General features: G+C 43.8%; 46 protein-coding genes (2 of these 46 only partly in view). 34 read left to right on the top strand and 12 right to left on the bottom strand.

Annotated elements, in window-relative coordinates; translation table 11 throughout:
• Positions 1-639, bottom strand: partial view of a carbon-nitrogen hydrolase gene (locus DUL71_RS15105; protein WP_114938893.1) — the 5' portion only. The gene continues 231 nt to the left of window position 1, outside the view; the window shows 639 of its 870 coding nt (coding positions 1-639); its start codon is at positions 637-639; its stop codon lies beyond the left edge, outside the window.
• Positions 640-885: 246 nt separating this feature from the next.
• On the opposite strand from DUL71_RS15105, the gene DUL71_RS15100 reads away from it, so the two are divergent.
• The 7 genes from DUL71_RS15100 (at position 886) to DUL71_RS15070 (ending at position 7,209) form a co-directional block, all read left to right on the top strand.
• Positions 886-1,845 carry a lysylphosphatidylglycerol synthase transmembrane domain-containing protein gene (locus tag DUL71_RS15100; protein ID WP_114938892.1) on the top strand — a complete coding sequence of 320 codons (960 nt, stop codon included), beginning with the start codon at positions 886-888 and terminating at the stop codon, positions 1,843-1,845.
• Positions 1,846-1,946: 101 nt separating this feature from the next.
• The gene (locus DUL71_RS15095; RefSeq protein WP_114938891.1) at positions 1,947-3,728 is read left to right on the top strand and encodes an aromatic amino acid hydroxylase; all 1,782 of its coding nucleotides are present in this window, start codon (positions 1,947-1,949) and stop codon (positions 3,726-3,728) included.
• 22 nt (positions 3,729-3,750) lie between these two features.
• Complete coding sequence (locus DUL71_RS15090) at positions 3,751-3,996, top strand: hypothetical protein (RefSeq protein ID WP_114938890.1); 246 nt, start codon at positions 3,751-3,753, stop codon at positions 3,994-3,996.
• A complete protein-coding gene (locus DUL71_RS15085; RefSeq protein WP_161964445.1) occupies positions 3,986-4,348 on the top strand; it encodes a type II toxin-antitoxin system VapC family toxin in 363 nt (120 codons plus the stop codon). The genes DUL71_RS15090 and DUL71_RS15085 overlap by 11 nt, the downstream gene beginning before the upstream one ends.
• The gene (locus DUL71_RS15080) at positions 4,345-5,049 is read left to right on the top strand and encodes an SDR family NAD(P)-dependent oxidoreductase (RefSeq protein ID WP_114938888.1); all 705 of its coding nucleotides are present in this window, start codon (positions 4,345-4,347) and stop codon (positions 5,047-5,049) included. The genes DUL71_RS15085 and DUL71_RS15080 overlap by 4 nt, the downstream gene beginning before the upstream one ends.
• 65 nt (positions 5,050-5,114) lie before the next feature.
• A complete protein-coding gene (locus tag DUL71_RS15075) occupies positions 5,115-6,548 on the top strand; it encodes a PAS domain S-box protein (protein WP_114938887.1) in 1,434 nt (477 codons plus the stop codon).
• Positions 6,541-7,209: a DUF6624 domain-containing protein gene (locus DUL71_RS15070; protein ID WP_114938886.1), complete on the top strand. Its 669-nt coding sequence runs from the start codon at positions 6,541-6,543 to the stop codon at positions 7,207-7,209. The genes DUL71_RS15075 and DUL71_RS15070 overlap by 8 nt, the downstream gene beginning before the upstream one ends.
• A 254-nt stretch (positions 7,210-7,463) precedes the next feature.
• Here the strand turns inward: DUL71_RS15070 and DUL71_RS15065 are convergent, their stop codons facing one another.
• On the bottom strand, positions 7,464-7,802 hold the full coding sequence (locus tag DUL71_RS15065; protein WP_091218015.1) for a single-stranded DNA-binding protein: 339 nt from the start codon (positions 7,800-7,802) through the stop codon (positions 7,464-7,466).
• A gap of 148 nt (positions 7,803-7,950) precedes the next feature.
• Here DUL71_RS15065 and DUL71_RS15060 point away from each other — a divergent pair, with 148 nt between their 5' ends.
• The 5 genes from DUL71_RS15060 (at position 7,951) to DUL71_RS15040 (ending at position 12,835) form a co-directional block, all read left to right on the top strand.
• Positions 7,951-8,310: a hypothetical protein gene (locus DUL71_RS15060; protein ID WP_112575985.1), complete on the top strand. Its 360-nt coding sequence runs from the start codon at positions 7,951-7,953 to the stop codon at positions 8,308-8,310.
• Positions 8,311-8,798: 488 nt separating this feature from the next.
• Positions 8,799-10,355, top strand: coding sequence for an amino acid permease (locus DUL71_RS15055; RefSeq protein ID WP_112575986.1), 1,557 nt, complete (start codon positions 8,799-8,801; stop codon positions 10,353-10,355).
• A 93-nt stretch (positions 10,356-10,448) separates the two neighbouring features.
• Entirely contained in the window at positions 10,449-11,612 is a 1,164-nt protein-coding gene (locus tag DUL71_RS15050) for an MFS transporter (protein WP_114938885.1), read from the top strand.
• 12 nt (positions 11,613-11,624) lie between these two features.
• On the top strand, positions 11,625-12,197 hold the full coding sequence (locus DUL71_RS15045) for a MarC family protein (RefSeq protein WP_090528400.1): 573 nt from the start codon (positions 11,625-11,627) through the stop codon (positions 12,195-12,197).
• A 41-nt stretch (positions 12,198-12,238) separates the two neighbouring features.
• Positions 12,239-12,835 carry a hypothetical protein gene (locus DUL71_RS15040; protein WP_114938884.1) on the top strand — a complete coding sequence of 199 codons (597 nt, stop codon included), beginning with the start codon at positions 12,239-12,241 and terminating at the stop codon, positions 12,833-12,835.
• A 194-nt stretch (positions 12,836-13,029) separates the two neighbouring features.
• On the opposite strand, the gene DUL71_RS15035 is transcribed toward DUL71_RS15040, so the two are convergent.
• The 4 genes from DUL71_RS15035 to DUL71_RS15020 all read right to left on the bottom strand — a co-directional run bounded on the left by DUL71_RS15035 (position 13,030) and on the right by DUL71_RS15020 (position 17,910).
• Complete coding sequence (locus DUL71_RS15035; protein WP_114938883.1) at positions 13,030-14,202, bottom strand: RsmB/NOP family class I SAM-dependent RNA methyltransferase; 1,173 nt, start codon at positions 14,200-14,202, stop codon at positions 13,030-13,032.
• Positions 14,199-15,458 (bottom strand): ABC transporter substrate-binding protein, encoded by a 1,260-nt coding sequence (locus tag DUL71_RS15030; protein WP_154402406.1) that lies wholly within the window; start codon positions 15,456-15,458, stop codon positions 14,199-14,201. The genes DUL71_RS15035 and DUL71_RS15030 overlap by 4 nt, the downstream gene beginning before the upstream one ends.
• Complete coding sequence (guaA, locus tag DUL71_RS15025; protein ID WP_114938881.1) at positions 15,415-16,944, bottom strand: glutamine-hydrolyzing GMP synthase; 1,530 nt, start codon at positions 16,942-16,944, stop codon at positions 15,415-15,417. Before guaA ends, DUL71_RS15030 begins: the two co-directional genes overlap by 44 nt.
• A gap of 75 nt (positions 16,945-17,019) precedes the next feature.
• On the bottom strand, positions 17,020-17,910 hold the full coding sequence (locus tag DUL71_RS15020; RefSeq protein ID WP_114938880.1) for an SDR family oxidoreductase: 891 nt from the start codon (positions 17,908-17,910) through the stop codon (positions 17,020-17,022).
• A gap of 18 nt (positions 17,911-17,928) precedes the next feature.
• Here DUL71_RS15020 and DUL71_RS15015 point away from each other — a divergent pair, with 18 nt between their 5' ends.
• Entirely contained in the window at positions 17,929-18,447 is a 519-nt protein-coding gene (locus DUL71_RS15015) for a lipocalin family protein (protein ID WP_114938879.1), read from the top strand.
• Between the two features lie 123 nt (positions 18,448-18,570).
• Here DUL71_RS15015 and DUL71_RS15010 read toward each other — a convergent pair whose 3' ends face one another.
• Complete coding sequence (locus DUL71_RS15010) at positions 18,571-19,185, bottom strand: NanQ anomerase/TabA/YiaL family protein (protein ID WP_114938878.1); 615 nt, start codon at positions 19,183-19,185, stop codon at positions 18,571-18,573.
• 266 nt (positions 19,186-19,451) lie between these two features.
• Here DUL71_RS15010 and kduI point away from each other — a divergent pair, with 266 nt between their 5' ends.
• From kduI to DUL71_RS14995, 3 genes are all read left to right on the top strand, one after another.
• A complete protein-coding gene (kduI, locus tag DUL71_RS15005; RefSeq protein ID WP_114938877.1) occupies positions 19,452-20,282 on the top strand; it encodes a 5-dehydro-4-deoxy-D-glucuronate isomerase in 831 nt (276 codons plus the stop codon).
• Between the two features lie 31 nt (positions 20,283-20,313).
• Positions 20,314-21,129, top strand: coding sequence for an SDR family oxidoreductase (locus DUL71_RS15000; RefSeq protein ID WP_114938876.1), 816 nt, complete (start codon positions 20,314-20,316; stop codon positions 21,127-21,129).
• A gap of 466 nt (positions 21,130-21,595) precedes the next feature.
• A complete protein-coding gene (locus DUL71_RS14995; RefSeq protein WP_114938875.1) occupies positions 21,596-22,375 on the top strand; it encodes a hypothetical protein in 780 nt (259 codons plus the stop codon).
• A 286-nt stretch (positions 22,376-22,661) separates the two neighbouring features.
• Here DUL71_RS14995 and DUL71_RS14990 read toward each other — a convergent pair whose 3' ends face one another.
• The 3 genes from DUL71_RS14990 to DUL71_RS14975 form a co-directional block, all read right to left on the bottom strand.
• Complete coding sequence (locus DUL71_RS14990) at positions 22,662-24,446, bottom strand: DUF885 domain-containing protein (RefSeq protein WP_114938874.1); 1,785 nt, start codon at positions 24,444-24,446, stop codon at positions 22,662-22,664.
• A 278-nt stretch (positions 24,447-24,724) separates the two neighbouring features.
• Entirely contained in the window at positions 24,725-26,206 is a 1,482-nt protein-coding gene (locus tag DUL71_RS14980) for an OmpP1/FadL family transporter (RefSeq protein ID WP_114938872.1), read from the bottom strand.
• 33 nt (positions 26,207-26,239) lie between these two features.
• Complete coding sequence (locus DUL71_RS14975) at positions 26,240-27,190, bottom strand: hypothetical protein (protein ID WP_154402405.1); 951 nt, start codon at positions 27,188-27,190, stop codon at positions 26,240-26,242.
• A 100-nt stretch (positions 27,191-27,290) separates the two neighbouring features.
• Between DUL71_RS14975 and proS the strand changes: the two genes are divergently transcribed.
• The 3 genes from proS (at position 27,291) to DUL71_RS14960 (ending at position 30,919) form a co-directional block, all read left to right on the top strand.
• The gene (proS, locus tag DUL71_RS14970) at positions 27,291-28,763 is read left to right on the top strand and encodes a proline--tRNA ligase (RefSeq protein WP_112569240.1); all 1,473 of its coding nucleotides are present in this window, start codon (positions 27,291-27,293) and stop codon (positions 28,761-28,763) included.
• 142 nt (positions 28,764-28,905) lie between these two features.
• Positions 28,906-30,045, top strand: coding sequence for a cystathionine gamma-synthase (locus tag DUL71_RS14965; protein ID WP_114938870.1), 1,140 nt, complete (start codon positions 28,906-28,908; stop codon positions 30,043-30,045).
• An 82-nt stretch (positions 30,046-30,127) separates the two neighbouring features.
• Positions 30,128-30,919, top strand: a complete 792-nt coding sequence (locus tag DUL71_RS14960; protein WP_114938869.1) for a TIGR02757 family protein — start codon at positions 30,128-30,130, stop codon at positions 30,917-30,919.
• A 12-nt stretch (positions 30,920-30,931) separates the two neighbouring features.
• On the opposite strand, the gene DUL71_RS14955 is transcribed toward DUL71_RS14960, so the two are convergent.
• Entirely contained in the window at positions 30,932-31,225 is a 294-nt protein-coding gene (locus DUL71_RS14955) for a hypothetical protein (RefSeq protein ID WP_114938868.1), read from the bottom strand.
• Between the two features lie 79 nt (positions 31,226-31,304).
• Positions 31,305-32,363: a nucleoid-associated protein gene (locus DUL71_RS14950; protein ID WP_114938867.1), complete on the bottom strand. Its 1,059-nt coding sequence runs from the start codon at positions 32,361-32,363 to the stop codon at positions 31,305-31,307.
• 185 nt (positions 32,364-32,548) lie between these two features.
• Between DUL71_RS14950 and mnmE the strand changes: the two genes are divergently transcribed.
• From mnmE to DUL71_RS14875, 15 genes are all read left to right on the top strand, one after another.
• Positions 32,549-33,928, top strand: a complete 1,380-nt coding sequence (mnmE, locus tag DUL71_RS14945) for a tRNA uridine-5-carboxymethylaminomethyl(34) synthesis GTPase MnmE (RefSeq protein ID WP_244228767.1) — start codon at positions 32,549-32,551, stop codon at positions 33,926-33,928.
• A 395-nt stretch (positions 33,929-34,323) separates the two neighbouring features.
• The gene (locus DUL71_RS14940; protein WP_114938865.1) at positions 34,324-35,979 is read left to right on the top strand and encodes a tetratricopeptide repeat protein; all 1,656 of its coding nucleotides are present in this window, start codon (positions 34,324-34,326) and stop codon (positions 35,977-35,979) included.
• Positions 35,980-36,429: 450 nt separating this feature from the next.
• Positions 36,430-39,528 carry a SusC/RagA family TonB-linked outer membrane protein gene (locus DUL71_RS14935; protein ID WP_114938864.1) on the top strand — a complete coding sequence of 1,033 codons (3,099 nt, stop codon included), beginning with the start codon at positions 36,430-36,432 and terminating at the stop codon, positions 39,526-39,528.
• An 11-nt stretch (positions 39,529-39,539) separates the two neighbouring features.
• Positions 39,540-41,192 (top strand): RagB/SusD family nutrient uptake outer membrane protein, encoded by a 1,653-nt coding sequence (locus DUL71_RS14930; RefSeq protein ID WP_114938863.1) that lies wholly within the window; start codon positions 39,540-39,542, stop codon positions 41,190-41,192.
• A 71-nt stretch (positions 41,193-41,263) separates the two neighbouring features.
• Positions 41,264-42,274 carry a GntR family transcriptional regulator gene (locus tag DUL71_RS14925; RefSeq protein WP_114938862.1) on the top strand — a complete coding sequence of 337 codons (1,011 nt, stop codon included), beginning with the start codon at positions 41,264-41,266 and terminating at the stop codon, positions 42,272-42,274.
• Between the two features lie 9 nt (positions 42,275-42,283).
• Positions 42,284-43,882 carry a solute:sodium symporter family transporter gene (locus tag DUL71_RS14920; RefSeq protein ID WP_114938861.1) on the top strand — a complete coding sequence of 533 codons (1,599 nt, stop codon included), beginning with the start codon at positions 42,284-42,286 and terminating at the stop codon, positions 43,880-43,882.
• A 122-nt stretch (positions 43,883-44,004) separates the two neighbouring features.
• Positions 44,005-45,432 carry a hypothetical protein gene (locus DUL71_RS14915; RefSeq protein ID WP_161964444.1) on the top strand — a complete coding sequence of 476 codons (1,428 nt, stop codon included), beginning with the start codon at positions 44,005-44,007 and terminating at the stop codon, positions 45,430-45,432.
• 27 nt (positions 45,433-45,459) lie between these two features.
• Positions 45,460-47,508: a hypothetical protein gene (locus DUL71_RS14910; protein WP_114938859.1), complete on the top strand. Its 2,049-nt coding sequence runs from the start codon at positions 45,460-45,462 to the stop codon at positions 47,506-47,508.
• 506 nt (positions 47,509-48,014) lie between these two features.
• Positions 48,015-49,670, top strand: a complete 1,656-nt coding sequence (locus DUL71_RS14905; RefSeq protein WP_114938858.1) for a glycoside hydrolase family 28 protein — start codon at positions 48,015-48,017, stop codon at positions 49,668-49,670.
• A complete protein-coding gene (locus tag DUL71_RS14900) occupies positions 49,670-50,662 on the top strand; it encodes a pectinesterase family protein (RefSeq protein WP_114938857.1) in 993 nt (330 codons plus the stop codon). Before DUL71_RS14905 ends, DUL71_RS14900 begins: the two co-directional genes overlap by 1 nt.
• 8 nt (positions 50,663-50,670) lie before the next feature.
• Positions 50,671-52,572: a DUF4350 domain-containing protein gene (locus tag DUL71_RS14895; protein ID WP_114939199.1), complete on the top strand. Its 1,902-nt coding sequence runs from the start codon at positions 50,671-50,673 to the stop codon at positions 52,570-52,572.
• Positions 52,573-52,596: 24 nt separating this feature from the next.
• Entirely contained in the window at positions 52,597-54,090 is a 1,494-nt protein-coding gene (locus DUL71_RS14890; RefSeq protein ID WP_114938856.1) for a tagaturonate reductase, read from the top strand.
• A 13-nt stretch (positions 54,091-54,103) separates the two neighbouring features.
• Positions 54,104-55,756 carry a UxaA family hydrolase gene (locus tag DUL71_RS14885; protein ID WP_114938855.1) on the top strand — a complete coding sequence of 551 codons (1,653 nt, stop codon included), beginning with the start codon at positions 54,104-54,106 and terminating at the stop codon, positions 55,754-55,756.
• 147 nt (positions 55,757-55,903) lie between these two features.
• The gene (locus DUL71_RS14880; protein WP_114938854.1) at positions 55,904-56,917 is read left to right on the top strand and encodes a zinc-binding alcohol dehydrogenase family protein; all 1,014 of its coding nucleotides are present in this window, start codon (positions 55,904-55,906) and stop codon (positions 56,915-56,917) included.
• A gap of 3 nt (positions 56,918-56,920) precedes the next feature.
• A protein-coding gene (locus tag DUL71_RS14875) for an MGH1-like glycoside hydrolase domain-containing protein (RefSeq protein WP_208645567.1) crosses the window boundary here: on the top strand, positions 56,921-57,671 show its 5' end (the start). It continues 797 nt past the right edge of the window; 751 of the gene's 1,548 nt are visible here — the first part of the coding sequence; it begins with the start codon at positions 56,921-56,923; its stop codon lies off the right edge, out of view.

The raw sequence follows: 57,671 nt of genomic DNA, 5'->3' as shown, positions 1-57,671 counted from the left end.
TACTACGTGTACGCCGTTAGCTACCGCGTGCGAACGCTGAATGGTTTGCCATGCATTGTATTGCTCCACGTTTGTGGCTTCATCCTGTGTGGTAGCCCAGCCGATAGCGGTTGGGTAAAATAATATATCGGCACCCATTAAAGCAGTGATACGGGCTGCTTCAGGATACCATTGGTCCCAGCAAATCAATACGCCTACACGGGCAAATTTGGTGTTGAAAACCTTGTAGCCTAAGTCGCCAGGGGTGAAGTAAAATTTTTCGTAAAAACCGGGATCATCAGGGATATGCATTTTGCGGTATTTGCCTAAATAGCTTCCGTCGGCATCAAGCACCGCGGTAGTGTTGTGATAAACGCCCTGAGCACGTTTTTCAAATAATGAAGCAATGATTACTACATTAAGCTCGGCAGCAACTTTTGAAAGCTCGTCTGTTGATGGGCCAGGGATAGCTTCGGCCAGCTTAAAATTGTCATAATCTTCTACATCGCAAAAATAAAGCGAGGTGAAAAGTTCCTGTAAACAAACTATTTGCGCGCCCTTAGCAGCAGCTTCCCTTACTTTAACAATCGCCTTTTCCAGGTTCTGCTGTTTATCAGCAGTACAGCTCATTTGTACTAAACCAACTTTTACTTTACTCATCTTCAAAAAATTTGCGCAAAAGTAACACTTTGTATCAAGGATTTCAGCCTTTTAATATTATGATTACACTGAGTTGAAAGTAGGATTACACTGGTATGAGATTGCCATTACGGTTTTAAATTACAGCATGCCTTAAATAATAACCTGATTTACTGGTTTTAATGTTTCTGAAAACAAAATGAAGAAAAATTGTTAATTGACTATCCTGTTCACCCAAATAAAAAAATAACATAGCTTTGCAGCCGAATGACACAAACAGAAGACATCATTGACGAAGGTGCCGAACATAAAACCTGGAAAGGTAAGCTTTGGGGCGTTATAAAAGTAATCCTTATCATAGTAGTAACAGGCGGCTTGCTTTACTATGTATTCAGTAAGGTGCCGTTTGCGAAAATTAAATACCGTTTAATTCATGCCGACCGCGCCTGGTTAGCCGCCGCCATAGCCTGTTATATCGGGTCGATGTTTTTTTCATCATGGCGGTTATTAAGCTATTTTAAATCCATTGGTTTACGGTTAGACTGGCGCTTTAATCTTCGCCTGTATTTTCTCGGCTTGTGCTATAATGTGCTATTGCCTGGTGGTATCGGCGGCGATGGTTACAAAATTTACCTGCTGCATAAGCGTTATCATTTACCAACAAAAAAAGTGTTTTGGGCTATCCTGTTTGACAGGCTTAGTGGTTTTTGGGCCATTGGTGCTATTGTAGTGGGCCTGGTTATATTAATACCAAGTTTCCCTTATCACCTGGGCTGGCCGCTTGGCATAGTGTCGGTTGGTTCGGTGATCTATTACTTTGTAGCCCGTAAGTTTTTTAAAGAATATACCCACAACTTTGTGCAGGCGCATTTAAAAGCCATAGGTGTACAAAGCATGCAATTGCTTACCATTGTTTGTTTACTACTTGCACAGGATTTCAACGGTAAATTTGCTCCGTATTTACTGTCGTTTCTTTTCTCATCCTTAGCGGCAATTATTCCGTTTAGTTTAGGCGGTGGCGGTATCCGCGACGCGTTGTTCCTTACCTTAGCCCGTCAGTTTAATTTAGCCGAAGACATGGCTGTTTACCTGAGCTTCGGGTTTTATCTTATCTCCATTATTGTGGCTTTATTAGGTGTGTATTATGTGTTAGCTCCTAAGCGGCTGGATGGCAGTCTTAAAAAAGGCGAAGAACCAAAAATGGAAAATCACCCAATAGAAGAATAATATTCTGTTTAAAATTTAATTTCGTAATAATAAACTGAAGTTTGTTTTCATAGCAACCATATGCTAAACTTGGCGTTATATTATAAATCGCCAGTTTATCAATGAGCCATTTTAATGATTTTAATAATCCGCAGGTTGCGGCATTGCCCGGTCATTTAAAACAATTTATAGTCGACCAGCACTACGAACATTATACACCCATTGATCATGCGGTGTGGCGTTATGTTATGCGCCAGAATTATAGCTACCTGAAGGATGTAGCTTACTATCCGTACATCCCCGGTTTGCAAAAAGCCGGATTAACCATTGAGCATATCCCTAATTTACAGGAGATGAATGATGCCCTCGGCAAAATTGGCTGGGGAGCAGTTACTGTTGATGGGTTTATCCCACCAGCCGCATTTATGGAGTACCAGGCCTACCGGGTGCTGGTTATTGCTGCAGATATCCGCCAGTTAAAACATATTGAATATACCCCGGCGCCCGATATCATCCATGAATCGGCTGGTCATGCACCCATTATTGCCGATAAGGACTATCACGAATATCTGAGTTATTTCGGCTCGATAGGGGCGAAGGCTATGTTCTCGGCCCAGGATTTTGAGTTGTACGAAGCTATCAGGGCTTTATCGATATTGAAAGAAATGCCTGATGCTGATGAACAGGAGATCGTCAAGGCCGAAGCGCTGGTAACCTACTGCCAGGAAAATATGGGCGCGCCTTCGGAGATGGCTTTATTGAGCCGCCTGCACTGGTGGACGGTAGAGTACGGCCTGATCGGTACCTTGGAGCAGCCAAAGATCTATGGCGCTGGTTTGCTTTCATCCATCGGCGAAAGCTCCACCTGTATGAATAAAAACGTTGAAAAGTTGTGGTATACTATTGATGCCGTTAAGTATTCATATGATATTACCAAGCCACAACCCCAGCTTTTTGTGACCCCCGATTTTCAGAATCTGATTAATGTGCTGGAAGAATTTGCCGATACCATGTCATTCAGAAAGGGTGGGGCTTACGGTTTAAATAAAGCTGTAGAGAGTAAAAATGCCTGCACCGCGGTTTATAGCTCGGGCCTGCAGGTTTCCGGCACCATTACCGATTTCAAAACAGGTGCCGATGGAAGACCTTATTTTATCAAAACAACCGGTCCTACTGCTTTAGCCTCTAATAATAAACAATTAAAGGGTCACGGAAAAGATTATCATAAAGATGGTTTCAGCTCGCCGGTTGGTAAACTGAAGAATAACCCTGACCTTGCTTTAGAAAATTTTTCGGAAGACGATTTAAAAGCAGCTGGCATAGTAAATGGTAACAGAACAGAATTACTTTTTGAAAGCGGGATATCCGTGAATGGGGTTGTGAAAAATGTTCTTTCGGTGGATGGTAGAATCTGCCTGATCACTTTTAACGATGTAACTGTTACTGATGATAAGGGAACGATATTGTTTGACCCGGCCTGGGGTGTTTATGATATGGCTGTAGGTGAAGAAATTGTATCTGTATTTTGTGGGGCGGCCGATAGGGAGGCTTACGAAACCATTGTTTATAAATCAAAAACAGAAACCCACCATGCTGTGCACGATCATAAAACCAAAGAACTGCACCGGCTTTACCAGCAGGTGCGCGCTTGCCGCATTAACCATGGTGATTACGGTTTTTTAGGCAACGTTTGGCAGCAATTGCAAAAAGACCATCATGACGACTGGCTTTGCGCCTTGGAGATCCTTGAAATACTCGATCATGAAAAAGCAGAGCCCGCATTAGCCGCCGAGATCAAACATTTTCTGGAGCAAAAAGGAAATAACGAGCCTGAATACGGCAAACTCATCAGCGATGGTTTTTACCTGATCAAGCACCCGGTTGAGCAAAAATTGGTAGTTTAGCGTTTATTGAGTAATTTAGAGTATGACAACGCTAATAATAACCGTTGATGACGAGCGTACAGAATCTTTAAAAAAGATTTTAAAGGATATTCCATATATAAAGAATATTGCTGTTAAGAATGGCGATGAGGTAGCAACTGAGTCTACTCAATTAGACAAGATAAAAGCGATCCTTAACGCGTCTAAGGGTAAAGGTCTTTTTCAAGATATTGACGATCCTGCTGAATGGCAACGGAATATAAGAAAGGAATGGGATCGTGATTTTTGACACCAACGTTCTTATCTATCTTTCTAAATTTACCCTTGATCCTGAAAAAATACTAAAAGAAAAATCAGCTATATCTGTTATAACTAAAATAGAGGCTTTAGGTTATGCTTTCCCTAACGTTGAGGAACACGATTTACTTAGGGCTATATGTGATGAAATGGATGTTATTCCCTTAACGGATGAGATATCTGAAGAAACAAATAAATTAAGAACTAAAAACCGGGTGAAATTACCCTATGCTATAATTTACGCTACAGCTTTGGTGCAAAATATGCCTTTGCTTACTAATAATATTGCTGATTTTAAATCGCTTGGCAATAAAGTGAAAATTATAGATCCTTTTACCTTATGAACATCATAATAACCGGCGCCAGCAGCGGCGTGGGCTTCGAAGCCGTAATTGAACTGATACTATCGGGTAGCCACAAAGTAATTGCTTTGGCCCGCTCACAGGATAAACTGGAACGTTTGCTGGAAATAGCTCATGGCTTAAATCCCGACTGCCAGTTGTTTGCCTTAAAATTTGATATTGTGCATGACGATTATGAAGGCTTGCAGCATTTTATAGCGTCGCATTTTGATAACCGGGTTGATATTTTGATCAACAACGCAGGAGTGCTTATCAATAAGCCATTTGCAGAGTTGCTTGAGTCGGATTTTGTAGAAATGCTGCAAAGCAACTTTATTGGTCATGTAAGGGCAATCCAAGCTTTGGTATCTTTAATGCCTGCCGGTGCGCATATCCTTAATATCGGCAGCATGGGTGGTTTCCAGGGGAGCGCTAAATTTCCGGGCCTTGCGGCTTATTCGGCAAGCAAATCGGCTTTACATACGCTAACCGAATGTTTGGCGCAGGAGCTAACAGAACAAGGTATCAAAGTAAATTGTCTTGCTTTAGGATCGGCACAAACCGAGATGCTGGAGCAAGCGTTTCCAGGGTACGAATCGCCGGTGATGGCCTTTGAAATGGGAAAATATATTGCCGACTTCGCATTAACCGGTAGTAAATTTTTTAACGGAAAAATAATACCTGTAGCAGCAACTACTCCATGAATATTGAATAATATTGCAAACATTTTTATAACTTAGTTATTATAAATATGTTATGCTCTTAGCTAATGGACACCAGGTTTACATCACTTTTTACTCATTCGAAAGACATTTTTTTTGTCATGGATATGAATGGTGTGATCCTTCATACCAATTACGCGTTTCGAAATACATTTAACTATACCGATCAGGATTTAGCAGGTTTAAATATCGCATCTATTTGTCACCCTGCCGATAAGGAACGCCAGGCCGAATCTCAGGCCAGCCTCCTGCTTCATAAAAAGCTGGTAGGTTATCAAAGCCGGGTAAAGGCCAAAGACGGGTGTTATTTCAGCATTATCTGGTCGGTAATATTAAATGAGGATGATAACCTCATTTATTCAAGCGGTAATACCCTTGCCGGTATGGTGGGGCAGCCGGAAAATGATATAGTTCAGCATACCATTCAGGGCCTTAACGAAGGTTTTGCCGTGTTGGATTCATTCTGGAACATTACTGCATTTAATCCTGCCTTTCACGCCATGACCAACCTGAGTGTTGAAATGCTGAAGGAAGCTAATTTTATGCAGATCGAAAACCTGGGCTTGAGTGAACGGGTTGCTAATGAATTCCAGTTATCGTTAACCGAGAGACGATCTATACAGGTACAATATCTTAATACCAAATCCAATGGCTGGTTACGCATCAATGTTTATCCTTACAAAAACCAGTTAGCCATTTTTATCCGCGATATCACGGAAATCAAGATGCAGGAATGGGTTTTGGAGCTTGAAAAAGGAGTGCTGGAGTTAAATGCTACAGCACAATACACACTTGGGCAAACTACGCGTGAGTTATTGCGGGGTATTGAGCGGATTTTTCCGGATATGGTATGCTCGGTACTTGAAGTTGATGATCAACAGGAAAAAATGCATGTACTGGCCGCCCCGCGTTTGTCACAGGCTTATTGCGATTTGCTTGAGGGGTTGCCCGTAGGCCCGGATATAGGCTCATGCGGCAGGGCGGTATACCATCGCGAACAGGTAATTGTAAGCGATATAGAAAACAATCCGCTTTGGGACAACTATGCGCATATGGTGAGGCCGTACGGTTTAAAAGCCTGCTGGTCTACTCCGGTAATGAGCTCAAAAGGTTCAAAAGTTTTGGCTGTATTTGGCATCTACTATCATGATACACGAGAGCCAAGTAATGATGAGCAAAGCATCATAGAGCGTACAGTTAACATCCTCAGGGTGTTAATAGAAAGCAAAAAAACAGAAGACAATATCCGTGAACAGAATAACCGCCTGCAAACAATCGCCAATATTAGTTCGCACGAATTGCGGAAGCCGGTAGCTACTATTTTGGGCCTGGTTAATTTATTTGATAACGATGACCTGCAAAATCCGCTCAATAAAGAGATCATCGAACACATTGATACAACATCACAACAACTTGATGGGGTTATTCATTCCATTGTGGAAAGAACGGCTTATATTAAGGCTTTTGGGGCTGATGCGTAGGCTTTTTATCATAAGTGTTTTTCTATTGCCGGGCAATATCTCGTTTGCCCAGGTTACTTCATTCACTATTGACAGCAGTAAATTAAACAAGCCTTTAATGGCTGTGTTGGATACCATTTTCCAATCAGATCAATCGGTGAGAATAAAATATCTTCAGGCAAAAAGGGATAATGCACAAGTCAAAATTGTTGATAGCCTGCAAAAGGTTATGCGTAGTACTGACAGCCAAAATTTGATCAGGGTAAACACGATATTAACAAAATATGGTTGGTTAGGTCCGCAAAAGGTGGGCATTATGGGCAGCCAGGCCCTATTCCTGGTAATTCAACATGCCGATCTGCAAACGCAGCAAAGCTATCTGCCAATGATCCGGGCATCAGAGAAAAATGGTGAGATCCTGTCAAGTAACCTGGCTATCCTTGAAGACAGGATCAACATGCGTACCGGCAAAAAGCAAGTTTACGGGAGCCAGGGATTTACAGACAAGCAAACCGGTAAAACATATATTTATCCTGTTGCTGACGTTGATCATTTGGATGAGCGACGCAAAACAATGGGCATGCCACCGATGAAAGATTACGCAAAAAACTGGGACGCTGAGGAATATAAGAAACAGCTTCCGGAAATAGAGAAATTGGTACGGGAGCAAGCTAATAAATGACAATACCAGCAGGAAGAAATGTTATAATTAAGATAAGGTTTAGGTTTAAAGCCACTTTCTATAATTTAATTTCTCCGTCAAGTTAATGGGAGGTTTTTTCTGCCGGTATTGTCACTGATACATTTCGATTCCGTTAGTTGAGAGGCATGTCTCGTATAAAATAGTCATTCATCTTTTGGAGATACCAAACCAACTGCGTTCACAGGTTTTATCCGCCAATGCCCTGTAGTTTTAGATATTTCACCATTTGCTCTTCAGCCCTTTGCGCCTACCTTTAAAAATTCATTAACTACTATTTCTGACACGTAGCGTTTAATGCCATCTTTGTCGGTGTAGTTACGATTTGTCAGTTTGCCTTCAATAGCCAATTCGTCGCCTTTTTTAAGCAGGTCTTCGGCAAGGCTGGCTTGCGGGCCCCAGAAAATCAGGTTATGCCATTGGGTGTCGGTTATTTTTTCGCCTTTATCATTTTTATAGCTTTCGTTGGTGGCGATAGATAGGCGCACCATTTTTTTATTGCTGTCAAATACCTTTACTTCCGGATCCATACCTAAGTTACCTACCAGGCGTACACTGTTTCTTAATGAGTTCATCGTTTTAATATTTACTGTTTAATATTGTTTGAGTTAACGATACAAAGGTGGGGAGGACAGGAAAAATTAACCGGATAATAACCGTTTATAGTCGATAGTATCCGTTTGTAAGCGTTTGCAAACGGATAAATTATTCGTACCTTTATCTATGAACCAGGAAAGAGTATGCTTAGATTGTGGTACGCCGCTACAAGGCCGTGCCGACAAAAAGTTTTGTAACGATCTGTGCCGCAACAATTATAACAACCAGCTCAACAGTAACAGTTATAACCTGGTGCGTAATATCAATAATATTCTGCGCCGTAACCGCCGCATACTGGAAGAACTAAACCCAACAGGTAAAACCAAAACAACCCGTAAAAAGCTTACCGCAAAGGGTTTTGATTTTGACCATATCACCAGCATCTACCAAACCAAAACCGGATCAACGTATTTTTTTAATTATGAATACGGTTACCTGCTGTTAGATAATGATGAGGTGTTGCTGGTGAAAAGGGAAGGGGAGTAATTTCAGTTGGCAGTTTTTAGTAGCAGCGGCAGTTTGCAGTAGCAGTTTAAGTGGGCAGTTTATAGTTAGCAGTTGCAGTACTTCTGCTATGTTTGGGCGGCAGGAATCCCGGAAATCCATTAATCCCAAGAATTCTGGTTTAGACAAAAAATCAATAATTTTTAAATCCTAAAATACCTGCTGAATCGCTCAAACCGATTTAAGCACGGATGTAAGCCCGGTAAAATCTAAGATTACCGCCATAAACCTGTTTTTGGAGGATAGAAAATCGTAATTATCCTTTAAGTTGCCGGTTTAAACAACAATCTGAGCGGTAAAATATCAATGCATAATCTCAATCTCTATAGATTTAATAGCATTTAACAGTTTAATATTTTGATAATTAATACTTAACTGTTGTTTCATTCGGCTCTTTATGTTTTCAATAAATTTAAGTACGTTTGGGGAAATGTAAATTTTTAATTTTTGACTGATCTTACTAATTTAAAATGAAATTATTTATTAAGAAACCGATTGCTCAACTAATGGCTGCTTCGGCAGAAACAGAGAAATCGCTTAAGAGAACCTTAGGTGTTGGCTCGCTTATAGCACTCGGTATCGGCGCAATTATAGGTGCCGGTATTTTTGTTCGTACGGCAGCTGCGGCAGGTGAACACGCCGGGCCTGCGGTTACCATTTCCTTCCTTATAGCAGCTGCAGGTTGCGCCCTGGCTGGTTTATGCTATGCCGAATTTGCAAGTATGATCCCTATCGCGGGTTCTGCTTATACCTACTCTTATGCTACCATGGGCGAGTTTATTGCCTGGATCATTGGTTGGGACTTAGTGCTTGAATATGCCCTTGGCGCCGCTACGGTTGCTATTGGCTGGTCGCAGTATTTTAATGAGTTTTTAACAACTTTCTTTAACGTGCATATACCATACGCGTGGTCACACTCGTTTATGGAGGTTTCAAATACTTCCACAGGTATGTATGCCGCCGAGTTGGGTACAAGAGGTATTATTAACCTGCCGGCTATCCTGGTTCTGTTCCTGCTGACCCTGTTGTTGATCCGCGGTACAGCCGAATCGGCAATTGTTAACAATATTATTGTGGTTGTAAAAGTTGCCATCGTATTATTGATCATAGGTTTAGGCTGGCATTTTATTAACCCGGCTTTCCACACGCCTTACACTATTCCTGCCGATGCAGGTAAGATTAAGGTTAGCGCCGGCGTAGTTGATTATGCTGATACTTTTAACCATGGCTGGCTCGGTGTTTTGCGTGGTGCAAGTGTTGTGTTTTTTGCCTTTATCGGTTTTGATGCTGTTTCAACCGCTGCGCAGGAAGCTAAAAACCCACAAAGAGATATGCCAAAGGGTATCTTGATATCATTGGTGTTTTGTACTGTGCTTTATATCTTGTTTTCACACGTGTTAACCGGCTTGGTTTCATATAAGGATTTCCTTATCCAGGGTAAAGAGGCTTCTGTAAGTTATGCTATTAAGACAGCTATGCCTGGTTATGGCTGGTTGGCTTCATTTGTTACCGTATCTATACTTGCAGGTTTCTCTTCAGTGATCCTGGTGATGCTGATGGGCCAAACCCGTGTGTTTTACACCATGAGTACAGATGGGTTAATTCCTTCAGTGTTTTCAAAGTTGCACCCTAAGTTCCGCACACCGTATAAATCACAATGGTTATTCTTTGTGTTTGTATCATTATTTGCCGGTTTTATCCCTGATAAATATGTTGGCGACATGGTGAGTATAGGTACATTGTTCGCATTTGTACTGGTATGCATTGGGATCTTAATTTTAAGAAAAACCGATCCTGATATTGTGCGTCCGTTTAAGACCCCTGCCTACATGATAGTTTGCCCGTTGGGTGCCATCATTTGTTTGTGTATGATTGCAAGCGAGGGTTGGGAAAACTGGGCAAGGCTTATTGTTTGGTTGCTGATTGGCTTTGTAATTTACTTCCGCTATAGCATCAAACGCTCACATGTACGCCATGGCAAGGTTGAAGCCGCCAATAACCCTATCAATCCTAAATTTGTTGAGTAATTATAACAATGTTATCATAAACAAAAAAGGTTCTGAATTTTCAGAACCTTTTTTGTTACATTCCATTTTACAATAAACAAATAAAACCGCTTCATGAAGGGCGATAAAAACCTGTGGGTATTAGTATTTATATGTGTTATCAACTCCCTGGGGTTTGGCATCATTGTACCGATACTTTACTCATATGGAAAAACCTTCGGCGTTACCGGCGAAACATTGGGGATCCTGACCGCTTCATTCTCGGTAGCCCAGTTTTTTGCCACGCCGGTTTTAGGTTCCCTGTCGGATAAATGGGGGAGAAAGCCTTTGCTGGTGATCAGCCTGGCGGGTACCTGTATCTCCTTTATTCTTTTTGCCGAAGCCCGAAGTATGGCTATGCTTTTTGCGGCCCGCATCCTTGATGGACTTACCGGGGGCAATGTATCTGTAGCGCAAGCTATGGTATCGGATACGGCCGGGCCGGATAACCGGGCCAAAAGGTTCGGTATACTCAGTTCGGCATTTGGGTTTGGTTTTGTGATAGGGCCGGCCATAGGCGGTTTGCTGAACAGGTATGGTATGCAGGTGCCTTTCTATTTCGCGGCGGGCATATCACTTATCGGCACGCTCTGCAGCCTGTTCTTTTTGAAGGAAACCAATCCGCCCGACAATACAAAGCGAGATTCGGGAAAAACTAAATTCTCGTTCACGGCCCTGGCAACAACACTTAAGCGCCCGGTTATTGGTACGGCGGTGTTTACGGGTTTTATGCTTACCATGGCACAGTTTACCATGATCATCGGTTTTCAAACTTTTAGTGTTGATGTATTGCAGATCAATCCTACCCAGATTGGTATTTTGTATGCCGGTTTCGGCGTAAGCGGTATTATCATGCAGCTTTGCGTGCCGTTGTTCACCAAATGGTTTTCGTCCAAATCAATGATCCTGATGCTTTCTACTTTTCTTTGTTTGGCGGCTATGTTTGTAACCGGCCTCACCAATGATTTTATTCCTTTTGTCATCGGTATTTGTATTTATGGCCTGTTCAACGGTTTGCGAAACCCTATGCTCAACGCAATTATTGCAGATCATATTGATCATAAAGAACAAGGCAAAATATTGGGGATCAATCAGTCGTACGCCTCTATTGGGCAAACCCTTGGTCCGGTTACCGCGGGCTTTGCAGCTTTGCTATCGGTACATGCTATTTTCTTCTTATCTTCATGCTATATTTTGGCTGCTTTGCTGCTAAGTATCCGGTTAAAGAAAAAAGAATAAATTCAAGACACCATGCCGCACCCGTTTATTTTTAAGGAGATCATTTCGGTTACGATGATCCTGTTTGCTATTATTGATATTTTGGGCGCTATACCGGTAATTATTCAGCTCAGGCAGCGTGTTGGTCATATCGAATCGGAAAAGGCCAGTATAGCCGTGCTGGTGCTTATGGTGACCTTTCTTTTTATAGGAGATGAACTGCTGGCGGTAATAGGTCTGGATATTTCGTCATTTGCCATCGCAGGTTCGCTGGTGATCTTCATCATTGCCATGGAAATGATATTAGGTGTCGATTTTTTTAAAGAAGAATTGCCACAGGCCGCGTCTATCGTGCCATTAGCGTTCCCGCTTATAGCCGGTGCAGGTACCATGACTACCCTGCTATCCCTTAAATCGCAATATCAAACACAAAATATCCTTGTAGGTATAGTGCTGAATACCCTTGTGGTTTATTTAGTACTTAAAAATGTAAAATGGCTGGAAAGGTTGCTTGGTCCTATAGGGTTAAGCGTGTTGCGCAAGGCATTCGGGATTATTCTCCTGGCAATAGCTATTAAGCTGTTCAGGAGTAATACGCATTTGTAGAGCCCCCCAGCCCCCTAAAGGGGGAGTTAAAGTAACTCATTATGGATCTAAATCAGGTGGAAATATCAAGTTTTTGGGATTGGTTTAAAACCATTTCGGCAGATTTACTGATTAATCCAACAGATACTTATTTCATTAATTTATTGGACACACAAGTTAGCAAACTTGGGAACGTCGATTGGGAAATTGGTCCGTGGGAAGAAAACGTAACATTTTTGGCTATTTCTCCCAATCTTAATTTTGAACAATTAGATTTCACCCGAAAGGTAATTGATGCTGCCCCCTACTGCTCGGGCTGGAAGTTTCTGCCGTCCAAGCCGCCCAAAGACTGGTGCGGCATCTGGGAAATGGAAAATGAAATAGGTAAAACTATTTTAGTAGATACCAGCAACTGGACATATATCCTTCATCGTTTTGACGATGAAGGATTTGGTATTGATTTTCAAATACCCGATTTTGCAGGGGATCAAACCACTCAATACGTGGCTATTGATATTGCTTTAACCGGCTATTTAGGTGAAGAACCCTTTATGAATTTGATTCAGGATATTAATATTGTTGATGACTTTGGGGAAGAAATGTCGGGTAAAGCAACTTCCTTAAAATACATCAAAAAGCATATTGAACAAATTATCTAAAAAAAAAGCGGTAGTTGCTCGAGAAGTTGGCGGCGAGAAGCGTGCAATAATCGTCACATGGCCGGAGCCGAGCGACGGCAGGTGGTGAAATAAAAACCATGTCATTGAGGAGGAACAACGAAGCAATCGCATGGAAGTCAAACCGCCCTGTGTAGCATGCGGTTGCCACGCTTCGCTCGCAATGACATGGTAGTTTATGCTCCTGGAGAAGCGGTTAATCTCGCCACAAACATGGTATCCGCTTTACGCTCGTATCCTTTCAATACCGCTTTTTCTTCCAACTTTAATCCAAGCTCGTTTACCAGGTAATCAACCACATCTTCATTCTCTCCTTTAAAGGCAGAGCAGGTGATATAGATAAGGGGCTTACCGGGTTTAAGATATTTTACTACGTTTTGGGCGATGCTTTTTTGAAGCTTCTGGAAAAACTCGATTTTATGATTGTCAAACTGGGCTATCATTTCAGGTGTACGTCCCCAAGTGCCTGAGCCGCTGCAGGGGGCATCGAGGATGATCCCGTCAAATGCGTAATCGTGCATCACCGAATCGATGTTCTGCGTAAGATCGAGGGCCTTTTTTTGATACTTGGTTAGTCCTGCAAGCTGAAAGCGCTCATCAAGATTAGCCAGGATGGACTCGCGGATATCGGATACTACCAGTTTAATATTTGGCTCATCCTCGTGAAGCAATAATGACTTGCCGCCCGATGCAGCGCAGGCATCCCACCAGCTATCCCAGCGCTGCGGTTTAAAATAGTTGCCTGTTTGCTGCGATGAATAATCCTGCACCTCAAACCAGTGTTGCTTGGCAAATATGGTTTCAAGGCGCGTACCGTTAGGCAGCGAATAGCAGCCATTACCTTCATCCTTAAACACAACCTGGGCTTTGGTTAGTTCGGCTTTTACCAAATGATCATAACCGTTACGGACACGGATAAACAGATCGGGCTGGCAAAAAAACGATTTCAGGAAAGCTTCCTTATCAATCCCTTCCGAAAGCTGGCTGCTCCAGGGGAAAACATCTTCCAGTTTAAAATCGGGGTAGGAGGTTTTTACGAGGGCCAATTTATCATCGTCACTAAAACCTATACAAGCGGCCCATTCGGGTTTAAAGTTTTGCAGGTAGGAGTTAGTTTGGGTATTACATAAAAACTCGGCGACTAACAGGCGCTCGTCTTCGGGCACGTCGGGCAATGCCCTGCCCAGGCGAAAGTAGTTATACACCAACCGGTTGGCAACCCGCCTGTCGGTTGAGCCCATTTGTTTGTTTTGCCGGTAAAAGCCGGGTAAAAATTTACTTAGTGGCGTATCGGCAGGGTATTCACCCAAAATTCGCTGAAACGTTTTAAGCTGATTTATAGCCTTCATTCTACCTGTTTTAGCTCAAAGTTAGTGTACATTAATATATTTACGTGGGTATTGATCCATCCCTGCCCCGGCTTTTTTATAAAATGAAAGCTGTTATGCAAGCCGGTAAAATCGGTTCCCTCAATTGATGACAATCCTTTATCGGCAAAAAGCTGCCTGCCAAAGTATAATCCTTCATCAAAACCCTTAATGGCGTATTCGGTCGGTTCAACGTGATAAGCGCGCCTATAGTTACGTAAAAATGTTGTTGTTGCCCCTGCTTTGTAATTTATTTTTTCGGTAGAGGTGATATGCGTATTCAAACGTTGTAAAAGTTGCGGTTTCAGGAAGCTGAACTTCTCCCAGCTCGGGTGCCCGAACACCATAACGGGATAGTGTTTGTTCAAGGTATCTAATGAGCGGAGGGTAACGCCTAAAAATGCCTGATCGGTAGCGGGGATCACAAACACATTTTTTTCGGTTTTGGAAAGCTGCGGCAGCAGGCTGCTTAATTTTCCGCGTACAACATATACATTGGTAACCTTAATCTTCTTTTTGCTTAAGCTGTCGATAGCTTTTTTAAAGTTGACAGCGTAATCATTTTCCTGATTAAATCCGGAACGAAGGATAAAGATTTTTTTAGGTTTAACCGTTCTGTTGATATATTCAGCAGCGCCCCAGGCATGGTATTCAAGCGGAGGGATGGCAGTTATTAAGTTTTTGCTGTTGATGGTGGCCGGATTAGCCGGTGACAACGGCGACAAGATTGGTCCTTTTGAATAAGATAGCGCGCCGGAAAATGCCTTTACACCATCCGGAAAAACAGGGCCCACGATCAGATCGCTCGAGCGGACAAACGCGTTTAGAGCCAGGTCATGCGCCTGCATAGCCTCGTCTCTTGAGTCAAAGATCTGCAGCTTATAGTTATTCCCGTAAGCAGTAAGCGAATCAAGGGCGAGTTTAAATCCCTGGTAATATTCAACCGCGATATTTGCCTGGCTTATCTGAAGCGGACTATATTTTTGAGCCGGGTTTAAGTGCTCCAAATTCAGGGGCAGGAGCATGGCAATGTTTGCCACTTTTTGTTCCGAAGTCTTTTCTACCGGTTTTTCGGTGGTATTACCGGGCTTTTTTTCGGTATTATCAGTCGGTTTTTTTACGGTAGTTGCTACCGGCCGCGTTTTTGGTGAACACGCGGCCAGCAGCAATGCTATGCAAAAAAACGGTAACCACTTATTCCCACTCAATGGTGGCCGGTGGTTTTGAACTGATATCATATACTACCCGGTTAATTCCTTTTACGTTGTTGATGATCTCGTTGCTGATCTTAGCCAGCAAGTCGTACGGTAAATGGCACCAGTCGGCGGTCATCCCGTCAACCGATTCAACGGCACGGAGGCAAATCACGTTTTCGTAAGTACGTTCATCGCCCATTACACCTACCGATTGAACCGGTAAAAATATAGAGCCGGCTTGCCAAACTTTATCGTAAACTCCGGCAGCACGTAAATTGTTTATATAAATTGCATCGGCCTCCTGTAATATCGCCACTTTTTCAGGGGTGATATCGCCCAAAATCCTGATAGCCAGACCCGGGCCCGGGAATGGGTGGCGACCTAAAATATTAGGATCGATGCCTAATGCCTTACCTACTTTCCTTACCTCATCTTTAAACAAAGTGTTAAGCGGCTCAACAACTTTAAGTTTCATAAAGTCGGGCAAACCACCTACGTTGTGGTGCGATTTGATGGTAGCAGAAGGGCCTTTAACCGATACCGATTCGATAACATCCGGATAGATGGTACCCTGACCAAGCCATTTCACGTCTTGTACTTCGTGCGCGGCATCATCAAATACTTCGATGAATACCCGACCGATAGCTTTACGTTTCTTTTCAGGATCGGTTAAGCCGGCAAGCGCGTCATAAAAACGTTGTTTGGCGTCGATGCCTTTTATGTTTAAGCCCATGTGTTTGTATGACTCAAGCACCTGCTCAAATTCATCCTTACGCAAAAGGCCGTTATCAACAAATATACAGTGCAGGTTTTTACCGATGGCATGGTGCAACAATACAGCCGCAACCGACGAATCAACACCGCCTGATAAACCAAGTACTACTTTATCATCGCCGATTTTTTCGCGAAGCGCGGCAACGGTGGTTTCGATGAATGAATCCGGTGTCCAGTCTTGTTTACAACCGCAAATGTCAACCAAAAAGTTTTGCAGCAATTGTTTACCGTCAATACTGTGGGTAACCTCCGGGTGAAACTGGATGCCGTAGGTTTGGGTACCGGTAACCTGGTAAGCGGCAACTTTAACGCTATCGGTACTTGCAATTACCTCAAAGTTATCGCCAATAGTAGCAATGGTATCGCCGTGCGACATCCATACCTGTGAACCGCCGGGAACGTCTTTAAACAATGGGTTATCCTGTTTAATGTATTCCAGGTTTGCACGACCGTATTCGCGGGTGCTTGATGGCAATACTTCGCCGCCGTGGAAATGGGCAACGTATTGGGCGCCATAGCATACGCCTAAAATAGGACGTGTGGTGTGGAATTTTTCAAAATCGAAATGAGGAGCGTCTTCCTGCCTTACAGAATAAGGACTGCCTGAAAGGATAATACCTTTTACAGTGCTGTCAATTTCGGGATAATGATTGAAGGGGTGGATCTCACAATAAATATTGAGCTCCCTGACACGGCGCGCGATAAGTTGGGTGAATTGCGAGCCAAAGTCAAGAATGAGGATTTTTTCTTGCATGGGCAAAGATAGGATTTTGATTTGAAAATTGGGATTCCGGATTTCGGATTTTTTATGGGAGAATGAAATGATCGATTATAAACCGCCGCACTGATAATCAAGGATCGCTCTGGTATTCAAACTATCCACAATTTTCCATTCGTTGAGCTCACGTATAAATTCAGGTTTTTCAAGTCCCGAGTCCATAGCGGCGCGGGTATAAAAGTCGGCCTTTGCAGGGTGATCAGGCGAGCATCCGTTAAATAAATATCCGAAAGCTTGTTTAGCTAATATGGCCTTGCTCATCCCGATACAATCATCAAGGTGGATGAGGTTTACAGGCGCATCTCCGTTAGGGATATTTTTTTTACCCGCGAAAAACCTACCGGGGTTACGGGCGGGCCCGATTAAGCCGGCAAAGCGGATGATGGTTGTTTTGAAACTACCATCTGCATGAAAAAGGTTTTCGGCCTCCAATAATATTCGCCCTGATTCTGTATTGGGTTGAGGATCGGTTTGCTCGTTTACATGCCTATTGGTATCTGCATAAACAGTCGTTGAGCTGATGAATACCACATTTTTGATCTGATGGCGTTTTATAGCTTCGATGATGCTCTTTATTTTATCCAAAAAAATACCTGCTTCGCCTCCGCGGGTTTTGGGCGGGATAGCTATCCATAGCACATCGCAATCAAAAAAATCATCATCATATATCTCCTGGTTGGGCAAAAAGTTAATGAGGTAAGGTTTGATACCCATAGCCGCCAGATCGTCAAGTTTAGCTGCCGAGGTAGTTGATCCTTTTACCTGCATACCATCGGCAAGTAATGCTTTTGCCAATGCGCTGCCATACCAGCCGCAACCTAAAATACTGATGTTTGTTATACCGGGCATGTTGTAAAATAATGCTTTGGCGCAAAGGTAATTAAATAATGATATGGTGTTTGGCTGCCGATAATGTGCTTTTGTTTTAAACTTTTTGGGCATACCGGGCGTTATTGGTTTATGAAGAAAGAGATTATTGCAACCTCTGTAGCATTAGGTTTGACAGCTTTGGCCCTGCAGGCTACCCGCTGCAAACCACTGCAAACTGTTCCCTACGTCGATCTGAAAAAATATGTTGGTTCATGGTTTGAAATTGCCGCTTTACCGCAATGTTTTGAATCGGGATGCACCTTTACTTCAGCGGCCTATGGTTTAGCCAAAGATGGCAGCATCGTTGTTAAAAACCGTTGTATAAAAGATAATAAAATAAAAATAGTTGAAGGCCGTGCCGTTGTTGCCGATAAAACAAGTAACGCGAAGCTTGAAGTGCAATTTCAATGGCCGTTTAAAGGCAAGTATTGGATCATAGCTTTGGCCGATGATTATAGCTACGCCATGGTAGGGCACCCTAACAGGAATTATCTGTGGATAATAAGCCGGCGTTCAACACTGGATGAGCAGATCTATAACCAATTGGTTGTGCAGGCCGCCGAACAGGGATTTGATGTGAGAAAGCTGGTGAAAACGGTGCAGGTATAAAAAATGAATAGAGACATAAATATGTCATTGCGAGCGAAGCGAAGCAATCGCATGCTATGCAGGTCCGCCCTGTATAGCATGCGATTGCTTCGTCGTTCCTCCTCGCAATGACAAACGGGAAATTTACTTTATCTCCCTAACCTTAATAACCAGTTTCTTCACCTTATCATAGCCGTTAACCTTCATATTAGGCCTGTGACCATCACTTGGGAAAAACAGGAAAAACTCATCGGGAGTAGCGGTGTAATATTTGCCTTCGCCGCTGTAGTTGGCAAAATCTTTTTCAGCATCGTAAAGTTTGGTAACGGTAAGGCTTTCAATAGGGGCAACGCCGATTTTTTCTTTGCCTTTGATCACGTACTGCACGTCGATATAGTTCTGGTGCGATTCCCATGCTGCCTGCTCAGGTTCTTTTGACGGGCCTTCGGTGATCATGGCATAAACGTTATCACCATCAATGGTGTATTTGCCTGGTTCTATAGTTTCGAGGTTGCGTTCGCGAAGAAATTCAAACGCTTTATCCCATGCGGCTTTGTTGGCAGCGTATTGCTTGGCAAACTCCACATCATTTGTTGATGAGTTTAACTTAAGTTTAAGGCCATTAGCCCAAACGCGGCTTTTAACCCAGGTTTTGGCGCTTTTTGCCGTAATGTCCTGCTGTTGAGCCGAAGCACCTGCAGCTGTAAGCGAAAAAAGTATTAGCAACATGATATATTTATAAGTTGTTAAATGTTTCATAGTTTTTTTATTTATCGGTTATTGAATTGGTAGCGCGGCAACAAGTCCGGTTAAGGCATTCAATTATACAAGCTTAAATAAATAAAACAATATACTAACCGTTAAATATTTACTTTAACGTTATAGTTTGATTTTTATTAGCGCTAAGGTACGGCAGATAAACTATAACGTTTGAGTGAAAATAAGGCATGGATACCTTTTTTAATACTTTTTAACGTTGTAGAATTGTAGTTATTAACCAATGTCTTTCTAAAACAACATTTGCTTTGAAAACAATACACAGCGTCCACCCATCGGATTTTAAAAGCTACGATACCACTACCATACGTGAACGATTTTTGATAGATAAACAGGTACAGCCAGATCAGATCAATTGCACCTATACCCATTACGACAGGATGATTGTAGGCATGGCCAACCCGGTGAATAAAACACTCGAATTGCCAAACTACCCAAACCTGCGTGCCGAATACTTTTTAGAGCGCCGCGAGATAGGCATCATCAATGTAGCCGGTGCCGGCGTAATAACAGCCGACGGACAAGCCTTTGAAATGAACAAGCTGGATTGCCTGTACATTGGCAAAGGGACTAAGAGCGTAACTTTTGAAAGCAAGGATGCCTCGGCTCCTGCTGTATTTTATTTGTTATCATCACCGGCCCATGCGGTTTACCCTACAACGCAGCTTACCCATGCCGATGCTGTTAAAGTTGAACTGGGCTCAATAGCTACGGCAAACAAGCGTACCATTAATAAATACATCCACCTGGAAGGTGTAAGAAGCTGCCAGCTGGTGATGGGCTTAACCATACTGCACGAGGGCAGTGTTTGGAACACCATGCCTGCACACGTGCATGACCGCCGTATGGAGGCTTATTTTTATTTCGATGTACCTGCAGGACAAAAGATTTTCCATTACATGGGTGAGGGACAGGAAACCAGGCATATCACCATGGATAACTACGATGCAGTGGTATCGCCGCCATGGAGTATTCACTCGGGCAGTGGTACATCAAATTATAGCTTTATTTGGGGTATGGCAGGCGAAAACCTGGATTATACCGATATGGATGCCATCGCGATAACAGATCTGAAATAATCATACAATCAACCCGAAAAATATAATTTAAGTGGATAATCAATTTTCATTAGCCGGTAAAGTAATAGTAGTTACCGGCGGAACAGGCATATTAGGAAAAGCGTTTATTGATGGCATTGTTGAAGCCGGAGGTGCCGTAGGTATCCTGGGTCGTAATGCTGAAGTAGCAGAAGAGCGTGCTAACGCGATAAACCAGGCAGGTGGTAAAGCTATTGCCCTGGTAGCTGATGTGATGAATGAGGCCGAACTGGTAGCGGCTAAAGATAAATTGCTGGCAGCTTTTGGCAGGATAGATGGCCTGGTAAATGGAGCCGGTGGTAACATGCCCGAAGGTGTTTTGCAGCCCGACGAGGATATTTTTAAAATGAATATCGAAGGGATGAAAAAAGTAATGGACCTGAACCTTTGGGGAACACTGATCCCTACGCAGGTTTTTGGCGAAGCCATTGCCCAAACAGGTAAAGGCAGCATTGTTAATATATCATCCATGAACAGCAAAAGGGCCATTACTAAAGTTTTGGGCTACAATATGGGCAAAGCCGCGGTTGATTGCTATAACCAATGGTTTGCTGTCGAGCTGGCTAACCGTCATGGCGACAAGATCAGGATGAACGCATTGGCCCCAGGTTTTTTCCTTACCGAACAAAACCGTAACCTGCTAACCAAGCCCGAGGGAGGTTATACCCAACGCGGCGAACTGGTGATCAAACAAACACCATTTAAACGCTTTGGCCAGGCCGATGAGCTGAAAGGCGCCCTGGTATGGTTGCTGAGCGATGCCTCGGCATTTGTAACCGGCTCGATGATCTGCGTTGACGGCGGGTTCTCGATTTTTGGAGGGGTGTAATTAAAAAAAAGAATAAAGAGAGGCCTGTGCGATTCCCTCCCCTGGGAGGGTGTAGGGAGGGGTTTCGTTGCTATGTAAAACATTTAGCAAAGCGAATAAACCCCTCCCTGCCATCACACATCCAGCCGCACCCCTCCCGAGGGAGGGAATTATAAATCATCGGAATAGTTGTTGTAATAATGCTGGCCACAAGCTGCAAAATTGCATCCGGAAATGAGTGTTCAATTTTTGAAAAACGGGTGTTCAATTTTTTACTCTGCTAAAATACAACTTGTTGATTATCAATATTAATGTGTTCGATTTTGCTAAAGTAACTGTTTTTATAAAATTCAACTTGTTGATTATCAGTGGTGTTTTGTTTTTGAAATAAGTGAGGGTGTTTACACTTTAAAAGTTGAACACATGGAAAAACAGATAATAAAAGTTAATAACGCCTACCGAAAGCTAACCAAATAATAAACCTACAATGAAACTCAAATCATCACTCATTACATTACTCACCCTTGCAGGTTTTGTCGCAAACGCCCAAACCGTAACCCTCGATTATTATTTTAACCACGAGGTACACAAAGGTGCTAATGGCCAACCTGAGCGTTTTCATTACCTATGGGATGAAACGGATAACAACGGTTTCAAGATTTTTGGTGAAGCTTTTACAAGTCGCGGGGCTAAGCTGGATACACTTGGCGTTGCGCCAACCTTGGAAAACCTGAAGGGATCGTCGGTTTATATCATCGTTGACCCGGATACCAAAAAGGAAAGCCCGAACCCTAACTATATCCAGGGAAATGATATTGAGCAGATTGCAGCCTGGGTTAAAAAGGGTGGCGTGTTATTGATGATGGCTAATGATAGCGTTAACGTAGAACTGCCGCATTTTAATAACCTTGCCGCTAAGTTCGGGATGCATTTTAATAATGATTTGCAAAACCACGTAATTGATGACGCGCACTTTGAAGATGGCGCTATTTATGTTAAAAATAACCCGGTTTTAAAAACCGCGACCAAAGTTTTCATGAAGGATGCCTGTTCAATAGGCTTAAGCGGCACCGCTGTATCGGTACTTAAAAACAAAGAAGGAGCAACTATGATCGCATCCGCTAAATACGGTAAAGGAACCGTAATAGCCGTTGGCGACCCCTGGTTGTACAATGAATATGTGAACGGAAGATTACCCGCCGGATACGAGAATGACAAGGCTGCAAATGATGTAGCGCAATGGCTGCTGAAACAGGCGAAGAAGTAAAAAAGAATTGTCATTTCGAGAGAGCAGGGGAGGAAAGCGCTTTGGGGCGAAGGAGAAATCTTGTACGCCCTGCTGATCGGATAGGATGAGCTGGGCGTATAAGATTTCTCACTCGTTCCTCGTTTCGAAATGACATCGACTAATAAAACAAGAAAGCCGGATAGTTTAACTCCCCGGCTTTCTTGTTTGTAGAAATAGGAATACGCTTACAAAGCTTTTCATGTTCCCTCAGGGTCTCTCGGAGAGGACCCTGAGGCTCTGCGTGTGTCTCCTTCCTGAAATATGCTTACAAAGCTTTCTCTTTCGGAACAAAATCATTCATAACTGCTTCGCGGATCAAGGCCGGAGGCAGGATACCCTGCGACAGGATAAAATCATGGAAATGCAAGGCGTTGAATTTGTTGCCCAAAGCGGCTTCGGTATCTTTACGCAGGGCAATCATTTTGGTAAATCCATAAAAATAGCTGTTAGCCTGACCGGGGGCGTTAATGGTATAACGTTCAACTTCCTGACGGGCAAACGCGCGCGATTGTACAACATCGTTCATCAGCACATCAAGTGCCTGCTGCTGGGTTATTTTGCCGGCTTGTAATTCGGGGTCGAGGAAAGCGCGGGCTGCCCTGAGCAGACGATAATCTAACGATACCAGTTGACCTTCTAATGGCATATAAGGGCGGGTGATGTATTCAGAGTATAAGCCCCAGCCCTCAACGTTAGTTGAGTTAAAGGCATACAGCGCACGGGCTTGTGATACACCTTCTTCCACCATTTTATCAAACTGAAGTTCGTGACCAGGGCGGGCTTCATGGGCTATGATGGTCCATGAGGCGGCGTCAAATGTAAAGTCGTCGTATTTGTCGGTGGCTTTTTCGCCGGGTGATGCAGGCATGTTTAGAGGGAGTACAAATACACCACGCTGGCCGGTATTGTTCAGGAACGGCGGCGGCACCATATGCGGGGCAGGCCCCTGCGCGGTTTCGGCGGCTGAAGCTAAGCGGATAATAGCCGGACGGTTTGGCAAGGTTACCAGCTGATGCTCACGGATAATACCTTCAATATCCTTTAAATGCTGTTCGTATAATGGGATAATAGAATCACCGTGGATTTGCTCTTTTTTTAATTCACGGATTACCGCACGATAATCGTTTGACGGCAGGTTACGTTTTTTAGCAATCTGCTCGGCAATGGGTTTCATTTCATTCTGAAGCTCATTGAACAGGGCATGTGCCATTTCGGCTACCTTGGCCGGATGGATGTCAATGCCGTAGGATTCTAAATTCATGGCATATTCTTCAGGTGGCAGGCGGAAATCTGTACGGGCCTTTACCAGTACGTTTGCTTTTACCCATTTATCATAATCTTCCAGTTGCTTTTTAAGCGTAGCATAAGGTTGTTCCCAGCCGGTTACTTTGTATTTGGTGCAAAGCTCTGCAATACCGCTTACGATGCTGGCGTTGCGCGACAGATCGGTTTCCATACGTTGCTTTGACGGATAGATCATGTTTTTACCTGCCATCTGGTGCTGAACGCGCTCCATGTAAATAGTGGCTAAAGGTTTATATCCTTTTTCCAGTCCGGCATATTTACGGATGCGCATTACAGCTGCCTGTCGGCGGCCTTCTGGTGTTTGATCATCAAGCAAGGTTTCCAAACCACTGTAGATGGTTGATGATGCATTAAGAAAAGGTACCTGGCGGCTCAGCTCAAAATCCTGCTGACGGAAACCCAGTTTAAGATGGGTAATGATGATATTGATATCCTGCTGGATAAAAGTATTTTTCTCGGTTTTAAGGGCTTCGGTAAGTTTGGCTACGACGGCCTCCTCATCCTTACGTTCGGCCATAATATTTTGCAGGGTTGGTACTGCAATGTCGCTGTCGTATTCGGCCAAGCCCTGTGATGATCCGTATTCGGGCGAATATTTTTTATCCAGATCAATGATGATCTTAGTATACTCGTTTGATTTGGCTACCCAGGCTTTGGTTTCGGCCGATTGCTGGGCTCCGGCATTAATACCGATACCAGTCAATAGCATCAGCATGCCCGCGCTTTTAAGTAGGTTTTTATTCATAGTCAATTTAAATTTTGAATGGCAAGTTAGTTATTTGACCGTTGATTTTTTTGATTGCGTTGATTTGGCTGATAATGGCACATTTTGACCGTTGACTTTTTTGATTACGTTGATTTCGCAGATGTTTTTTGATAGTTGATTTTTCGCCGTCGTTGGTGTTGTCACTAACAATAGCGCAATGTTGAATTCTTGATAAAAAAATAGCCTCCCTTTTTTCATAAAAAGGGAGGCTGAACAGATCAACGCAATCAGCGTAATCAATCAAAAATATTAACGGTCTAAAAGCGGTATCCTAAAGTAAGGAACGCGTTATTATTAGTTTTTTTCAAATCGGCGAAAGGGCTGGTTGCTCCAACATCATAAGGGAACAGGGTTTGTTTGCCGGTTACCCTTGCGTAGGTAGCATCAATAAAGTAAGCGCCAAAGTGCACGCCTATACCACCGCTAACAGTTTTAATATCGCTACCCAGATCTTTCATTGGGTTGCCCTGCTGGCTGTACCCGCCGCGTAAATAAACCAGGCTGTTTACGTTAATTTCGGCACCTACGTGCAGGTTTACTGTTGAACGGTAAAGTGATTTGATATCGCTGTTATCGCCATCAGCAGTATAGCTATCGTTGCTGCTCAGGTGTGTAGTGGTATAATCAATATATTCAACATCGCCGCTTATAAAACCGTATTTACCGATGAAAACGGAGGCACCGCCCGCTAATTTTAACGGTGTGCGCAGGTTATAACTCAGCTGGTATGGTTCAGATACGTTCCTGTAGCTGCTTCCCCCAGTGTATTGGGTTTGAAGTCCTTCAGTATAAGAGTCGTCGATGTTGTAAAAGGTTGGCGAAGTAAATACGAAACCTAAGCGTACAGCTTGCACCGGTTTGTAAATGATACCCAATTTGGCGTTAAAGCCCGAACCTTTAGTTGCCTGACTTTGCAAAAAGGTTGATGAAAAATCGGTAGGGGCACCGCCATTCGTGATAACAGCGTTACCATTTTCGGTGAACGCGCTGTTTGAGTTGTACCTGATATCGGTAATAGCCAGGCCTAAACCTACATAAAGTTTATTGCTGTAATTGGCACCGAATGACAGGTTAAATTCCGACTGACCACCGGTGCGGGTGATACCCGCCAATTGCCTTACCGGAACGTTTACTGTACTTGAATAAGAATTTGGATCGGTAGCCGGGCCAAAGTTATCAATCAATACATGATCATAAGCCCAGCCATCAAGTCCATTAGGGTTAACACTGCCGTATTGAGATACCTCGCGTTTGGCTATGCCGGCGTAGTAATCAGAAATAGAACTTGTTTGATTGGTACCGCCGTATGCAACGTTTTCATAAAAATTGTTGGTACGGCTATAGCCTGCGCCGTAGTTAATACTTAGCCAGCCTTTGCTTTTATCCTTGTGTGTGGTATTAAGCTGCTGATATAACACTATAGCGGCATTGCTCATGTTTACATCGTTGCGGTTTGCGCTGCCAGCCTGCCCAAAAAAGCTTGAGTTTATTTTTGAGTTATCATACTCGGGCGTAAGGCTCACTTCCGAGTGGGTGAAAAAGCCCAAACCTGCAGGGTTACCGCTTATCGAACTCAGATCGCCGCCTATAGCTGTACCTGCGTTGCCAATAGCTTTAATGCGTGATGTTGACCCGGTTTGAAAGGTTGAAAACCTGATGGCATCCTGTGAGTATTGCGCAAAGCTATCTTTAGTAATTGCTACTATAGCAATTACGCTTAGTAAATACTTGATTTTCATAAAATTCAGGTAAAAGAGATATAAGATTTAGGTTTATGGTCTTGATGGTCTGCCGCCGCCTCCTCCGCTGCTGCTGCCGGTGCTGCGTGAACTGCCGCCTCCGCTTGAGCTTGACGATGCCGGTGTATATGATGGTTGAGGCTGCGATGCGCGCTCAACCTGTGGTTGCCTGTAAACAGGTTGCGAGTCACGCGTAGGAGCCGCATCTGTACGGGCCGGACGTGCATAACGGGTGCCCGTGTTATTATTATAGCTGTTACTTCCGTTGCTACCTGTACTATATGTACTGTAAGTATTTGTGCGGCTGCCAAGAGGTCGGTTGCGGCCTCCGGGAACATAGCCTATGCCCGAAACAGCACTGCTAACAGGGCGACCTCCGCTACCTGCAAACGGATTGCCATTGCCACGGTAAGGCCTTGCTGTGCCGGATGAAGCATAACCGCCTCCGTAATAACCGCCATAGCCACCGCCGTATCCGTAACCACCACCGCCGTAATAGCCGTGTCCCCAGCCACCGTATCCATATCCGTAGCCTAAGCCTAAGCCACCATAACCGTATCCAAGGCCCCAGCCGTAACCATAGCCTCCGTAGCCATAGCCTAAATCCCAGCCGCTGTAATAGCCAGGACCGCCATAATAGCCTAAGCCACCATAGCCTAATCCGTAGTTATAGTAAGGGTAGTTGTTATATGCTGAGTAAAAGTCGTCGTAATAGCCAAAAGGAGAAAAATAACTGAAACGGTTTATGCGTGTAGCATAATCATCGTAATAAAAGTAGTCATCGTCGTCATCGCTGTAGCCATCCTGGGCAGCCGGAGTTTGGTTGTAGGCTGGCTGCTGTGCATAAACAGGTTCATCGCCTGCTCGTGCGTCAGAAAAATAAACGTCGTCATTACTTTGGGTTGATGCAAGCTTGGTTGTAGAGCAGGAACTCAGCGCCATGGCACCGATAATAAACATTCCTATCGCGATGTTCCGTTTCATATGCAGGTAAGTAAAAAGTGCAAGGTCAAATAAGTTTTAAATTTATAAATTTGGCAGCAATATACAACAATTACAGAAGTCCAAATTCTATCCAATCAATATGAGCAAAGGTGTTATTAGTAAAGACGAAGATTATTCGCAATGGTTTAACGACTTAGTAATTAAATCTGACATGGCCGAATATTCGCCGGTTAGGGGCTGTATGATCATTAAACCGTACGGTTATTCGATATGGGAAAAGATCCAGGCGGTGCTTGACGAAATGTTTAAAGAAACCGGGCACAGCAATGCTTATTTCCCGCTTTTAATACCCAAGTCTTTTTTTAGTAAAGAAGCCAGCCATGTTGACGGTTTTGCAAAGGAATGCGCCGTTGTAACCCATTATCGCCTCAAAAATGATGGCGAGGGGAATATTATTGTGGATGAGGAAGCCAAACTTGAAGAAGAGCTGATCATCCGCCCAACATCAGAAACTATTATCTGGAACACCTATAAAGGCTGGATCCAATCATACCGCGACTTGCCTATCCTGGTTAACCAGTGGGCAAACGTAATGCGCTGGGAAATGCGTACCCGTTTGTTCTTACGTACCAGCGAGTTTTTATGGCAGGAAGGCCACACTGCACACGCGACAGCAGAAGAAGCAATTGCCGAAACCGAGCAAATGCTGGATGTATATGCCGATTTTGCTGAAAACTGGATGGCGTTACCGGTAGTAAAAGGCCGTAAAACAGCTAACGAGCGTTTTGCCGGAGCATTGGATACCTATTGTATTGAGGCATTAATGCAGGATGGTAAAGCTTTACAGGCTGGTACATCACACTTTTTAGGACAAAACTTTGCCAAAGCTTTTGATGTAAAGTTCACCAATAAAGAAAATAAGCTTGATTACGTTTGGGCTACTTCATGGGGTGTTTCAACCCGTTTGATAGGTGCGCTGATCATGGCACATAGTGATGATGCCGGTTTGGTATTGCCTCCAAAAATTGCCCCGATAAAAGTTGTGGTAGTGCCTATCTATAAACACCAGGAAGAGCTTGACAATATTTCGGCTTATGTAGCAGCGTTGAGCAAGGAGCTTAAGGCAAAAGGCATTTCGGTTAAGTTTGACAACCGCGATACCCATCGTCCAGGCGCTAAATTTGCCGAGTACGAACTGAAAGGCGTGCCGCTGCGTGTAGCCATTGGCAGCCGTGACATGCAGAACGGTACTGTTGAACTGGCCCGCCGTGATACCAAGACTAAAGAAACCGTTAACCAGGAAGGCCTTGCGCAGGTTATCGAAAACCTGCTTGAGGAGATTCAACAAAATATCTACAAAAAAGCTTTCGATTTTCGTGCCGGGAATACCAAAGAGGTTGACACCTGGGAAGAGTTTAAACGTGTACTTGACGAAGAGCCTGGATTTATCAGCGCCCATTGGGATGGCACATCTGAAACCGAACAAAAAATAAAAGAGGAAACTAAGGCGACAATTCGTTGCATACCTTTGAATAACAAGCAGGAGGAAGGTAAATGTATTTTTACAGGTAAGCCTTCTACGCAGAGGGTTCTTTTTGCAAGGGCGTATTAGCCCCCGGCCCCCTAAAGGGGGAGTGCTGGAGTAGAGGGCTAATTTATGTATCCATCCCTAAAGGATATAATTAATGTAAACAGGTTTCATTGTAGGGATTGAAACGCATTCCAAACACCCCCTTTAGGGGGCTGGGGGGCTTATGAAATTCGCAACTAAAGCAATACATGCAGGGCAGGAGCCCGATCCAACTACCGGCGCTATCATGACGCCGATATACCAGACATCTACCTACTGGCAGAAATCGCCGGGGGATAATAAGGGTTATGAGTACTCACGTGGTACCAACCCGACCCGTAAGGCGCTGGAAGATTGTTTGGCTGCTTTGGAAAACGCGAAGTTTGGTTTGGCTTTTTCGAGCGGTATGGGTGCTACTGATGCTGTAATGAAATTGCTTGCTCCGGGTGATGAGGTGATTACCGGAAACGACCTGTACGGAGGTTCATATCGTATTTTCACTAAAATATTTGCTAACTACGGAGTTAAATTCCATTTTTTGGATCTGTCTGATCCGGAAATTGTTCGCGCTCATGTAAATGATAAAACCAAGTTGGTTTGGATAGAAACACCTACCAATCCAACTATGCGCATTGTGGATGTAGAAGCCATCGGTAAGATCACAAAGGAGAAGAATTTGCTTTTTGTGGTGGACAATACCTTTGCTTCGCCGTATCTGCAAAATCCGATAGATATGGGGGCAGATATTGTAATGCATTCCGTAACCAAATACATAGGTGGCCACAGCGATGTGGTAATGGGCGCATTGATGCTTAATGACGAAGAACTTTACAAAAGACTTTGGTTTATTTATAATGCTTGTGGCGCCACTCCGGGACCTATGGACAGCTTCCTGGTGCTGCGTGGTATCAAAACCCTGCACCTGCGCATGAAAGCACATTGTGAGAATGGCAGGCAAATAGCCGAGTTTTTGAAAGATCACCCTAAAGTTGAAAAGATCTACTGGCCGGGCTTTACCGATCACCCTAATCATGACATCGCCAAAAAACAAATGCGTGATTTTGGCGGCATGATCTCCATTGTATTGAAAGATGCTGATCTGCAGGAAACTTTCCGCATCGCGTCATCATTTAAAGTGTTTTCACTGGCCGAGTCATTGGGTGGTGTTGAATCATTGATTAATCACCCGGTAAGCATGACCCACGGCTCAATCCCTAAAGCCGAGCGTGAAAAAGCCGGAGTAGTTGACAACCTGCTGCGCCTGAGCGTAGGGGTAGAGGATATTGAGGATTTGTTAGAGGATATTAAACAGGCTCTCGCTTAGTTGATGAAGTGAATGGTTGATTAGGTGAGTAGTTGGCTTTAACCACTCACCTAATCAACCTAATCAACCACTCACTATATAAATGACAGAAAACCTCAAAGCCTTCCTCGACGCTAAAGTTGCCCAGTACAATCGCCCTGAATTTATTGAGAACGATCCGGTAACTATTCCGCATATGTTTAGCCAGAAGCAGGATATAGAGATCATGGGCTTTTGGGCGGCTACCCTGGCTTGGGGACAACGGGTTACCATCATCAAAAAATGTAAGGAACTCATCGCCTTAATGGATGGAGCGCCTTATGATTTCATTATCAATCATGAAGAGCCTGATCTGAAAAAACTCTTAAACTTTAAGCACCGCACGTTTAACGATGTGGATACGCTTTATTTTATAGCTTTTTTCAGGTATCATTATGAACGGTTTGAGTCGTTGGAAGATGCGTTTTTGCCCCCCGGCCCCCTGAAGGGGGAGCATGGGTTAGCTGTTGAGCATGCGCTTAATAGTTTCCGTTCGTATTTTTTTTCTTTACCCGATTTTCCGCATCGTACTAAAAAGCATGTGTCATCACCTTCGCAAAAATCTACCTGCAAGCGGCTAAATATGTTTTTGCGCTGGATGGTGCGTAAGGACGATAGCGGTGTTGATTTCGGCATCTGGAACCGCTTTAAACCTGCCGACTTAATCTGTCCGCTTGATTTGCATGTAGACAGGGTATCGCGTAAACTCAATCTCATCAACCGTAAACAAACCGACTGGCAAACCGCCGTGGAACTAACTGAAAGGCTCCGCGAGTTTGATCCTAATGATCCGGTTAAGTATGATTTCGCTTTGTTTGGGTTAGGGATTGAGGAACGTTGGGGCGTGCAGTTTTAAAACGCCCTAACATTATTTGCTTAGTAATACAACATCCTGTTTGGGAACCTCGACCAATTGCGTCCGCACCAATATTCCGTTATTGAAATAATAGTAATAATATGATAACGGTTTCAATTGTGCATCTGCAGCTGCTATTTGTCTGTAAACTGCATGTTGTGAAGTTTCTTCAACTAACTGATAATTGCGTTTTTCGGATTTTTTGAAGTCACTTTCGCTCGTGCCAATGGCGTAATGCGTTGTGCTGCAGCCAGAAAGAGTCAGCAAAATGAATAGGGCTAAGAAAGAATTTTTTAATACAGACATGTGATTAAGTTTATTTTCGTGATGCAGGTATGACTATCGCTAAAAACAAAGGTTTACCCATCATCTGCTATTTTTGCAATTATGCCTCTTCCTTAAAATAAACCTTATAATAGTTCATAGCGCGGCCATCGTCAAAACCTTTCTCAATCAGTTCCTTATCACCATGGATATAGATGTGGAAGTTTTTATCAAGCTTGAGCACACTTTTATAAACACGGGCCTGTTTTTTTACCGCGTTTTCTGAAATGATGAAATTATCGGCAATAGGGCTGTCAAACTCCTCCTCATACTGGTTTTTAAAGTTTTTGAACGATTCGATAGCCTGCTCGTTACCTATCACTTCGTTTGAAAACTCCTCCATATCAAAAGTTTCCTTCTCCTTAAAATACTTCATAGAGCGGTTGAGCAGGTCGATTTTATCGGCTTTACTCATCTCAAATTCTTCGTCGATTTTTTCGGTGATAAAGTTTTTGTAAATGCCAAGCGTATTGTTGGTTTGGTTAAAGCTGTCGTTACGAATTTTGAGCTGTAGAAAATCATCCTTCCAGAATCGGGCTGCTTCCTGCCCTGTGTTGGTTTTATCAACCACTACTACTTTATAGCCGTTCTCTTTTTCGATATTGAAAATCAGTACACCCTTATCCAGTTTATTGATGTTGATGGCGTCTTGCTCGTAATCAACCTGGAAACCACCTTTATCTGGGTAAACCTTAAGATAGGTTTCCTTATTTTCTGATTTGAAAATACCGATGGCATTTAATGGATTGCCTTCAATTTGTACTTTGTTGAAGTAAACCACATAAAGTTCGCCGCCTTTAATGTTGGGGTGGTTAGTAACTTTATATAAATGCTTCGCTATTTTCTCAGATGCCTCATGGAATTTTGTGTTATCATCAAACACCTGTGTGGCAAAGTGATGAAGCTCGTTCAGTAGCAGATCGCCGCTGCTATGCATCAGGTGATAAACTTCGTTGGCCTTTTCAAAAGGTTTCAGAAAGTATTGCATAAGCAGATTGGGGATTACATCATCCTTTAATTCCAAAGGTTGTTCGGAAAGCGCATACATCTCTTCCTGCGACTGATTACCAACATGATGTACCGAAATAGTCTCGAGCGAAGCTTCAAAAAAAGTTACCATAATTGCCTGCGAAGGTAAGGTTTTTTGTCAAGTCATCATGTCATTTGCTTACGCGTCATTAAGTCATTGGAAAGTAGTACATAGCAGGATCCTTTATGGTTCATGTTATTTTGTTTTACTTTTGCCCCTGAGATCATTTTACGAACGACTTGGCATACCAATGACTTAAATGACTCAATGACCAAATGAATAATTCAATGACAGATAATACCGATACCATAGTTGCCCTTGCCACGCCGAATGGGGTGGGTGCCATAGCAGTGATCCGCCTTTCGGGCTCTGATGCCATAAGCATTGCCAATAGCGTGTTTAAGGGTAAAGACTTGAGCAAACAGACATCACATACTATCCATTTTGGTAGTATTACAGATGGCGACCTGATTTTGGACGAGGTGCTGGTATCATTGTTTGTTGGTCCGCGGTCATACACCCGCGAAAACGTGGTGGAGATATCCTGCCATGCTTCGGGATATATTGTTGAAAGTATTATTAAGCTGTTCATCAAAAAAGGTGCAAGATCGGCCAAGCCCGGCGAATTTACCCTAAGGGCATTCCTAAATGGTCAGCTTGATTTGAGCCAGGCCGAAGCGGTAGCCGATTTGATAGCTTCAAACTCTAAAGCTTCGCAGCAAGTAGCCTTGCAGCAACTCCGCGGAGGTTTTAGTACCCAACTGCAGGCCCTGCGTGAGCAATTGGTAAACTTTGCGTCGCTAATAGAACTAGAGCTTGATTTTGCCGAAGAAGATGTAGAGTTTGCCAACCGCGATCAGTTGAAAAATCTGATCCATGAAATTACCAAGATCGTAGGCCGGCTTATCAATTCATTCGAATTGGGGAATGCTATTAAAAACGGTGTAAATACAGTAATAGCCGGCAGACCGAATGCCGGTAAATCAACGCTGTTGAACGCGCTCCTTAATGAAGAGCGTGCCATAGTAAGTCATATTCCCGGAACTACAAGGGATACTATTGAGGAAGTACTGAACATTCAGGGCATTAATTTCAGGCTGATAGACACTGCCGGAATCCGCGAAGCCACAGATGCCATTGAACAGATAGGCGTACAGCGCACTATGGAGAAGATCAGCCAGTCGGCCCTGTTGATTTATGTGTTTGACGCCGCGGAGATCACCATAGAAGAACTGAACAAGGATATAGAAAGCTTGCAAAATCCAGGGATTACTATGCTGGTAGTAGCCAATAAAGCCGATTTGCTTAACCCCGAGCAATTATCAGCTTTGCCACACACCGATAGGGCGATCATCATCTCGGCCAAAGAAAAGCGGCATATCGATGAGCTTAAACACAAGATTTATTCGTCGGCAGTGAAAGATCAATTAAGTGGTGATGAAACATTGGTAACCAACATCCGTCACCTTGAAGCGTTGCAAAAAACTGAGGAAGCCCTGGTACGTGTGTTAGGTGGGATTGATGGTAGTATTACTTCTGATTTTCTGTCGATGGATATTAAGCAAGCGCTTCATTATCTGGGCGAGATTACAGGGGTTGTTACGACTGATGATTTATTGGAGAATATATTTAGTAAGTTTTGTATCGGAAAGTAACTAACAAGTCATTTGTTGTTAAAAGCAACCTTCATTTTTCCCTTTTACTCATCCAAAATCGTCTGCACAGCGATGGTATAATTTGGCAAAGAAGAAAGGTGAATGTTGGAAGTAGGAAGCAACGACCTATAATCTATCCGTTTAAATTCTCTACTCCGTTCGGGGCGTGGAGGATTTAACTACCCCAAAAACAATTATACCGTACTTTCTTATCAATGGTAGCTATTATTTGTTCTTGATTTCTGATATTTGTGTTGTAATGTCCTTGTAGACAACTTCTTGTGCAAAGTAATTTAATGTGTTTAAGAGTTATGACGATTGAATTTTTCCGTCTCAATATTTGACATATAATTGTTGCCTGGCTTTTTGTATTTTTACTACAAACCTGCAATATTATGGCCACTACGCTACAGCGCCTGGTGCCTGGTGCTACAAAGAATCCGTTAAATATGAACAACCATGTTGTTTTTTATTTATCGAATTTCTTTCACTTAATGTGCCTATATCCGGATATCCAGTTTCTGGAATTGCCCCCACCTGAGGTCAAAGCATCACAGGATCGTACGATATATGACTATTTTATTTCCTACCGGCATAAAATATCTGCAGTTTATGCACATGCACTTTGGGGCGAATTGGTTCAGCTGGGGTACCGGGTTTACTTTGCAGGAGAAGTGCCGGAATTATCTTCCATGGATGACGAGCAACTAAAAATTTCGCTTCAACAAGAATTGCATCAGTCGAGTGTTTTAATAATAATGGGTAGCGATGAAGCTCTTGAAGGAGATTGGGTTAAGTGGGAGATGAATACATTTTCTACTGGACATTGGGGCCGAAAGATTCCTTTGATCACGAACGATCTCCCGGCATTTAATGTGTCTCTCAGAAATATACACCGTAAAGATCCTTCAGCGTTGTTTTTGTATGAAGAAGATCATGGGGCCTGGGAAGAAAATAAGCCTTCCGCTACAACAATATTATGCTTAATTCTGGCACGTGAATTTTTTCGTGTAGAACTTCAGTTTTGGGACAGTTGCGCTAAAATTCCAGCTGAAAAACGGGAACAGGCTTTTTTTGATGCTATTTATTTTGATAAGGTATGCAATACAGTCATGCGGTTTTTCTTTGAAAAAGATCGTAATAGTGCTATATCAAGATTAAAAGCGGGTTATCTTAAAGATTTACGTAACTACAAGGAACCCTGGTGGAAAAGTATCATCGGGAATATATTTATGTATGTTGTTCTTTTTCCATTAATGTTTATTTATATGCTTATAAGTGGGCTTTATGCAAAAGTGAAAAGAATTTTCCGCAAGCAACCAGATGTGGATTCTGTCGATCCCGGCTCTATATTTATTATTAACCCTGTAACAGGGGCTTCAAAAGAAGTTCCTGTTAAGGATTTTTTTTCATCAAAATCTGCATCCGAAAATACTAATTCTGGTTTATCGTATGACGAACAAAGTCAGTTGGAAAAATATAAAAAAGAGGTGGCAAGGGAAGAGGCTAAGTCAGATACAATGAATGAAGAATTGCCCAGACTATATACTTCACTGGCAAATCTTTTTCATAAATCGGGTGATTACACCCAGGCAGCAGAATATTACAAGAAAGCGTTGTTAAAAAATAATATCATTGCCAATTTTTACGAAGAAAGTGGTGATTTTTTAGAAGCAATAATCTATTATAAAAATGCATTGGATATTAAAGAGAAAGGATTAATGGCAGATGATCCCTTATTGGGAGCTGCCTATGATACCTTGGCAAATAAATATACTGCCGCTGGAATGCCATCGGAGGCATTGATTTATCATTTTAAAGGGTTAAAGATTAGCCAGATGGTTTTAGCCCCCACTGATCCGGATTTAGGCAAGGCATACTATAATACAGCTATCACATATTCATACTTAGGCGATCTCAAAAATTGTTATGAATTTATGCAAAGAGCAATAAATATTTGGGAGAAAGTCTTGCCAGCTAACAACGAAGATTTGATACGCTCGCAACAATATTTTTTAGAATTAAAGGCAGCATTAAATAAGCTTACCTAAATAATTTATCATTCTGATTTATCTTCTGTTTTACAGTGTGAGCATATGAAATTTGTTTTATCATAATAGACGCTCCTTGCTTAATTGTCAAACCTTCCCGATCGGGATTATTCAACCACGTGCTTACTATTTGGAGGTTCGGCTGTTTTTTACCACGTAGTTCTTAACAGGAACATCATTAACGGGTTTGACTTAATTAAAAAACGGTTGCCCTCAACTACTCTAATCCAGCTTAATAATTACGGATTTCCTATTCGATACTTTCAGCAATCTATTATTCAGCCGGACACCTACCGTAAGTAGTAATCCCTTGTTCCTCCGCCAATCTTCCCTTTCCCAATAAATCTTCACCAAAAAAAATAAAAATGTTTGGACGTATCATTTTTGTTACTACCTTTATTAAAGAATAGACCAGAACAGAATAACCAATTATTCAAATTAAAAACCATTATGAAAAAAAAAGTACCACCTAAAAAACTGGGCATGTATTTGCTGTGCTGTATCATGCTGCTTTGTTATCAGCACGGTTTTGCCCAACAAAAAAGAAGTATCACCGGCCATGTTACCGACGAACATGGTCAGGCCCTGCCGGGAGTGAGCATTTTACTGGAGGGCACAGGCCTGGGCACCAGTACCGACCAAAACGGCTTTTATAAGATCAACGTTCCCGACGCCAATGCAAAGCTTTCGTTTTCATTTGTTGGCTACACTAAAAAGATAGTTACCGTTACTAAAGACTGGAATGGCGACGTAGCCCTGGCACCTGATAAAAATGCTGGTAGTCTTGGCGAGGTTGTAGTTATAGGTTACGGAAGCAGGAAAAAAGCAAACCTTACCGGCGCGGTTAGTACCATTAAAGGTACCGAACTGGAAAAATCGCCGGTTGCTAACGTGTCCAATACCTTGGCGGGCGCGGTACCCGGCCTCATCGTTAACACCCGCAGTGGTGAACCAGGTGCGGATGATGCCAGTATTCTGGTACGTGGTAAAGGAACATTAGGTAACACCAGTCCGTTGGTGGTAATTGATGGTATTCCCGACCGTGGCTTTAACCGTTTAGATCCTGCCGACATAGAATCTTTTACGGTATTGAAAGACGCCTCGGGTGCCATTTATGGTGCAAGGGCCGCAAACGGTGTAATCCTGATCACCACCAAGAGGGGTACTGCGGGTAAAGCGTCTTTATCGTTTACCTCTAATTTTTCTATAACCCAGCCTACCCGGGTGCCTAAAATGTTAAGTTCATGGCAGTACGCACAGGCGGCCAATGAATATGACGATCTGGTTGGCCAGCAGCATGAATATACTGCCGATGACATTCAGAAATATAAGGATGGCTCTGATCCGCTTGGCCATCCGAATACCAATTGGTGGGATGCTGTAATGCGTAAATGGGCAACACAAACCAATAATACCCTTACGTTAAGAGGCGGTTCGGACAAAGTGAAATATTATATTTCGGGCCAGCACCTTTACCAAAACAGTATTTATAACAGCGGTGCCGATTATTATAAAAACGACAACGCCCGCGCCAACATCGACATTGCCGCTACCGACAACTTTAAAATTGGTGTAGATGTGATGTACCGGAGCGAATTTAAAAATGGCGAAGCGCCAGGGTATGACGCCAATGGCATTTTTCAGCAGTTGTGGAATGCCTATCCTTACCTTACACCTGTTTATCCAAATGGTAAAGTTGGCGTTGGTATCGGTGGCGGTCCGGCTACCAGTATGGTTTACATCCTGAACCAGGATTTAGGTTATACCCATAATACCTACGACTTTTTGCAAACCAAAACATCATTTAGCTGGGCTTTGCCTAAAGTTACCCCGGGCTTGCATTTGGATGGCTATTTTGCTTATGATGTTAACAGCAGGGCGTACAAAGGCTTTAATGCTATGCCACCGCCGGCTTACAGCTACAACAAAATCACCACTAACTATGATGAGTATATCTCTACTGTGCCACCAAATCTTTCTATAAGTAACTATCAAACCAAAAGCCGGTTAACCAACATCAAACTTGGTTATGAGCGTAAATTTGGTAAACATGGGATTGAGGCTTTTGTGGCTTACGAGCAGCAGCAACAAACTTATACCGAGTTGGATGCTTACCGCACCGGTTTCCTGAGTAATAACGTGCAGGAACTATTTGCAGGCAGTACAGAAGGACAAACCAATAACTCGGCAACTACCCAGTTTGCCCGCCAAAACTTCATCAGCAGGCTCTCTTACAATTATGACGACAGGTACCTGCTTGATTATAATATGCGTTATGATGGCTCGCCAAACTTCCCAGCCGGTAAACGTTTCGGTTTCTTCCCATCAGTTTCGGCTGCTTGGCGTATCTCTCAGGAACCATTTTTTCATTCGTCAGTTATCGATGACCTGAAGCTGAGAGGGTCATGGGGTAAAACAGGTAACGATGCTGTGGCCGCGTTTCAGTATCTCCAAACTTACGGATTACAGGCCGGCCAGATTTCACAATATCTTGGTGCCGGTTACTACTACGGGCCAAATGCTGCACAGGCCCCAGGCTTTATTTTAGGCCCAACACCTAATGCCAACATAACCTGGGAGGTTGCCACTACTACCAACATCGGTTTTGACGCGCAGTTGTTTCATGCTTTTTCGGTAAGTGTCGACGCGTTTCGTTCATCGCGCAGAAATATCCTGGTTCCGCCAAGTGCGTCGGTACCTGATTACACCGGTTTGACTTTGCCGGATGTGAACCTGGGTAAAGTTGATAACAAAGGTATCGAGCTTGATTTGGGCTACAGCAAGAAACTCGGTAACGATTTTTCTTTCAACATCAACGGAAACCTTACCTACGCAGTTAACAAAGTGGTTTATGGTGCCGAGCCGGCCAATGTGCCCGATTACCAGCGCGTTACCGGTCATTCGATTGATTCATGGCTTTTATACCAGGCCGATGGTATTTTTCAGAATACTGCCGAGCTTAACGCTTATCCGCATCCGGTAGGTACAGGCGTGGGCGATATCAGGTATAAAGACGTAAATCACGATGGTGTTATCAATGACCTTGATAAAGTAAGGAACACCTTATCAAACACGCCGCAGATCCTTTACGGTTTGACGCTTGGGGGCCGGTACAAAAACTTTGATTTTACCGTGTTTTTCCAGGGACAGGCAAGGGCACAAGCTATCCTGAAACCTAATGGCTTAAATATGGCCGAAGAGTTTTTTGACGGCCGCTGGCTAAAAGAGGGCGATAGCACTTACCCTCGCACGTTCAACGGCCCAACCAGTCGTACGTTCGGTTCCAATGCTTATCCCTCAACTTTCTGGCTGCGTAATGATTCTTTTCTTCGCCTCAAAAATGTTGAACTGGGTTACAGTTTTTCAAAAGAGCTGCTGAGCAAGATCAAGGTAAAAGGTGCAAGGGTATTTGTAAGTGGGAACAACCTGTTTTCGTTTGATAAGTTCGGGCCTTCATTTGATCCTGAGAGCGCTACAGGTACTGTTAACGATGGCAGGATCTACCCGCAACAAAGGATCATCAATTTGGGCGTAAACGTTACATTTTAATGAATTGAGTGATGAAAAAGATATATATAACTTTTAGTTTACTACTGCTGCTGATTATGGGTTTTTCCTGTAAAAAGGTAATCGATCTGCAGCCTACCAGCTCCTTCACAACCAACAACGTTTGGAAGGACCCCTCGCTGATACAGGTGTTTGTTAACCAGATCTATAAAGAATCGGTATTTGCCTTTAAAGACGGCGGCTTTGGCTGGGGATCACAAACAGACGAATTGTACAGTAATTTTAACTGGTGTAATGAAAATACCTATATCATGGGCCAGGCTACGCCTGATAACCAGTCAAGTTCGTTCCCTTTAAATTACAGCTCAACCCTTAACTACTGGACAACGCTGTACAGCACCATTCAGAAAACAAACCTGTTTTTTCAAAATGTAGGCATGGCCGATAGCGTTGGGCATGGTGCACAGCTGAACAATATGAAAGGAGAGGTGCACTTTCTGAGAGCGCTCTGTTATTTTGAGTTGTTGAAGCGTTTTGGCGGCGTTCCGCTGATTACCAAAGTATATACCGCTAACGATAATACTTTTACGGAATCGAGAGCTACTTATGATCAGACACGCGATTTTATTCTGACCGAGATAGCTGCCGCCGCGGCAATATTGCCTAAAACATATACCAACAGCAGCGATTATGGTAAAGCTACGCTTGGCGCTGCGCTTGCCCTTAAATCCCGTTTGTTGTTGTATGCTGCCAGTCCAACTTTTAACACCGGTAATGACGTAAGCCGCTGGCAGGCTGCTGCGGACGCGGCAAAGGCGGTGATTGACCTGAACGTTTATTCTTTACACGGAAACGCGACAACCTATAACACCATATTTACCGATTTCTTTAATAGCGAAGTGATCTTTTCGCGGGTATTCAACGCCCAGGTACAGGAAGACCGCTACAACACCCTTTACCGCGACCTGAGCCCCAACGGTTACAACGGCTACAGCGCGTACAACGTACTGGAGCAAATGGTTGAGGATTTTGACATGGCCGATGGTAGCCACTTTAGCTGGACTGCAAACGGCACTAACCCTTATCAAAACAGGGAGCCCCGTTTTTATGCGGATATCCTGTATAATGCAGCGCCTTTTCAGAAGCGCAGTGCGCAGTTTTATGAGGGCGGCCTTGATTCAAAAACAAGCTCATTATCTCCATGGAACGCTTCAAAAACAGGTTATACAATCAGGAAGATGGTTGATGAAAGCTATGATTTTAATGTGCAGCCTTATAGCGCCTGCCAGTGGGTGGCTTTCCGTTTGGGCGAGATCTATCTGAATTATGCCGAGGCTGAAGCCGCACTTGGCAACAGCAGCGAGGCTTTGAATTATCTGAACAAAATCAGGGTGAGGGCCGGCATGCCAATCGTTAATGCTACTGGCGCGGCACTAACAGACGCCATCCGTCACGAACGCCGGATTGAGCTATGTTTTGAAGGGCACCGTTTCTTTGATATCAGGAGGTGGGGCATGGCCGAAATAGGCTCGAAAGACGCGCTGGGTATTACCATTACGCCAACATCACCGGCAAATACATCGTTCACTTATAAAGTAACCACGATACAAAAACGTACCTGGGTGCCAAGTTTTTATTATTACCCGATCCCTCGTAAAGAGATTCAGATCAATCCTAATATTAAACAAAACCCTAACTACAATTAAAATAAACAATGCAAAAAAAGGCAGCAGCGTAGCTGCCTTTTTTTCTTACTTTGCCTAAAACTACGTACTTAATGGATAAAATATTTGATGAGATAAGAAAGCTGGCGGATGTTCCTTCTTATTCCAAGCACGACAGGTTTGTTCAGGGAATTATCAATGCTATCGACGAAAAATTCATCGGTCAGGATGAGGTGTTGCCGTCGGTAAACAGGTTGATCAAGGAACTGGGCTTCTCGCGCGAAACCATCATGAAGGGTTATAAAGACCTCATCAGTAGGGGTATAGTGGAAAGTAAAAACAGGTTGGGCTACTTTGTGGGCAACGGAAATACCGGGCAAACCTTAAATGTAGCCTTGTTGATGTATAACCTGGATACTTTTGAGGAGCAGTTTTACCGCAACTTCAGGCATGAGCTCGGGGAAACCGTACAGCTTACCACCTATTTTCATCACGGTAATATCGAGATATTTGAAACCATACTTTTGCAGATAAGAGGGAAGTACGAAATGTATGTAGTAGCGCCTATTCCGCATCCTAAAACCAAAGAGTTGCTGGAGATTATCCCTCGCAATAAATTCCTGATGTTTGACAGGTTTGAGCCGTTAGAAGGGGAATTTAACCACATTACCCAGGAGTTTGGCCACAGTTCTTATGATGTGTTTTCGAAGCTTGCTCCGCGGATAAAGCAGTTTGATGAGTTTATATTTTACCATTCTAAAAACTCGCTCGACCCTAAAGAGATCGTACAGTCGTTTAAAAAATTCCTGAAAGATTTTGATGTGAAAGGTAAGATTCTGGAAGAATACGTGCCCGGATCTATCCAAAAAGGAAAGGTGTATTTTACGCTCGACAACTTTGCCCTCTGGCAAATTATGCGCGACTGTAAAACGCAGATGCTTGAACCGGGTAAGGATCTCGGTGTGTTATCGCACAATGATGAGCCTGCCAAGGAAATTATTGGTATAACCACTTTCTCTGCCGATTTCTCGAGCATGGGGCAAAGGGCCGGACAAGCTGTTTTATCAAAAGAGAAATTACAGCTAACCGTTCCGATGTTATTGTTTGACAGGAATACGCTATAAATACCCGATATGAATGCCATGATGATTGTCGGTTTTTTGTTTTTTGCCGGGATAGTAGTTTTTATATCATGGTACCGAAGAGGCAGTGCGCGGGTTAATACCCTTAATAACCTGTTTTTTGCCAACAGGAGCCTTGGCTTTGTGCTGGTGGGCAGCGGTTTGTTGTTTACCAATATCAACGCCGCATCCATCATTGGCGAAAACGAGCTCACCTATACCAATAACATGACGGTTATGGCCTGGGGAGTAAGTTCGGTGGTGGCTATGCTGCTGGTATCTGAATTTATGATGCCGCTGTACCTCAAAATGGGCATAGCAACAACCCCCGATTTTTTGACCGCAAGATATGGGGCTGACGTGGGCAGGCTGGTGTCGGTAATATTCCTGATCAGTTATATATTCAACCTGTTACCATCTGTACTTTACGCGGGCGCAGTGGCATTTAACGGTTTATTCCATTTTTCTGATGTGTGGGGAATATCATATACTACCGTGATTGTGGTATTGGTGTGGATCATGGGGACTATCGGCTGCATTGTATCCATCATTGGGGGATTAAAGGCAATTACAAAGCTTGATATATTATTAGGCGTGGGTTTTTTCTGCGGAGGGGTTCTGCTGCCATTCTTCGGCCTCAGGTATATTGGGCATGGAAACATCGGGAACGGCTTGCAGCAAGTGCTTACCAAAAATACCTGGCACTTGAACAGCATAGGTTCTGTACATGACGCTATACCTTTTAGCGCTCTGTTTACGGGAATGCTGCTGGTTAACCTTTATTACTGGGGCACTGAGCAATATATTATTCAGCAGGTACTCTCGTCAAAAGATCTGGAAACCTCGCAAAAAGGCATCGCTCTTGCCGGTTTAGGAAAGCTGGTATCGCCACTGCTGCTCAATATCCCGGGGATTATTGCTGTACATGTTTTTGCTAATATGCACAATACGGCCGAGGCTTTCCCGAGATTGGTTAGCCAGGTATCGCCGCCATTTATCGCGGGCTTTATTTCGGCAATTGTTTTTGTGGCATCGCTTACAACGTTTAATGCCGGGCTCAATAGTTCAAGCACCCTTTTTATGCTGAACATTTACAAGCCATGGCTTCAAAAACGTTCTGAAGTGGTAACAGAAAAGAAGCTGGTGCGCACAGCCAAACAGTTTGAGATTTTGATTTGCCTGCTGGCCATGTTCATAGCCCCGCTTATCATGTTTGTTAAAAATGGCTTTTATACATACATACAAATTGTTAACGGCTTTTTCAACGTGCCCATTTTTACAATCATGTTCATCGGTTTTGTAACTAAAAAAGTGCCTGGCGTAGCTGCTAAAGTAGGGTTGGGCTTTTTTATTACCTGCTACGCGTGTACTCAATTGGTGGTGAATACGCATATTCATTTCCTGCATATCCTGGCCATTTTGTTTGTGATTACATGTGGTTTGATGTTGCTTATCGGTAAGTTATATCCTATGCCGGTGCCCTATACTTTAAAGCTGAATAACCTGGTAAATATCCGCCCCTGGGAAAACCGGTACTATTTTGCAGCTATCCTGCTTATCCTCATGATAGCGTTATTTGTGATGTTCTCCCCATTAATTCTGGCAAAGTAAATCTTGGTTTAAAATATATTTTATAATTTATAGAATAGAACAGAATAGAATTTATACTTTATTGTATATTTGTCATAACCTTAATACATTATAAACATTAAATAATTTACGATATGGCCTTAATGAAATATAAAGCAAGCCTGCTTTTATTGCTTTTGGTATGTTTTAACGCCGTCGCTCAACCGGCCTTTACATCGTCGGATAAGGCTGTTGAAAAGGCCTTTAATTGGGCAAAAGAGCAAGCCCTGCATTACAGAGGTGGTGCTACAGACCCTGTTGGCCCCTGGTATGAATCTGCGCTTCCTCCAAGGTCTGCATTTTGTATGCGGGATGTGTCGCATCAGTGCATTGGTGCCGAAGTATTGGGTTTAAGCCCTGAGAACATCAACATGTTCAACTTATTTGCGGGTAATATTTCGCAGTCAAAAGATTGGTGCTCATATTGGGAGATTAATAAATGGAATAAGCCTGCTCCCGATGATTACCGCAACGATAAGGAGTTTTGGTATAACCTGCCCGCGAATTTTGATGTATTAAATGCAAGCTGGCGAATGTATCTGTGGACCGGCAACCGTCACTATATTGATGCCCCCGCGTTTGTTAATTTTCAGCAGAGATCGGTGAACGAGTACATCAATAGTTGGGTATTAGCCGCCGATTCTTTATTGAAAAGGCCCGCGCATCCTAACGCGCCCGTTCCGTATAATGAAAGTGATTCTTTTCACCGTTGCCGGGGCTTACCTTCTTATTCGGAAGGCGTACAAAACCTTAAAACCGGTGTAGACTTGGTTGCGGCGCTTTATCGTGGGATGATTACTTACTCGGATATCCTTACCCTTAAAGGAAAAACTAAGGAAGCCGCGGTTTACGCCAAAAAAGCGCAAAAATATCTCGATCGCCTTGAGGCCGATTGGTGGAGTGATAAGGATAACCAATACTATACTTATTACAGCAATACCGGGCAATTTGGAAAAGATGAAGGAGAAACGTTTTTGCTTTGGTTTGATGCCTTGAAGGATAACGTAAGGGCAGGCAAAACCCTGGATAGGGTTACCGCGGCCAGGATCAATGTCGAAAATATGTCGTACTATCCCTTCCTGTTTTACAAGTTTGGCCGCTGGGAAAAGGCCCGTGACTATATCCTGCTGCTTTCCGATCCGTCAACCGCTCGCCGGGAATATCCTGAAGTATCTTACGGCATAGTAGAGGGTGTAGTACAAGGCTTGATGGGTATATCGCCCGATGCCAGCACTCAAACCTTAGCCACAATTTATAAAACTGATGCTCCCGGTAATGCTGCCATTAGCAATGTGCCGCTTTTAAACACCAATATCAGTTTGGATCATTTAAGCAGGCAGCAATCGGCCATGAAAAATACAGGAGCCCACGCTTTTAAATGGAAAGCCATGTTTTATGGCAGTTTTAAACATGCCAATGTTAACGGTAAAGCTATGGCCGCTAAAGCGGAAAAGGATCTGCAAAACAAAGCAGTATCTTTTGTTGAAACCACCGTTAGCCCCAATCAAAAAGTTAACATCAAAGTATATTAATCTATCGGCAATTATGCTTTCCGCCTTATGAAGTTTCTTAAAAACTGCATCTTCTTATGTTCTATTATTTCGGCCTGTTGTACAGCTCAGGCGCAACAAGCCGGTCTTGCTAAACAAAATAACAGGTGGGCTATCCAACCTAATGGTAGCATCGCCTGGAAAACAGATAACCGCCTGCCACATACCGACCACATTGAAATGTCGGGCGAAAAGGTTTCATTATGGGTTAAGTATGGAATAGATACCAGCGGATTGGCTAACCTTACCCGCACGGTGGTTTTTCCAACTTTCCGGATGCTGCCCGATGATACCCGGAGCCATATCGCTTACACCTTTCATGATAATGAACTGCCGCGTATTTACATAAATAATCAGTTGCTGCATTTAAGCAGCGAAGATGGTACCGGGGATATAAACCTGAAGGTTAAGAGTATTAATCAGCATGGCATTATGCACTTATTGGGCCAGGCAGGTAGACAAGGGACTATCAGCATCGACCGCAGCTTGTTTCCTTCTGTCGACAAACCTTTGGCTATTGAAAAGTTTACCATCACCAATAACGGCAGCGAACAGATAATCGTTTCGATGGAAAAATCAAGCCGGATGGTTACTACGGATTCCGCCAACAGTAAATCGGCACCGCATACGGTGATCATGAAAACGGTTAATGATGGCAGGCATGTATTGCAGCCGGGGCAATCGGTAGCTTTGTCTGTTTGTTACCTCGCTACCGATCATCCAGGGATGTTAAGCCCGGTCAATCCATTAGCCGAAGAAACCGCAAGGAAGCAACGTGTAGCGGAGATTTTAGCACCTCTGCAATTGCAAACACCCGATAGCATTTTGAATACCGAATTTGCTTTTGCCAAAATACGCGCCACAGAAAGCATTTTTAAAACAAAAGCTGGTTATATGCACGGGCCGGGTGGTTTATCATATTATGCGGCTATCTGGGCTAATGACCAGGCAGAATATGTAAGTCCGTATTTTGCTTTTTCTGGCGATAGCATAGGTGTCTTATCGGCTATGAATTGTTATCGCTTATTTGCAAGTTATATGAACCCGCAATACAAGCCAATCCCCAGTTCAATTGTAGCCGAGGGCGATACCTACTGGAATGGGGCAGGCGACCGCGGCGACCAGGCTATGATAGCTTATGGAGCTTCAAGATTTGCGCTTGCTTATGGTAAGATAGATTCGGCCCGCAAATTATGGCCGCTGATAACCTGGTGCCTGGAATACAGCCGCAGGCACATTAGCCAGGAAGATGTAGTAACTTCTGATGCCGACGAACTGGAAGGACGGTTTCCGGCGGGGAAGGCCAATTTATCAACCAATTGCCTGTATTATGATGCTTTAACATCAGCAGCGCTGCTTGGTAAACAATTGCAGATTCCGGCTAAAATTACCGATGGTTACCGGAAAGAAGCGGCGGAGCTTAAAGCCGCGATTGAAAAATACTTTGGCGCGACCATCGACGGATACCAAACCTACCGTTATTACGAAACCAATAACACCCTCCGGGCCTGGATCTGTATGCCACTGGCAATGGGTATTTTTGACAGAACAGAAGGAACTATCCAGGCGCTGTTTTCGCCGAAACTATGGACAGCCGATGGCCTGGCAACCGAAGCCGGAAAAGAAACATTCTGGGATCGTTCTACGCTGTATGCTTTGCGAGGCGTACTCCAAGCCGGTGCAACGGACAAAGCAATAGACTATCTGCATTATTACTCAACCCGCAGATTGTTGGGTGAGCATGTACCATACCCAGTTGAGGCTTATCCCGAAGGCAACCAACGGCATTTATCGGCAGAAAGCGGCCTGTATTGCCGGATCTTCACCGAGGGCTTGTTCGGCATAAGGCCTACCGGTTTTAACAGTTTTGATTGTACGCCAAGGTTACCAAGCAACTGGAACAATATGGCTTTGAATAAAATTAATGCTTTCGGAAAAGTTTTTGACCTCCGTATTTCAAAACAGACGGGTGGAAAAATTGCCGTAAAAGTTATCCAGGGGGGCAAACAACACACCTACGTTATCAAAAGCGGTGATACCGTAAAAGTGGTATTGTAGGGCATTGATGATACCCTCTTAAAGATGATTCTTCCATGGGCGATTGGGTAGCACCTACGGCGCAATTGGATTTTCGGGATGATAATCTACAAATAGGTAGCACCTAACGGCGCAAATTGGCAGGATTGCCATCCAACTGGGATAGTGATCCTGCTATGTTTTCAAATTGGCCCAATCCCCATGAGCATAATTTTTATCAGACCTTAATTCCCCGTAGGGGATACCTGTTTGTAGCAAAATAACAGATTGGATTTTTTGCGCCGTAGGTGCTACCCTTTCAAACATGCTTCTCCCGTGTATTGATTGAACAGCAACTGACGGCGCAAATTGGCGGGATGTGTCCGTCCGGCCAACTTAAAATTTTACGCAAACGTTTCTGGGAACGTTTGCGCGGTTTTAGTTGGACAATTCCTTTTTTTTATTGCCCTCAGCCTTTAATCTTGTTTAGGATTTATTAGTCCCGCATCCAATTATAAGGCGATAAATAGCTGTTTTAAAATAAAAACATGTCGGTAATAAAAACAACGGTTAGGGTAGTGGTTTTGCTTTTGGCAGGCTGTGTTACATCGCAGGCACAGGTACAGCAATACTCCTGGCAGCATTTGCCGCGGGTAAGCAAGCCTGTGTTTAAAAAAGACACCATCAGCATTTTAAAATACGGAGCTAAGCCCGATGGTATTACACTAAATACCGTTAGCATCAACAAGGCGATAGCCGCCTGCAGCTTTAAAGGCGGCGGGGTAGTGCTTGTACCGCAGGGTTTATGGCTTACCGGTCCGCTGGTGATGAAAAGTAATGTTAACCTGCATGTAAGTCGCGCGGCCTTGTTGCAATTTACCGATGATAAAACTCAATATAGGCTTGTTGAAGGCAATTATGAAGGTCACGCGGCCGTACGTAACGAGTCGCCTATTTCGGGAACCGATCTTACAAACATTGCCATAACCGGCGAAGGCATCATTGATGGACATGGCGAGGTTTGGCGGGCCATAGGCAAAGACAGGCTAACCGAAGCCGAATGGAATAAACTGGTGGCCTCGGGAGGCGTGGTAAGTGAAAATGGCAAGGCATGGTATCCGTCCCAAAGCTATGTTAACGGGTTAAAAACTCCCGGAGCCGGTGTGATAGGCAACGGCAAAACCATAAAGGATAACGAAGCCTTTAAAGATTTTTTCAGGCCTAATATGTTGGTGCTTACCAACTGCAAAAAGGTATTGTTGCAGGGCGTTACGCTGCAGAATTCGCCTGCCTGGGATATTCACACGCTATTGTGCAAAGATCTTACGGTGCAGAACGTAAAGGTTAGAAACCTGTGGAACGCGCAGAATGGTGACGGCATTGATGTTGAATCGTGCCGGAATGTTTTGATAGAAGGCAGCACTTTTGATGCCGGCGATGATGGCATCTGCATCAAATCGGGAAGGGACGAGGAAGGCCGCAAACGCGGTAAGCCTACCGAAAATGTAATTGTAAGGGATAATGTGGTTTACCGCTCGCACGGAGGTTTTGTGATAGGCAGCGAAATGTCTGGCGGGGCACGGAATATTTTTGTATCCAACTGCACCTTTATAGGTTCGGATATTGGCTTGCGTTTTAAAACCACCCGTGGCCGGGGAGGTGTGGTTGAAAATATCTTTATTAAGGATATCGCCATGAAAGATATTGTTCATGAGGCTATCCTGTTTGATATGTACTACGGCGGCAAATCGCCCGGCGAATCTGACGATGTAAATGACCAGACCGTTGTACCGGTAACCGAAGCTACTCCATCTTTCCGCAAATTTTATGTAAACAATGTGGCCTGCAATGGCGCCGAAAAAGCGCTCATGATCAGGGGACTACCCGAGATGGGAATTAAGGACATCCACATCGAAAACAGTACGTTCAAAACTACTAAGGGCGCGGATGTGATTGAAGCACAGAATATCTCCCTGAAAAATATCCATTTTGAAGGCAAGGAAACCAACCCGCTCATCAATGTTCAAAACAGCAGCAACATAAGCTTCGATCATATTACTTATAGCGATACGCAGTTGCTGTTCAGGATCAGCGGGAAGAAATCACAGCAAATAAAATTGCTGAATACAGACGCCTCGAAAGCTAAAAGCAAAGCAGCGTTTATTTCAGGAGCGGCGGAAAGCGCATTAATCAGTTCAAAATAATGAAGAGGGCGGCGCTATTGATGTGGATTGTTTTTGTACCTGCTTTGCTGCTGGCACAGGCGGTTACCTATCCAAATCACTTTACTGTAGCGCAGGATGGCAGCGGCGATTTTAAAACCATTCAGCAGGCTGTAAATGTGGTTCGCGATCTGTCGCAGCAAAGGGTTATTATCAACATAAAAGCCGGTATTTATCAGGAAAAACTGGTGATCCCTTCCTGGAAATGTAATATCGAACTGTTGGGCGAGGATCAAAATAAAACCATCATAACCAACAGCGATTTCTCCGGTAAACCGAATCCTCAGGGAAAGGACGCTTTTGGAAAAGCCGAGTTTACAACGTATACTTCCTATACGGTTCTGGTTCAGGGCAACGATTTTATAGCCCGTAATTTAACCATTGCAAACGCTGCCGGACCGGTAGGGCAGGCCGTGGCCTTGCATATTGAAGGCGATAGGTGCGCGGTGATCAATTGCAGGCTATTGGGCAACCAGGATACAGTTTACGCAGGAACCGAGAACAGCCGCCAGTTTTATAAGGACTGCTATATTGAAGGCACTACCGATTTTATTTTTGGCGAAGCCACGGTGGTTTTTCAAAACTGCGTGATCAGGAGCCTTAAAAACTCTTTTATAACTGCGCCAGCCACAACATTGCGACAGCAGTTCGGTTTTGTGTTTTTAGATTGCAGGCTGATCCCGGCTGATACATCTGTTAAAAAAGTTTTCCTGGGCCGACCATGGCGACCGTATGCCAAATCGGTTTTCATCAATACGCAGATGGATACCCACATCTCCGCCACAGGTTGGGACAACTGGCGTAACCCCGAAAATGAAAAGACCGCCATTTTTGCCGAATACAAAAGCAAGGGTACCGATGTAACTAAGCGGGCATCCTGGTCGCACCAGTTGACGGACGCTGAAGCGAAAAAATATACTTTGAACAACATACTTGCCGGGAACGACAAATGGGATGTAACGCTGATAAAATGAATTGGACGATGAAAAAAATATGGTTATTAGCTGTATTCCTGTTTACAGGTTTGGGGCTTAGCGCGCAAACGCTACCCTGGTCGCAGCGGGTGGCTAACACCGCTCTGCACATCTGGAAAGATTCATTGCCGGGGACTAACTGGTCGTACGATCAGGGAATTGTTTTGTTGGGCTTGCAAAGCGTTTGGCAGCAATCGGCACAGGGCGAGTATTTCAGTTATATCCAGAAGTCAATGGACAGGTATGTAAGTGCCGATGGAAACATCCGCACCTATAAGGCAAATGATTATACGCTTGATAACATCCTTTCGGGCCGGAGCTTGTTGCTGCTGCACCGGGTGCTAAACGCCGAAAAATATTATAAAGCAGCTTCATTGCTTCGCAAGCAGTTGGACGGGCAACCTAAAACACCCGAGGGCGGTTTCTGGCATAAAAAAAGATATCCTAACCAAATGTGGCTTGATGGTCTGTATATGGCCGAACCTTTTTATGCCGAATATGCTTCTGTTTATCATGAAGATGCGGATTTTGACCAGATAGCTGATCAGTTTATCTGGATGGAACAACACGCGCGTGATAGCAAAACAGGTTTGTTGTATCATGCCTGGGACGAAAGTAAAAAAGAACGTTGGGCCAACCCGCAAACCGGTTTATCGGCAAGTTTATGGGCCCGCGCTGATGGCTGGTATGCTATGGCGTTGGTGGATGCGTTGTCGTATTTTCCTGCGAACAATCCTAAACGGGTGGCGTTGATATCTATTTTAAACCGCCTTGCTGTGGCTATACAAGGTAGTCAGGATAAAGCTTCGGACTTATGGTATCAGGTGCTTGATCAGGGCGGTAAAAAAGGTAATTACCTGGAAGCATCCGCATCATGCATGTTTGTTTATACACTGGCAAAAGGTGTAAGGGAAGGATATCTGCCTCAAAAATATTTACCGGTTGCCCGAAAAGCTTATGGTGGTATTATCAAAAACTTTATCGAAACTGATGTCTCCGGGCAGGTAAATCTTAAAGGCACGGCAGGTGCGGTGGGCCTTGGCGGCGAACCATATCGCGATGGTAGCTATGAGTATTACACTGGCGTAAAAACTGTCACTAATGAAACTAAGGGTGTTGGCGCTTTTATGCTGGCCAGCGTGGAGATGGAACGCCTTGCCAACCTGAACCAGGGAAAAGGTAGAACGGTGCTGTTGGATAGCTATTTCAACAACGAGCACCGCACAGATGTTACCGGTAAAAGTATCCCATATCACTACAAATGGGATGAGTTGAGCCCTAACGGTTTTTCGTTCCTGGCGCAGATCTTTAATAATTACGGTCTGCATACCCAGACTTTAAACGATGCCCCGGATGATGCCAACCTGAAAAAAGCTTCAGTTTACATTATTGTTGATCCTGATATCCCGAAGGAAAACCCGGATGCTAAATACATTGAAGAACCGCATAGCAAAGCCATAGGCAATTGGGTGAAAAACGGCGGTGTACTGGTGGTATTAAATAATGATACCGGCAATGCCGAGTTTACACACCTGAACAAATTGATGGCGAAGTTTGGCATCAGCTTTAACCAAAATAGTGTTAACAAAGTGGTTGGGCGCAACTTTGAGCAGGGGGCAATAAATATTCCCGCGGGCAACACCATCTTTAAAACCGCACGTAAAGTTTACATCAAAGAGCTAAGTACACTACAGCTAAGCAACCCGGCAGTTCCGCAGCTAACCAATGGCAAGGATATTATCGTAGCCACTGCCAAATATGGTAAAGGCACCGTGTTTGTCGTTGGTGACCCCTGGTTTTACAACGAATATGTAGACGGCCGGAAACTGCCTCCCGAATATGACAATTTTAAAGCAGCTAACGATTTGGTAAGCTGGCTGGCTAAACAAATACCCCAAACAAAAAAATAGTAACCCCTTATAATCTATAAGCAAATGATATTATCACGATATAACCTGAACAAAACAACTGTCCCGGCAACCGAGCTACCGCCTGCTAATGTATTCGAACTGCCCGAAAAGGTGCTGCAATTTGGCACCGGGGTATTGTTGCGTGGCCTGCCCGATTACTTTATTGATAAAGCTAACCGCGCCGGTATTTTTAACGGTAGGGTAGCTGTTGTTAAATCAACCGACAAAGGTTCGACCACAGATTTTGATATGCAGGATGGTTTGTATACCATTTACTCAAAGGGTATCGAAGATGGTAAAGAAGTTAACGAGCAGGTTATCTGTTCGGCGATAAGCCGTGTGCTGTCTGCCTCAAACGAGTGGGAAGAGATCCTGGAGATAGCGCGCAGTAAAAGTTTACAGGTGGTGATTTCCAATACCACCGAGGTTGGCATTCAACTGGTGAAGGAGGATGTTCGTAAACACCCGCCTGTATCATTCCCCGGTAAATTGCTGGCCATTTTGTATGAGCGTTACAGGGCATTTGATGGCCGATCGGATACCGGCCTGGTGATCATTCCAACCGAGCTGATCATCGACAACGGTAAAAAACTGGAAGCCATAGTACTGGAACTTGCGCACTTAAATAAACTGGAGCCCGCGTTTATGGACTGGCTGGAGAGTAGCAATAGTTTTTGCAATTCGCTGGTAGACAGGATCGTTCCCGGCAGGCCTGATCAGCAGCTTAGTGAAGCCATGGAAACAGAACGTGGTTATACCGATAACCTGAGCATCATGTCTGAAACTTACAGCCTTTGGGCTATCCAGGGCGATGAAAAGATAGCAGAAGTGTTATCTTTTGCGCAGGCAGATAAAGGTGTTGTGATCACGCCAGATATTGAATTGTTCAGAGAGTTGAAACTACGGTTACTTAACGGTACGCATACGCTAAGTTGCGCTGTAGCCTACCTTTCTGGCTTCAATACCGTTAAGGAAGCTATGGACGATGTACATTTCACCAAGTTTATTACCCAACTGATGTTTACCGAAATCATGCCATCCATCCCTTACCAAATTGATGAGGATGCAGCCCGCGACTTTGGTAATAAAGTGCTTGACAGGTTCCGTAACCCTAACATCAGGCATGAGTGGTTAAGTATTTCGGTACAATACGCTACTAAAATTAAAATGCGTGTTATTCCGTTATTATTGAACTACTATAAACAAAATAATAAAGCACCGCAAATGATGGCTCTTGGTTTCGCGGCTTTTATCCGTTTTATGCAAATCACGGAAACCGCCGAAGGCAAATACATGGGTGTGGCTCATGCTGATAACTATACGGTAACTGACGATCAGGCGCCTACTTTAAGCAAAGCCTGGAGCGGAGCCGATGCTGAAACCGCGATAGCTGCTATCCTGAAGAACAAAAACCTTTGGGATACAGACCTGACAACTTTACCCGGCTTTGCCGAAGCAGTAACACGTCAGTTTAAGCTAATCAATGAAGAGGGAGAATTAGCCATACGCGCTATTTAAAACAGAACGAGCAATGAAACAGAATATATTAAAAGTACACCCTGCCGATAACGTGCTTGTAGCACTTACCGATTTACAGGCTAATGAGCAGGTTACTTACCAGGATAAAACTTACACCGTAAAAGAACTGATCCCGGCCAAACATAAATTCGCTATTGTGGAAATTCCCGAAGGCGGCGAAATTATCATGTATGGCGTGTTGGTGGGTAAGGCACAAAGCCCGATCCCGGTTGGAGGTTTAATCAGCACGGCGAATGTTAAGCACGCGGCAAACAGCTTTTTGACAGGCCAAAGCCATACCGATTGGCACAGGCCTGATATCAGTAAATGGGAGGGCAAAACATTCAATGGTTATCATCGTGAAGATGGCAGCGTAGGCACAGCCAATTACTGGCTGGTAGTACCGATGGTGTTTTGCGAAAACCGAAATATCGAGGTATTGCAGGAAGCATTGGTAAAACCGCTGGGTTACGGGCGAAAAAAAACATATGAGATCAAAGCGCAGGAACTTATTGGTAAAATAAAAGCCGGAGCCGAAATAGACGAGGTTTTATATACCGAAATAGGCAGTGACACCGCCCAAAATGCCGGCAACAAAGTTTTTCCTAATGTTGATGGCATTAAGTTTTTAACACATACCGGCGGTTGCGGCGGTACCCGCCAGGATTCAACGGCGCTTTGTGGCTTGCTGGCAGGGTATATTACACATCCCAACGTAGCCGGGGCAACCGTTTTGAGCTTAGGTTGCCAGAATGCGGAAGTAAAAACCCTGCAGGAAGAGATCAATAAACGATCACCAGAGTTTAACAAGCCACTATACATTTTAGATCAGCAGAAAACAGGCAAAGAGGCCGATTTGATGGAACTGGCTATTAGGCAAACGCTTGCCGGTTTGATGCAGGCTAATCAGCACACCCGTAAGCCGGCCCCGCTAAGTAAACTCACTATTGGTTTGGAGTGCGGCGGCTCGGATGGCTTTTCGGGTATTTCTGCAAATCCTGCTATCGGCTATACTTCAGATCTGCTGGTGGCTATGGGCGGTTCGGTTATTTTGGCCGAGTTCCCGGAGCTTTGTGGTGTTGAGCAAAACCTGATTGACCGTTGTATAGATAAATCTAAAGCTGATCGCTTTGCTGATCTCGTTCGTACTTACAGCCAGCGTGCAGAGGAAGCCGGTTCCGGTTTTTACATGAACCCGTCGCCGGGTAATATTAAAGACGGATTGATCACCGACGCCATCAAATCTGCCGGGGCGGCAAAAAAGGGCGGCACATCGCCGGTGGCCGATGTATTGGATTATCCTGAAAAGGTAAAACAACCCGGCCTTAACCTGCTGTGCACACCGGGGAATGATGTGGAATCGACCACGGCCGAAGTCGGTTCGGGTGCCAATATCGTATTGTTCACTACCGGCTTAGGAACGCCTACAGGCAACCCGATAGCTCCGGTTGTGAAAATTGCTACTAATACCGCGTTATACAACCGCATGAGCGATATTATAGACATCAATACCGGTACTATTGTAGAAGGTGACGAAACCATTGAACAAGCCGGCGAACGCATCCTGGATTATGTGGTAGAAGTTGCAAGCGGCGAAATTGAAGTTCACGCGGTACGCCATGGTCAGGATGATTTTATCCCCTGGAAAAGAGGTGTTTCGCTTTAATTTGATATTTCCCCGTGTTCGTGTCCTCACGAACACCCGTAGACAGGTATTGAGGGGGTATATGGAATGAAAAGAGAACAACCATAGTAAAAAAACATCGGGTTTCCGTGAGGACACGGAAACGGGATAAAACACGACGAAAAACAAATGAAAATACTAACCTGTACAACGCCCGGTCAACTCGAGTACGGCACTGCCGAAGCTCCGCAATTAAAACCGGGTAATGCGCTGCTTAAAATAAAACGCATTGGCATTTGCGGTACCGATTTGCATGCCTTTGAAGGTACTCAGCCCTTTTTTAGCTATCCAAGAATTTTAGGCCACGAGCTTGCGGCCGAACTGGTTGAAGCAGGCGATGCCGAAGGTTTTGAAAAGGCCGAGGCCGTTACGTTTATCCCATATTTTAATTGCGGGCATTGCATTGCCTGCCGCTCTGGCAAACCAAATTGTTGCGTAAATATCCAGGTTTGCGGTGTACATACCGATGGCGGTATGGCCGAATATCTGCAGGTACCGTCGCATTTACTGGTTCATGGCGAGGGATTGAGCTTTGACGAACTGGCATTGGTTGAGCCGCTGGCTATAGGTGCGCATGGTGTGCGACGTGCAGATTTAAAACCAGGCGAGTTTGTACTGGTCATAGGTGCGGGACCTATCGGCTTAGGTATTATGGAGTTTGCCCGTATCGCCGGCGCGAAGGTTATAGCTGCAGATGTAAATGAACAACGCCTGGATTTTTGCCGTGAAAACCTTAAAGTTGACTATACCATCAACGTAAAAAACGAAGATGTAACGGAGCGACTTAAACAGATCACCAATGGCGATATGCCTACCGTGATTATTGATGCTACAGGCAATCAAAAAGCTATAAATGGCGCGTTTTTGTACCTGGCCCATGGTGGCCGGTATGTGCTGGTTGGCTTACAGCGTGATGAAATTATTGTAAGTCACCCCGAGTTTCACAAACGCGAAAGCACGTTGATGAGCAGCCGTAACGCAACCCGCGAGGATTTTGAACATGTGATCAGATCGATGAAAAGCGGTTTGGTAAATCCGCAGACTTACATTACCCACAGGGTAAAATTTGATGAAGTAAAAGATCAGTTTGAAAGCTGGCTAAACCCGGCGAATGGAGTTATTAAGGCTATTGTAGAGGTATAAGTAATGATAAAAAAGGTATTTTTAATCAGTTTGTTTTTTTGTGCGGCAGGTAATGTTTTTGCGCAGCAAAAGCGTGTATTAGGTTTTGAAAAGCTGAAAACTTATGTAAACAGTTTTAATAAAGCCGATACCGAAACGGTTAAAAACTACATCACTAACGACCATGCCTACGAATGGTTATCCAAAAATGTACCCTTGTTTGAATGCCCGGATTCAGCTATTCAAAAGATCTACTATTACCGTTGGTGGACGTTCCGAAAACACCTGAAGCAAACACCCGATGGTTTTATTTTTACCGAATTTATAACTCCCGTTAGTTTTACTGGCGTTTACAACAGTTCGAGCAGTGCGCTTGGTCACCAGATTTATGAAGGGCGCTGGCTGCATGATCCGCAATATATTAATCAGTATATCAACTTCTGGCTGTATGTTGATCCTAAGCAAAAGAAGCCGCATTTACACGCTTTTAGCAGTTGGATTGATGACGCGGTGTATAATTATTACCTTGTAAATCTTGATAAAAAATTTGTTGAACAGGCTTTGCCTTTGCTAAACACCGATTATCATGTTTGGGAAACGGAAAAACAGCTGCCATCCAAATTGTTCTGGCAGTTTGATGTGCGCGACGCCATGGAGGAAAGTATCAGTGGGGGGCGTAAGGTCAAAAACATCCGGCCCACCATTAACAGTTATATGTATGGTAATGCTATGGCGCTATCAAAAATGGCAGCTTTAACCGGTAATGACTCGCTAA

Source organism: Mucilaginibacter endophyticus (genome assembly GCF_003351025.1).
Classification (GTDB): domain Bacteria; phylum Bacteroidota; class Bacteroidia; order Sphingobacteriales; family Sphingobacteriaceae; genus Mucilaginibacter; species Mucilaginibacter endophyticus.
This window is presented reverse-complemented; position numbering and strand designations above follow the sequence as displayed.

Excerpts from the sequence above, each read along its gene's own strand:
- DUL71_RS14915 (WP_161964444.1), top strand. The coding sequence starts at position 44,005 with ATGAAATATAAAGCAAGCCTGCTTTTATTGCTTTTGGTATGTTTTAAC.
- DUL71_RS14885 (WP_114938855.1), top strand. The coding sequence starts at position 54,104 with ATGAAACAGAATATATTAAAAGTACACCCTGCCGATAACGTGCTTGTA.
- DUL71_RS15050 (WP_114938885.1), top strand. The coding sequence starts at position 10,449 with ATGAAGGGCGATAAAAACCTGTGGGTATTAGTATTTATATGTGTTATC.
- DUL71_RS15090 (WP_114938890.1), top strand. The coding sequence starts at position 3,751 with ATGACAACGCTAATAATAACCGTTGATGACGAGCGTACAGAATCTTTA.
- DUL71_RS14910 (WP_114938859.1), top strand. The coding sequence starts at position 45,460 with ATGAAGTTTCTTAAAAACTGCATCTTCTTATGTTCTATTATTTCGGCC.
- DUL71_RS14995 (WP_114938875.1), top strand. The coding sequence starts at position 21,596 with ATGAAACTCAAATCATCACTCATTACATTACTCACCCTTGCAGGTTTT.
- DUL71_RS15040 (WP_114938884.1), top strand. The coding sequence starts at position 12,239 with ATGGATCTAAATCAGGTGGAAATATCAAGTTTTTGGGATTGGTTTAAA.
- DUL71_RS14940 (WP_114938865.1), top strand. The coding sequence starts at position 34,324 with ATGGCCACTACGCTACAGCGCCTGGTGCCTGGTGCTACAAAGAATCCG.
- DUL71_RS14975 (WP_154402405.1), bottom strand. The coding sequence starts at position 27,190 with ATGAAACGGAACATCGCGATAGGAATGTTTATTATCGGTGCCATGGCG.
- DUL71_RS15010 (WP_114938878.1), bottom strand. The coding sequence starts at position 19,185 with ATGAAACATTTAACAACTTATAAATATATCATGTTGCTAATACTTTTT.
- DUL71_RS15055 (WP_112575986.1), top strand. The coding sequence starts at position 8,799 with ATGAAATTATTTATTAAGAAACCGATTGCTCAACTAATGGCTGCTTCG.
- proS (WP_112569240.1), top strand. The coding sequence starts at position 27,291 with ATGAGCAAAGGTGTTATTAGTAAAGACGAAGATTATTCGCAATGGTTT.
- DUL71_RS14905 (WP_114938858.1), top strand. The coding sequence starts at position 48,015 with ATGTCGGTAATAAAAACAACGGTTAGGGTAGTGGTTTTGCTTTTGGCA.
- mnmE (WP_244228767.1), top strand. The coding sequence starts at position 32,549 with ATGAATAATTCAATGACAGATAATACCGATACCATAGTTGCCCTTGCC.
- DUL71_RS15035 (WP_114938883.1), bottom strand. The coding sequence starts at position 14,202 with ATGAAGGCTATAAATCAGCTTAAAACGTTTCAGCGAATTTTGGGTGAA.
- DUL71_RS15030 (WP_154402406.1), bottom strand. The coding sequence starts at position 15,458 with ATGATATCAGTTCAAAACCACCGGCCACCATTGAGTGGGAATAAGTGG.
- DUL71_RS14980 (WP_114938872.1), bottom strand. The coding sequence starts at position 26,206 with ATGAAAATCAAGTATTTACTAAGCGTAATTGCTATAGTAGCAATTACT.
- DUL71_RS14920 (WP_114938861.1), top strand. The coding sequence starts at position 42,284 with ATGAATGCCATGATGATTGTCGGTTTTTTGTTTTTTGCCGGGATAGTA.
- DUL71_RS15065 (WP_091218015.1), bottom strand. The coding sequence starts at position 7,802 with ATGAACTCATTAAGAAACAGTGTACGCCTGGTAGGTAACTTAGGTATG.
- DUL71_RS15015 (WP_114938879.1), top strand. The coding sequence starts at position 17,929 with ATGAAGAAAGAGATTATTGCAACCTCTGTAGCATTAGGTTTGACAGCT.
- DUL71_RS15020 (WP_114938880.1), bottom strand. The coding sequence starts at position 17,910 with ATGCCCAAAAAGTTTAAAACAAAAGCACATTATCGGCAGCCAAACACC.
- DUL71_RS15045 (WP_090528400.1), top strand. The coding sequence starts at position 11,625 with ATGCCGCACCCGTTTATTTTTAAGGAGATCATTTCGGTTACGATGATC.
- DUL71_RS15100 (WP_114938892.1), top strand. The coding sequence starts at position 886 with ATGACACAAACAGAAGACATCATTGACGAAGGTGCCGAACATAAAACC.
- DUL71_RS14890 (WP_114938856.1), top strand. The coding sequence starts at position 52,597 with ATGATATTATCACGATATAACCTGAACAAAACAACTGTCCCGGCAACC.
- DUL71_RS14960 (WP_114938869.1), top strand. The coding sequence starts at position 30,128 with ATGACAGAAAACCTCAAAGCCTTCCTCGACGCTAAAGTTGCCCAGTAC.
- guaA (WP_114938881.1), bottom strand. The coding sequence starts at position 16,944 with ATGCAAGAAAAAATCCTCATTCTTGACTTTGGCTCGCAATTCACCCAA.
- DUL71_RS15080 (WP_114938888.1), top strand. The coding sequence starts at position 4,345 with ATGAACATCATAATAACCGGCGCCAGCAGCGGCGTGGGCTTCGAAGCC.
- DUL71_RS14990 (WP_114938874.1), bottom strand. The coding sequence starts at position 24,446 with ATGAATAAAAACCTACTTAAAAGCGCGGGCATGCTGATGCTATTGACT.
- DUL71_RS14950 (WP_114938867.1), bottom strand. The coding sequence starts at position 32,363 with ATGGTAACTTTTTTTGAAGCTTCGCTCGAGACTATTTCGGTACATCAT.
- DUL71_RS15075 (WP_114938887.1), top strand. The coding sequence starts at position 5,115 with ATGGACACCAGGTTTACATCACTTTTTACTCATTCGAAAGACATTTTT.
- DUL71_RS15095 (WP_114938891.1), top strand. The coding sequence starts at position 1,947 with ATGAGCCATTTTAATGATTTTAATAATCCGCAGGTTGCGGCATTGCCC.
- DUL71_RS15070 (WP_114938886.1), top strand. The coding sequence starts at position 6,541 with ATGCGTAGGCTTTTTATCATAAGTGTTTTTCTATTGCCGGGCAATATC.
- DUL71_RS14935 (WP_114938864.1), top strand. The coding sequence starts at position 36,430 with ATGAAAAAAAAAGTACCACCTAAAAAACTGGGCATGTATTTGCTGTGC.
- DUL71_RS14930 (WP_114938863.1), top strand. The coding sequence starts at position 39,540 with ATGAAAAAGATATATATAACTTTTAGTTTACTACTGCTGCTGATTATG.
- DUL71_RS14900 (WP_114938857.1), top strand. The coding sequence starts at position 49,670 with ATGAAGAGGGCGGCGCTATTGATGTGGATTGTTTTTGTACCTGCTTTG.
- DUL71_RS15060 (WP_112575985.1), top strand. The coding sequence starts at position 7,951 with ATGAACCAGGAAAGAGTATGCTTAGATTGTGGTACGCCGCTACAAGGC.
- DUL71_RS14955 (WP_114938868.1), bottom strand. The coding sequence starts at position 31,225 with ATGTCTGTATTAAAAAATTCTTTCTTAGCCCTATTCATTTTGCTGACT.
- DUL71_RS14965 (WP_114938870.1), top strand. The coding sequence starts at position 28,906 with ATGAAATTCGCAACTAAAGCAATACATGCAGGGCAGGAGCCCGATCCA.
- DUL71_RS14925 (WP_114938862.1), top strand. The coding sequence starts at position 41,264 with ATGGATAAAATATTTGATGAGATAAGAAAGCTGGCGGATGTTCCTTCT.
- DUL71_RS14880 (WP_114938854.1), top strand. The coding sequence starts at position 55,904 with ATGAAAATACTAACCTGTACAACGCCCGGTCAACTCGAGTACGGCACT.
- DUL71_RS14895 (WP_114939199.1), top strand. The coding sequence starts at position 50,671 with ATGAAAAAAATATGGTTATTAGCTGTATTCCTGTTTACAGGTTTGGGG.